Annotated in this window: 32 protein-coding genes and 1 pseudogene (1 of these 33 running past the window's edge); 17 read left to right on the top strand and 16 right to left on the bottom strand. The window is 44.8% G+C overall.

Features of this window, described 5'->3' with window-relative positions; all coding sequences use genetic code 11:
• Positions 1–322 precede the first annotated feature (322 nt).
• The 3 genes from CIK88_RS01720 (at position 323) to CIK88_RS01710 (ending at position 2,771) form a co-directional block, all read left to right on the top strand.
• Complete coding sequence (locus tag CIK88_RS01720; RefSeq protein WP_094434107.1) at positions 323–1,654, top strand: hypothetical protein; 1,332 nt, start codon at positions 323–325, stop codon at positions 1,652–1,654.
• A gap of 160 nt (positions 1,655–1,814) precedes the next feature.
• The gene (locus tag CIK88_RS01715) at positions 1,815–2,564 is read left to right on the top strand and encodes a hypothetical protein (RefSeq protein ID WP_094434105.1); all 750 of its coding nucleotides are present in this window, start codon (positions 1,815–1,817) and stop codon (positions 2,562–2,564) included.
• 15 nt (positions 2,565–2,579) lie between these two features.
• A complete protein-coding gene (locus tag CIK88_RS01710) occupies positions 2,580–2,771 on the top strand; it encodes a hypothetical protein (RefSeq protein ID WP_094391428.1) in 192 nt (63 codons plus the stop codon).
• A gap of 147 nt (positions 2,772–2,918) precedes the next feature.
• Here CIK88_RS01710 and CIK88_RS01705 read toward each other — a convergent pair whose 3' ends face one another.
• The 10 genes from CIK88_RS01705 to CIK88_RS01665 form a co-directional block, all read right to left on the bottom strand.
• Positions 2,919–3,311 carry a hypothetical protein gene (locus CIK88_RS01705; RefSeq protein ID WP_144269563.1) on the bottom strand — a complete coding sequence of 131 codons (393 nt, stop codon included), beginning with the start codon at positions 3,309–3,311 and terminating at the stop codon, positions 2,919–2,921.
• A gap of 223 nt (positions 3,312–3,534) precedes the next feature.
• A complete protein-coding gene (locus CIK88_RS01700; RefSeq protein ID WP_094434101.1) occupies positions 3,535–6,984 on the bottom strand; it encodes an AAA family ATPase in 3,450 nt (1,149 codons plus the stop codon).
• Entirely contained in the window at positions 6,981–8,255 is a 1,275-nt protein-coding gene (locus CIK88_RS01695; RefSeq protein WP_094434099.1) for an exonuclease SbcCD subunit D, read from the bottom strand. The genes CIK88_RS01700 and CIK88_RS01695 overlap by 4 nt, the downstream gene beginning before the upstream one ends.
• Positions 8,256–8,330: 75 nt before the next feature.
• Positions 8,331–9,035, bottom strand: coding sequence for a hypothetical protein (locus CIK88_RS01690; protein ID WP_144269562.1), 705 nt, complete (start codon positions 9,033–9,035; stop codon positions 8,331–8,333).
• A 58-nt stretch (positions 9,036–9,093) separates the two neighbouring features.
• A complete protein-coding gene (locus CIK88_RS01685; RefSeq protein ID WP_094434095.1) occupies positions 9,094–9,822 on the bottom strand; it encodes a leucine-rich repeat protein in 729 nt (242 codons plus the stop codon).
• A 25-nt stretch (positions 9,823–9,847) separates the two neighbouring features.
• Positions 9,848–11,602: an ATP-binding protein gene (locus tag CIK88_RS01680; RefSeq protein ID WP_094434093.1), complete on the bottom strand. Its 1,755-nt coding sequence runs from the start codon at positions 11,600–11,602 to the stop codon at positions 9,848–9,850.
• Positions 11,603–11,691: 89 nt separating this feature from the next.
• Positions 11,692–12,384 (bottom strand): sigma factor, encoded by a 693-nt coding sequence (locus CIK88_RS01675; protein ID WP_158214623.1) that lies wholly within the window; start codon positions 12,382–12,384, stop codon positions 11,692–11,694.
• Between the two features lie 13 nt (positions 12,385–12,397).
• Positions 12,398–12,955, bottom strand: coding sequence for a hypothetical protein (locus CIK88_RS12330; RefSeq protein ID WP_158214622.1), 558 nt, complete (start codon positions 12,953–12,955; stop codon positions 12,398–12,400).
• 136 nt (positions 12,956–13,091) lie between these two features.
• A complete protein-coding gene (locus tag CIK88_RS01670) occupies positions 13,092–15,356 on the bottom strand; it encodes a tetratricopeptide repeat protein (RefSeq protein ID WP_144269561.1) in 2,265 nt (754 codons plus the stop codon).
• A gap of 122 nt (positions 15,357–15,478) precedes the next feature.
• A complete protein-coding gene (locus tag CIK88_RS01665; protein WP_094434089.1) occupies positions 15,479–16,501 on the bottom strand; it encodes a YafY family protein in 1,023 nt (340 codons plus the stop codon).
• A gap of 245 nt (positions 16,502–16,746) precedes the next feature.
• Here CIK88_RS01665 and CIK88_RS01660 point away from each other — a divergent pair, with 245 nt between their 5' ends.
• On the top strand, positions 16,747–17,919 hold the full coding sequence (locus tag CIK88_RS01660) for an RtcB family protein (protein WP_094434087.1): 1,173 nt from the start codon (positions 16,747–16,749) through the stop codon (positions 17,917–17,919).
• A 373-nt stretch (positions 17,920–18,292) separates the two neighbouring features.
• Entirely contained in the window at positions 18,293–19,840 is a 1,548-nt protein-coding gene (locus tag CIK88_RS01655; protein WP_094434085.1) for a TROVE domain-containing protein, read from the top strand.
• Between the two features lie 1,058 nt (positions 19,841–20,898).
• Here CIK88_RS01655 and CIK88_RS01650 read toward each other — a convergent pair.
• Together CIK88_RS01650 and CIK88_RS01645 are read right to left on the bottom strand one after the other, a co-directional pair.
• Positions 20,899–21,762, bottom strand: coding sequence for an aminoacyl-histidine dipeptidase (locus CIK88_RS01650; protein ID WP_144269560.1), 864 nt, complete (start codon positions 21,760–21,762; stop codon positions 20,899–20,901).
• A gap of 138 nt (positions 21,763–21,900) precedes the next feature.
• Positions 21,901–24,189: a DnaB-like helicase C-terminal domain-containing protein gene (locus CIK88_RS01645; protein WP_094434081.1), complete on the bottom strand. Its 2,289-nt coding sequence runs from the start codon at positions 24,187–24,189 to the stop codon at positions 21,901–21,903.
• 363 nt (positions 24,190–24,552) lie between these two features.
• On the opposite strand from CIK88_RS01645, the gene CIK88_RS12530 reads away from it, so the two are divergent.
• The 3 genes from CIK88_RS12530 to CIK88_RS01630 all read left to right on the top strand — a co-directional run bounded on the left by CIK88_RS12530 (position 24,553) and on the right by CIK88_RS01630 (position 32,936).
• The gene (locus tag CIK88_RS12530) at positions 24,553–26,907 is read left to right on the top strand and encodes an ADP-ribosylglycohydrolase family protein (protein WP_254046826.1); all 2,355 of its coding nucleotides are present in this window, start codon (positions 24,553–24,555) and stop codon (positions 26,905–26,907) included.
• A gap of 123 nt (positions 26,908–27,030) precedes the next feature.
• Positions 27,031–29,676, top strand: coding sequence for a PD-(D/E)XK nuclease family protein (locus CIK88_RS01635; RefSeq protein WP_094434080.1), 2,646 nt, complete (start codon positions 27,031–27,033; stop codon positions 29,674–29,676).
• The gene (locus CIK88_RS01630; protein WP_094434079.1) at positions 29,673–32,936 is read left to right on the top strand and encodes an exodeoxyribonuclease V subunit beta; all 3,264 of its coding nucleotides are present in this window, start codon (positions 29,673–29,675) and stop codon (positions 32,934–32,936) included. The genes CIK88_RS01635 and CIK88_RS01630 overlap by 4 nt, the downstream gene beginning before the upstream one ends.
• A gap of 233 nt (positions 32,937–33,169) precedes the next feature.
• Here the strand turns inward: CIK88_RS01630 and CIK88_RS01625 are convergent.
• Together CIK88_RS01625 and CIK88_RS12525 are read right to left on the bottom strand one after the other, a co-directional pair.
• Positions 33,170–34,216 (bottom strand): annotated as a pseudogene (locus tag CIK88_RS01625) (transposase).
• 127 nt (positions 34,217–34,343) lie between these two features.
• Entirely contained in the window at positions 34,344–34,562 is a 219-nt protein-coding gene (locus CIK88_RS12525) for a hypothetical protein (protein ID WP_254046825.1), read from the bottom strand.
• A gap of 240 nt (positions 34,563–34,802) precedes the next feature.
• On the opposite strand from CIK88_RS12525, the gene CIK88_RS01615 reads away from it, so the two are divergent.
• The 8 genes from CIK88_RS01615 to CIK88_RS01580 all read left to right on the top strand — a co-directional run bounded on the left by CIK88_RS01615 (position 34,803) and on the right by CIK88_RS01580 (position 42,857).
• Positions 34,803–35,606 (top strand): polysaccharide biosynthesis/export family protein, encoded by an 804-nt coding sequence (locus tag CIK88_RS01615; RefSeq protein WP_094434078.1) that lies wholly within the window; start codon positions 34,803–34,805, stop codon positions 35,604–35,606.
• A gap of 15 nt (positions 35,607–35,621) precedes the next feature.
• Positions 35,622–37,193 carry a hypothetical protein gene (locus CIK88_RS01610; RefSeq protein ID WP_094434077.1) on the top strand — a complete coding sequence of 524 codons (1,572 nt, stop codon included), beginning with the start codon at positions 35,622–35,624 and terminating at the stop codon, positions 37,191–37,193.
• Positions 37,190–38,479 (top strand): oligosaccharide flippase family protein, encoded by a 1,290-nt coding sequence (locus CIK88_RS01605; RefSeq protein ID WP_094434076.1) that lies wholly within the window; start codon positions 37,190–37,192, stop codon positions 38,477–38,479. Before CIK88_RS01610 ends, CIK88_RS01605 begins: the two co-directional genes overlap by 4 nt.
• Positions 38,476–39,588, top strand: a complete 1,113-nt coding sequence (locus tag CIK88_RS01600; protein WP_094434075.1) for a hypothetical protein — start codon at positions 38,476–38,478, stop codon at positions 39,586–39,588. Before CIK88_RS01605 ends, CIK88_RS01600 begins: the two co-directional genes overlap by 4 nt.
• A 2-nt stretch (positions 39,589–39,590) precedes the next feature.
• On the top strand, positions 39,591–40,355 hold the full coding sequence (locus CIK88_RS01595; protein ID WP_094434074.1) for a glycosyltransferase: 765 nt from the start codon (positions 39,591–39,593) through the stop codon (positions 40,353–40,355).
• Positions 40,356–40,420: 65 nt separating this feature from the next.
• Positions 40,421–41,299 (top strand): alpha-1,2-fucosyltransferase, encoded by an 879-nt coding sequence (locus CIK88_RS01590; RefSeq protein ID WP_254046824.1) that lies wholly within the window; start codon positions 40,421–40,423, stop codon positions 41,297–41,299.
• 35 nt (positions 41,300–41,334) lie between these two features.
• Entirely contained in the window at positions 41,335–42,156 is an 822-nt protein-coding gene (locus tag CIK88_RS01585; protein WP_371591466.1) for a glycosyltransferase, read from the top strand.
• A gap of 32 nt (positions 42,157–42,188) precedes the next feature.
• On the top strand, positions 42,189–42,857 hold the full coding sequence (locus CIK88_RS01580; protein WP_094434073.1) for a sugar transferase: 669 nt from the start codon (positions 42,189–42,191) through the stop codon (positions 42,855–42,857).
• Here the strand turns inward: CIK88_RS01580 and CIK88_RS01575 are convergent.
• Positions 42,837–43,292 carry a lipocalin-like domain-containing protein gene (locus CIK88_RS01575; protein ID WP_094434072.1) on the bottom strand — a complete coding sequence of 152 codons (456 nt, stop codon included), beginning with the start codon at positions 43,290–43,292 and terminating at the stop codon, positions 42,837–42,839. The genes CIK88_RS01580 and CIK88_RS01575 overlap by 21 nt on opposite strands.
• Positions 43,277–44,842, bottom strand: a complete 1,566-nt coding sequence (locus CIK88_RS01570) for a capsule assembly Wzi family protein (RefSeq protein WP_094434071.1) — start codon at positions 44,840–44,842, stop codon at positions 43,277–43,279. Before CIK88_RS01570 ends, CIK88_RS01575 begins: the two co-directional genes overlap by 16 nt.
• 308 nt (positions 44,843–45,150) lie before the next feature.
• On the opposite strand from CIK88_RS01570, the gene CIK88_RS01565 reads away from it, so the two are divergent.
• A protein-coding gene (locus CIK88_RS01565) for a nucleobase:cation symporter-2 family protein (protein ID WP_094434070.1) crosses the window boundary here: on the top strand, positions 45,151–45,967 show its 5' portion. The gene runs 491 nt beyond the window's last position; only the first 817 of its 1,308 coding nucleotides appear in the window; the start codon lies at positions 45,151–45,153; its stop codon lies off the right edge, out of view.

Raw genomic sequence — 45,967 nt, 5'->3', positions numbered from 1 at the left:
CATATTAAATATTTTTGTAACTATTTGATTTTCACCTATAAAGGTACAAAATATTTATGAGACTACCAGCTTTTTTATAAACTATTTCTTATCCCGAACCGGGGTAATCTTTAATTGTTTCATAATGCGGTATAATGTTTTGATGTTGGTCGCAAAATTATGAAAATAAAACTATTGAGGCTTCCTTTTTTATAGATATAACAACAGCATCTGACCACGCGCGAAGAAGGGACTATGTTAAAATAAGGCAATCTTGATAACCGAAATTTGCCCATCTGCCCTTTTCTTTGTATTTTTGTACCAATTATAAAATCTGTGAGTTATGACAACAATAGAATGTAATGAGGAAAAATATGCGTTAAACTTAAATCCCAATCAGGTTTTCATCTTTATCAACGAAAAGACGAAGCCTTACTTGGAACAGTTCAAAGAGATGCAGAGGAAAAGTAAGACCTACGATATTGTCTTATTGCCGTATGAGCCGTCTTCTGCCCATCAGTCAGTGGATGATTCTGTAGATCCGCAGCTCTACAACCTCATTACTCACTCGGATGTTGTTGCGAGGGTGATGCCAATGAAATTGGGCGATTACCGCTATATGACAGAAACTTTCTTTAAGGGGGAAAACTATGACTTTGACTATATGAATTACAAGCTGGAACAATTTATGGCAGGTCTCCGCTCCAGAAAAAGTCAAAGTTATGTGAATACTATCAGGCGTTTTTTCCAATACGGCAACCAGGAGTTTTGTGATTTTGTCATGAGTATATTCAATGGCAATCTAAAGGAATTAATAGACATGTCAAACCATTTTACCCACATGACTTGCACGGGTGATATTAATGTTGCCCAACAATTTATCAGGTGTTTTGTAAACAAACTAAATGGACCGCAAAAAGATCAACTTAACATCATTATTAAGGATACGCTTGATTACAACAGCTTGAAAGAATCGGAAGCTATATTCACTGACTTTATTCACACCGAGTTTGACAATGACGAGCCTGAATTGCAAGACTTTGAAAAAAAACATGTTAAGAATATCACTCCACCTAACTTCAATATAGTTGTCAAGCCAACGAAAAAGAAGAAACAAGCTGATGCTAATGGCGACTATGACATACTGGTTGTCAAGGATAACGGAGAGAGCTTTCCTTTGAATTTTGGCTATCGCGGAGATAAGATGTTTTATCTGCTAACGCTTCTCTGCCAAAAGGCCGTGGGGGGACTACCCACAAAGTTTTTCTCGTTCAACTCCTCCCAATTGGTTATCAAACAAATCTATGATGAGGTATTCAGATCAGGCGGTGATGTGTGGGTGGATACGATGTCGAGAGACTCACATAAGATATCTGTAAGCAGGACTCATGCCCAAGATGCCATTGAAAAGAGAAGTTCTATGGACTTGAAATCTGTTTATTGGTGTAGCTTAGAGACAAAAGCGTTGGATATAGGTCCTAAGAAGAAAAAAATCAGTATTCGTCGAGTAAGAATCCCTGATCATAGAATTATCATCGATGACAATGATTTGCTGACGCGATATCTGAGAGGCCTGCCTTCCCTGGAACAGATAGTTGGTTATGTTACCCCGAACGCTGCCAAGGTTATGGAGCTCAACCTCCATATGCCAAGAGGGCGGTTTAACTATAGGTGAGATGAAGGAAATTGGCTTTTTGCTCTTTTTGACTTAACGGAAGCAGGGAGAAAAAAACTATTATAATTCGCACCCGATGCGTTATACGTATAAAAATCCCGTCTGGTTCGGAATAGATTCGTATCTTTGCAGCGAGATTTTTAATTAATAATAGTTTAAAATGAAAGAAGAACAGAAAAGACCAAGACCAACTGTAGATCAACTGAATGAGATTGAACAACTGAAAGCGAAACTGCATGACGCACACCTACTTTCCGATGACGCTCGCGACGAAGCCAAAGAGCGGCTGGACAAGCTCTTCTCGTCTTACGACTGGACCAACTACAAGTTTACAGACCCTGCCACCGGCAAGAAAGGGGTTAAGAATGCTGTAGGACAGATTCTGGTTCCGGCAGACTATGAAGATTTTACTTTCGTGGGCGACCGCTACCTCTTCGACTATCCCACGCTAGGCGCCAAGAAAGACGGGAAGTATGGCATCGTTGCTGCCGACGGTTCTGACCATGTCTTCACCGATTTCCGTTTCGATGCGCTCGTCTGCTATCCCTACGCAACGATGTATCAGGCTTATTGGGACGGTATGAAGGATAAGTTTGGTCTTGTCACTGGCAACGGTACGGTGCTTGTCCCTAACGTGCTTACAGCATGCCACGAGCCATGGAACGATTTCGTCCTCCTTGAGGGTGACGGAAAATACGGCGCTCTCGATCTCAACACCTTAAAGGTCGTGGTGCCGGAGTACGACAAGGTTGATCTGGACGACAACGAAGAGGTGGTATTCCACAAAGACGGCGTCGAGGGCTATATCGTCGAAGATACTGGCGAGTTTGTTCCCAAAGACAAAATAGAAGACGACGAGGAATATGTTGACGTTTATGTTTACAACACTTATGACAATGATATGTTTTAATAAAATTATACAGTTATGTCTAGACAAACATTAAAAGACCGTAACAACCATGTTTTGGGTTACATCGACGTAGAATCAAGCGGACGCCAGTGTCTGCGCAACAGCAACTTTCATGTCATTGGCTATTATGACCCTGGACGCAACCAGACCCTCGACGCCACTTTCCATGTGGTCGGCAATGGTAACATTCTGACAACTCTCCTTTAGAATAAGGAGAACTGTCAGGAAACGGACTTGCGAGGTTCAGGCGGCTGGATCGCTGACCAAGCACCAGCGAGGGGAGTATATTGCTCCCCTCGCCTTTTTTGATGCATGCCCGTTGGCATTTCTCAGCTGACGGGCAGCCCAGCGGTTTTATTTTTCGTCGTACAAGGGACCTCTGCGCATTTGCATCTTGATGTGTTTGCCGTCAACATCACCCTCCCAGACCCTGTAGCCTTTGGTGATATTTTCCCAACACTCGATAATATCAGGAAGGAAAATAAGGACTAATACGAAGCCACCGCAACATATCAGGAGGATTGTTTTCAATGCCCCTAATATGCCGTCAGACTTATAGTCTTCGACGATCTTCTCTATAGCGATTTTTATCAACGCTCCTACGAGAAATACGATTCCGGCAATAAGTGCCAGGATCATTGCTATGCACACTATGAACAAAGCGATCATAAAGGGCCAAAGCAGACATTTGGCTATAAACTCAAGAACTATCACAACCACACTTTCAAGCAATAAATTCATCATCATCTTTCTTGTTTTTTTGATTATGATACAAAAGTACGATTTGTTTTCTAACCAGACGGGGAATTTATACCTATAACCCATCAGGGGCTCTGACGGACTCGTCAAAACAAAAAGAGCGAACCATACTGGTCCGCTCATAATGGTTACCGTTGAAATGTGATGTCTTCGCCTGATCATCAGGCAGGGGGCAGCGGTTCAAAGCCTCTGCTTTACGGTTATGAATCGGTTATGCATTTGATATCTCCACCATACTGCGCCCCTCACCTTTCTTGATCACCTGTATCTTCACAGGGATACGCTCTTCGAGCTCTTCACGGTGAGAGATGATGCCCACACGGCGATTCGTCTGTCCTGCTATCTCCTGAAGCTTTTCGAGCGTCTGCATCACAGAGTCGAGGCTCTTCTCGTCAAGGGTGCCGAAGCCTTCGTCAATGAAGAGGATGTTGACGTTCATGTCGGGCCGATTGAGCGAGGACAATGCCAGCGAGAGTGCCAGGGATATCATGAAGCGCTCGCCTCCGGAGAGGACGGTGGCGCTACGCACCTGATTCTTGTTGTAACGGTCCAGCACAAGGATGCTCAGCTGCTCGTTGTCTTCACTGCAGGTGAGCCGGTAGCGGTCGGTTATCTGTTCCAGATAGATGTTGGCATTGTTGAGCAGCGGACGCAGAATATAGGTCTGCACCAGTGTGCGGAATCGGGTGCCTCCGAATATGCGGTTCAGATTATCCCAGCGTGCGAAACGCTGCTTAGCAGCTTCCAGTTCCAACTCAATCTCTTTCAGTTTCTTAATGTTGGTCTGATGGGTTTCAAGTTGGCTTCTGGTCTGTGCTATCTTAGACAGAATCTCGTCGCGGAGCGTATTGGCGGCAGCCTTCTGCCCTTCCAGTTGTTGCCTGTCGGGCAGTTCGGAACGACTGCCGACGTGAAGTGCCGCAAGGGCATCGTCGATTTGCTTTTGGGCATCGCCGATGGCATCGTTGCGCGACTTCAACTGGGCGTCGGTATCGCCGACAAACTTTCGGGCGGCAGCCACCTGATGCTCTTTGTCCATCAGCGCAAACAGCGCCTCTGCCGTCTTGCCAGTCTCTTGATAGAAGCTGTTGAGCGCATGGCAGGAACCCTCTATCGTCTGTCTGCACTCTTTGCATTTCGAAGTGAGTGTTGACACTCTGCCCATCAACGCAGTCCACTCGGCGCTGATATCACGGCAGGAATAGGACTGAGGCTGCTCCGCAATCTGCCAGTCTGGACACGACAGAATGATATTGTCGCAAATCTTTGAGATTGCATCAATCAGCGTGCAAACCTGGTTGCACTTTGCAGTATCGTCGGACAACTGTTTCTGATGGGCAGTATATTCCCTGGAATCTTCTTCCAGTTTCTTGCAAGTGGCATCGGTATTTGCCTGCCAGTCATCGGCATAGCCGGAGAGCAGTTTACCTATCTCTGTCTTGGCAAGCTCACAGTTCTGAAGTATCGCAGCGTGCTCCATCTTCAAGCGTTTAATCGCCTCTGCATTGGTCTTTACATCGTTCTCTGCTTTGGCCTTCACCTTCTCGGCATTGATCTTGGCAGCATCAAGGGGTTTCTTCTCCTGGAAGAGTTTGTTGATCTCTTTTTGCAGCCGTTCAACGTCTCTCTGTGAGGCCTTCTGCCTTTCGATGTCAGCGAGCACACCTGTAAGCGCATGCGCAATCTGCGGAGTGAGCAGTTGGGTGATGTCCAGATCCATCTCTGTTGCCATGACCTCCATACTGTGACGGTCGTCTTTGATTTTTTGGTCAGCCCTCGCCAGTTGCTGCTCTTTCCCCTGCAGTGCTCCGTATAACTTGAGATACGCATCTCTGGACCCGTCGCGCCGTTGCGTTGCAGCCACAAGTGCGGCAGCCGCCTTTTCCTGCTCTTGTTCAAGAGGAGTCAGAATACCTTTGAAATCGTCTTCGAGGTGGCTATAGTCAATCTTGTTTCCACAAAGCGGACAGATCTCTGTGTGTTCGTCGTGCAGGCGATGACGCAAGTGGACAATGGTGTCGCTTACGCTCATCTTCATGGTTGTCAGATGCTTGTCAGCCAACTCTGATTCGGTTTTCTTCGTCTGGAAGTCTGATTCAGCTTTTTCCTTATCCTCTTGAAGCCTTGCCAATTCTGCTTTTCCTGCCTTCATCTCATTTCTGAGTTCATCGGCTTCTTTTTGGTTGGCCGACAAGGTGTCGTAAAGTTTGCGAAGGTCTTCAAGAGAGCGCTTTTTAGCTTCCGACCGACTAAGTTGGTCGTTGATCTGCTGTGGGTTGAGGGCTGCGCATTGCCTATTCAGCCGCTCTATCTCTTCCTCTTTAGCTTTAACGGCCCTGTCTGCCTCCGTTGCCTGTTTTGCAGCCTCTTCGTCTGCCTTTTTGAGAAGTTCTGTCTTTACATTCTCTTCCTGAATAGAGCGGTCTGTCTCAGCGGCCTTCTCCAGATTGGAAAGATACTGATCTATTTTCAATTTTATCTCGCCAGCCTTGGCAAACAGCGCGTCGTATTGCCTGTGCAGGTCTATCCACTCTTGTGTCTTACTGATGGAATCATTCAGTACTTTCAGTTGGTTTCGTCTGGCGACGAGATCAGCAGAAAGTTTCAAAAAAAGGTTGTGCGAAGCCTCAAGTTCACCTCTGACCGCCTGTTCTTCACGCTCCGCTCTTTGGAGACTGACAAGAGTCTGACGCTGGTCAGAGGTAGCATCCCAGTCTGTGAAGAGACCTCTGTTCCGCTGATATTCCTCGCCAGCCACGATGTTTTCCAGACATTGTTTCTTCTGTCGGGCTTCCTCCTGTATCTTCTCGTTTTGCAACACCTGATCAATCAGCTTCAGCTTGTTTTCCTGCTGTTTGATCTTCTGTTCCAGTGCTTCCTGCTGTTGCAGGTCAGCCTGTTGGTCTTTGGTCAACTGTTCCACCTCCTCGTCACTCAATGTGTGAGGTTTCTCTGTGTCGTATTGAGTCTGTATGGTGGTCTGCGCTGCCTTGGCTTTGTCGAAGATGCTCTTGATGGCTTCACCATAGGCAGTGAAGTGCTGCGTGTTGGTCAGCTGCTCCAGGATATCCTCACGTTCTTTTTTGTCTCCTGTAAGAAAGTTGGCAAACTGCCCCTGTGCAAGCATCGCCATGCGTCCAAACTGTTGGAAGTTGAGTCCAACAGCATTTTCAATGGTTTGTTCGTCAGCTTTGGTCCAGTCGTCACCGTCCGTCTTTACATGCCAGACGGGAGTGTTGTGCTTGATGATATAATGGCCTTCCGCGTCCTTTTTTCTGCTCTTTACCATTCCCAATGTAAGACGGGCATGATAGATTTTGCCGTCATTGCCTTCGAAGACCACTTCACTATAGCACTCGTCTTTCTCGGAGATGCCCAGACGAGTGTACTGTTCAAGACTGTTGATGTTAAGACTTTCTCCCTCATTGTCGGTATATGAGTTCAGTTTCTTATTGGCAGTATTATCTATTCGCGGGGTGGTCTTATAGAGAGCCATCGAAATACTGTCAAGTATAACGGATTTGCCAGCTCCCGTATCACCTGCAATCAGGAAGATAGAGGCAGGAGTGTCTGTCACGGCATCGTTGAGTCCGTGCTCAAAGTCAATGTCGGCACGCTCGATAGAGGCGATATTACGGATATGCAGTTCTTTCAATCTCATGGCTGTACGGATTTTGTTTTCTGACGTTTCTTCTCCTGTTTCTCTTCACTCAAAAGCAGCATTTCTGCCTTCACCTCTTCAAAGGCCTGACGAACATCGTCAAGGTCAAGGTTTGGATATTGGTTTAATGTGCGCTCGATAAACACCATAGGGTCGGTCATCTGTTGCAACTCAGCTACCTCAAAGACCAGTTTCTCCTTTTCCGATGCATCATCAGCGCTCACACCAGTCCACAACATCTTTGGGTTGTAACGCCACTCTTCATCGTAAGGAAGGAGCGCATCATAGACCATCTGGCCGAAATTAGACGGCAGGCCTGTATTCACGTCGAAACGGAAACGGATATAGCCACGTTGGCCTTCTGCAACAAATGCTTTTATGGCGTCCAAGGCTTCATCTGCCGAAGTGAAGGATGTGCCGTCTGAAGGGAGAACATGGAAATGGCGCAGTTCATCAATGCGAAGCTGGCGGATCTGTACCCTACCCTGATGTTGGTCAATGTCCACAAGACTGACCGTATGCGGATAGGCCTCATCACAACTGACATGAAGGGCACTGCCGGAATAGCGGATGACAGGGGCATGATAGCACACCTCGTCGCTCATTGCATCCTCCAGATGACCGATGGTCTGGGGTTTATGAATATGTCCCAAGGCCAGATAGTCGAAACCGCTCCCCATCGCATCAGAATCAATGGTGCGCAAAGTGCCGATGTCAAAGCCATGACCAGTGATGTCGAGTCCAGTGACGGCTTGGTGAGCCATCATCACTACAGGCAGGCCAAGCGTATTGTCCTCCGTCACCTTGTCGAGTATGGACTGGATGATGCCTTTGCGTTCACCTGCCATATAGGGAAGTGCAACCACATAGCCATGATCAAGCTTGATAATGTATTGATGCTGCCAACCGTCAGCCTGCTCCAAACTGTCAACAGCAGGAGGTGTGCCTATCAGGTGTGCATTGGCCAGTTTCCAGACCGAGCTGTCTGCCTGGATGCGTGAAGCGGAGTCGTGGTTGCCCGCTGTGATGACGATGTGCATCTGAGGACATACCTGATGCAGATGGACGAAATAGTCGGTAAAAGCTTTCTTGACTGTGGCAGACGGTTGCTGAATGTCGAACACGTCGCCACTCACAAGCAAAGCGTCTGGCTTTTCTTCCTCGCACCATTGTTCCAGCTGATGGAAGAAGTGGCGATGTTCATCACTCCGGTCGTAGTTCTGGTAGATGACCTGCCCCAAATGCAGGTCGGCTGTATGCAGTATCTTCATTCGGTCGTAAATAAGTGAAATATTTCCGCAAAGTTAGCAAAAACTCTGCTGTATCATAGCATTCATGCTGAATTATTACGTTTTTTTTACTATTATATAAGATTTGCCCCATAATGGTTTTGAATCATTCCTTAACTTTTCCGACTCAGCATCCGAAGCAGCATCATCTGGTATTGAAGCAGCGGTATAGATTTTGTTTTTATTCAAGTCTTTTACCAATACCGTTTCCTGTCGCAGTTTTCGAGCTATCATCGCTGCAATGGTCAGCAAAGATTTGCTTGAGAGGCCGTTTATTTCAATGGCTATTGATTTTTCATTATACACGTTTCCCTTGTCACCGATGTATTTGCCTTTAAAGTAATGCCCGACACTGAATGCACCGATGCAATTTTCTTCTTTGTTGTCAAATATCTTCACAACACCTTGAAGTATAGAATCTTTTTGAGGGTGGTATTTAAAGACTGTTATCAGTCGCTTTATCTTATGAGACAACTGATTATCGTCCACTTCAGCAGCATTTATATCGGTAGGAAACACAATGACACCACCTCTGTATCTTTCCTGCTCATATTGGAGATCATGAACCTCTTCGTCTAAAACAAAACTGCTTGCATTTGTTTTACATTCACAAATAAAGTAGCCACGCTGATAATGAGAGCCGTTAGGCATATCTTTCCCCTCAGGATGAAAATAACGCACCTCTTTCCATGATGGTCCAACAAGAGTGCTTCCCACACTTTTCTTTATAATCTCTGCCAATCTCTTTCCTGCTATTTTCATAATTTTCATATATTATTTTATCAAAAATGTCAAAAGCTTTCAACAAACACAATCTATCTTATCTGATAACGATATATCCGCCATTGGCGAAAAGGGAGCCACCAATGGTTCGGACTGAACGAGGAATGGAGAGTTTAATATAGTGACGACAAGAATAAAATGCGAAATCCTCTATTTCCTCCACTCCGTCAGGCACTTCATAATAAGGCTCGTTAAATGTGCAACGACAGAACTTCAGAACCTTTCCATCTTCAGAATATGCCACTCCCTTGTCATCAACAACGAAGGGGTCATCATCCTCATCGTCAACTTCATCAAGACTTCCGTCGTCATGCGTATCCCACTCCATCACTTCAGGGTATTTCGGCAATGAGTCTTCGTTAAAACCAACGGGACACATAATATTATACAAGCTGACAGACTGATAATCAAGGGCATAAATGAGTCCTGCCATATCGTATAGATCTGTGACACGGATACGCACACGTGGGGTTTCTTCTGAAACCACTTCGAAACCGCTGAGCAGATAAAAAATCGCACACTCAAAGCAGAATTTCTCCAGCCGTTCAGGAGTTGGATTTTCTATAGTATAAGAGAGTTCGATGAGGGTGACTTGACCATTGACAAGTTCGTAGGATAATTGGGGAGTAACCTGGATTTCCTCCCCAAAGTCATGACGGTAAGATACTGTGAGTTTATTATCCACTCTTTCGTGGATTGCCTCTGACAAATTGGGATCTTCATATTTTCCGTCTATGAGTCCCTGAGGGCTGACAAGCTTCTTCATACTTATATAGTATTTATATTATTGTTTATGATGTAAAACCTATGCGACGGGCGTTTTTGTTGACGAGGAGTTCTGCACGACAGTAGTCTTCAATCTCACCCAAAGAGGCGAATTTGCCAGAGAGGATGTAGTCAACGGTGCGTTTGCGGGCAATATTCTCGATCTGACCGCCTGAAAAATCGAAATGAGAGGCCAACTGGTGAGCATCATCTGCACTGATGTCCTTCAGCATGGAGCGCCAAATCTTGGTTTTCACCTCCGTATTTGGCTTATGGAACTCCATTTTGTAGAGAAAACGACGCTCAAAAGCCTTATCGAGATTGCTTGTCAGGTTGGTGGTGGCAATGAGGATACCGTCGAGGGCTTCGATCTCCTGCAGAATGATATTCTGCATGGCATTGTCCATCTTATCGACAGAGTGCTCCACATTCTCAGTACGCTTGTTGATAATGGCATCGGCCTCGTTGAAGAACAGAATGGGCATTACCTCACTGGTATGACACAGTCTGCGATAATGGGTAAACACCTCCTTAATGTTCTTTTCGCTCTCTCCGACCCACTTATCGCGCAGTCCGGCAATGTCCACCTGCATGAGATCGCGTCCCGTCTGACGGGCAATCTGAAGGACGGTCTCGGTCTTTCCTGTACCAGGAGCGCCATAAAACAGGCAGGCAAAGCCCTTACGCATACCCTGCTCCTCAAGTCGCTTCTGAATAGTAGGCAAGCTCTCAGTGCTGAGCAGTTGGGTAAGACGGTCTATCTGCTTCTGATCAGAAATATTGAAAAACAACGATTTCTCCTTGATTGTCGCATGTCCCTTCAGAAAACGGTCAGCAGATTTCATATTTCTGCATCTTGAGTGACTGGGGGTATAAGCAGAAAGGAGTTCGGTCTTTGCCTTACGTGTGAGCATATACTGGTTTGTATCGGCCTGGCCCTCATCACATTTATGCTCTACATAACCGCATTGGATGAGAGGATGAGTCCCTTTAGTAAGTTCCTCACGCATGAAGTCACATTCATACTCATCAGGATAAAGACTATCGATGGTCTGTAAGGTAAGTCCCTCACTGTCAGATCCTTCCCACTGAGCATAATCAACAACGATCAACAGCAGAAGCGACTGGACATGAATATTATTAAACCTCAGAACCTCACGACAGAGAGGAAGATGCGAATTCGCCTTGGCAAATTCAAGCATCCATTCCTCATCATCCTCAAATGAAGCACGGGGGTCGTTGATATTCTTTCCAACATGTCTCTCCAGCCGATCAACAAACTGTTGTTCGGTGAAACCATCAATCTTCTCTGGGACAAAGGACTTATTATGACGGAGAGCCGTGACGACACCACGCACCAAGACAAGCCCCTCATGAACACCATAAAGATCACGGACGTCTTTACGAACGGCCCAGCGCTTGGTCACCAATCCTTCAATCTCCTCAGAATATACCATGACAGACAATCGGGAGCAGCCGAGATAGTCGCTCATGTCTTTCCAGGACATCGGTTCTCCTGACTCGACGAGCATTGCCAGAGCAACAATCTGAATATTGGTTAAGTCCAACTCCTTATTGAGGAAAGCCAATGGATTCTTAACAGACTCCCAAAATTCGTCAGACAATTGAGAGTGCTGAGCCATGTCGAGAATTCTATCGAGTGCTGTGATGACGGTCCAAGTGTCAGGTTCCTTATACTTGTCCATAGTCTCCTCTGGGAAATCTCCATGACCTCCGATTTCTGATTTAAGTCTGCGTGCCGGTTTCTTTCTAATAGCCATATCAAACAATTTTTAATATTCTGGTGCAAAGATAGGAAATATATTCAATACTCCCCTTTCATTTATACCTATAACAACTGAGTACTGTCTTATGCTACAAGCCTTAAACGACGACCCTCGGTATGCACAATATCAAGGAAACAGCGCTTTTGTCGGTCGTTCAAATGATACTTACGAGCAAAGTCAGAAGCGGTGAATCCCTTATCCATCATGGAAAGGTAATCGTCCAACATCTCACCTGCGCCCTGCCAATGGGTGTCAAGCCTCATCTTTAGCGCAAAGAGAGAATCGTCATAGCGGAGTTGCCAGTCAGGCTGAACATTTGAAGGCGAAGCCAGACTGTTCATCAGACTATATGAGTCATCCTTATCAGAATTTATTGGTTCGTCCAAGGACAGGGTAGCACTCTTGTGTTTGAAGTGGTTGTATGCCACCTTCTGTATCTCGCTCTCGATGTCCCATTTTGCAAAGCTTATGAAACGAACTCCCCTGTTAGCATCAAACTTGTCTGCTGCTTTTGTAATGCCCAACGAGCCTGCCATGATAAGGTCTTCGAAGGATGTGCCAGAGGCAAGATACTTCTTGGCAACAGTCACCACATAGCGCAGATTGGCAAGGACGAACTTGTCACGAGCCTGTTTGTTGCCCTGACGCATGAGAAGCCAAAGGTCGTATTCCTGTTTGTTAGTAAGGGGCTGTGATTTTCTGATGTCCTTAAGGAACATGTCAACACAACTGTTGCTGCGGTCGGTAAATGTAATGTTTCTGCCGTTCTGATACATGGTGTGATAATAATTAAAGATTAGACATTTGGTTACGAAGCGAACTGGCAAGGATGACTGTGCCACCCTGTGCCACGAATGGGATAAGTACCTTTCCGTCGTGCGACTGCGGACGGTCAATGGCAAAGTCTGAGGCATGAGGTGTAGCCTGGCGGATGGCATTGCGCGATTGGGCGATATAATGACTGAAGAAGTGGTCGAAATCGGTACTTTCGACTGTCTTCACCAGAGCATCACTATCCTTGAAATAGAGCAAGCTGTAGAGTTGTTGCAGTTCCTTATAGTTGTTGGCAGCTGCCATACGACGCTGATAGCCTTGTGGGTGGAGTAAGGTGTAAATATAAACAAGACGCGAATATCGGTCATGAAATTTCACCTCAGTCTCCTGACCGTTCTCATTAATAAACAGTACGTCGTAACGACACCTGCTACTGTTGGCGACACTGGGTCTGACTTCAACCGCAACAGGACGAGGAATCAACTGCTGGTCTGCGGCCATGTATTCAGTTAGACGCTGCTTCATCTCGTCTGTTGTCATTGCGTCAATCGTTTTCTTAATCTCCTCTATCATGAATTCATTTTTATTAATATGTATCCTCAGAATGTCCTTGGATTTCGTGCTGCAAAGGTAGTAAAAGAGTAGCCGCATTCCTAAGAAAACGGCAAACTGTATAGGTATAAACTTAAGGATTTTCTGCTATGGTTTATTATTTAACAATCTGATATTCTGCATGTTGTAAAACATCAAGAGCATCTGGCATTCTAACTGCCAGGTGCATGAGTTCGTGCGGAATATCGATATTATGAGTATCAAGAAAAATATGCCTCAAGATCTTCCTTCCTGAAATTCTGTCAAACCTGAAAAGGTAGTAATTGGCATCATCACGATCTCCTACAGCATTTTTAATGGCTTTTTTAGTCATATTAGAATATTGCTTATAGTAGTCCTCGTTTATTTTTTTCTCTTCATCCTTCTCATACCCCATCATACCTTCCACATAGTCATCGAGATTGCTGATACTATTACCATTGACCAAATACACCAGTTCCTTCAATATCGGCCTGCAGTTTTTGTCTGTAGCCATCATAGTAGTATAGCCGTTCTTGTAGGAACAGATGATAGTTAGTAAGAATAGGGTGAGACATTTGGGATTGATCTTATCAATGACAATCTCGTCACCATTGAACAGGGTTAAAACAATCTCATAAGGAAGTTTGCCTCCTTTAGACTTCCTGATAGTGATACGTCGCTCTGGTACCCTGTTATTATCGTTACCGTCAGGTTTCTTGTGGATGTTCAACTGTTTGCAAATCTCAGCAAGATAGTGCTCATGCCATCGTTCCCTGTAAGCATCGACCAACTGGATGAAGGTGTCCCAAAACATATTGCCCATCAACTGCACCTGACTGATGAAGATATCGCGCATGGACAACTGATTCTCAAGACTATCCTGGCATTTGGCATATTCAACAGGAAAACACTTCTTCACCGCCAAAATGCTCATCTGTTCACCACACAATGCACCTTTCAAAAACCATTTTTTCATTTCTTCTTTGACATTGTCCGTCTTGCAACAACCCATATGAATCATTTTCCCCATAAAAAAGAACGCTTGGGGAATGCCGGCTTTGCAACCGTCACTAAACAGTTGGAGTGCCCTGTCGAGCGACTCTTTATCACCTTGGTTGAAATAATGTATGCCATAAATTGTCTTAATCCTTTCGTACCCTAAGGCTTCTGCCTTCAGAAACCATTCGTAGGCCTTGTCAATGTCTGCTTTTACTCCCTCACCAAGCAGATATCCAAGTATCACGTACATCATACCTTCTTCCTGATTGCGCTCTGCTGCAATCATATATAGGTTGAATGCTTTCTGGTGATTCACCTTCACACCATTCGTACCACACTTGTAGATTTGTCCTGCGTAGGCAGCAGCTTCTGCATGACCGTTAGCGGCAGCACGCTCAAAATAGGCGAGTGCCTTGCGGATATCCTTCTTGACACCAAAGCCAAACATGTGGTAAACACCTAACTCGAAAGTGGCATCTAAGCAGCCTCTTTGGTCAGCCACCTCAAAATAGTATTTTGATTTCTTGTAGTCTTGAGATACCACATCGCCAGTTCCATAATACACACCTAATTTATACAACCCATCTGCCTTACCTTGCGCCGCAGCTACCTTAGCCCAAGCAAAGTCGTTCTCCATATCTCGTTCCTCTATGTCTAATCCTTCTGAAACAAACTCAGAGGCATCAGGAAGGGCATCTAAGATGGAAAGAAATTCTGGTGGACAGACTATCTGGGGCTGTGGGATATGCACTTTATACAGCCTTTTCTTTTTCAGTTTGACAGCATAAGGCATATACCAATACAAGTCATCTACTATCTGCGCCTGCCGAAGGCAATCACCCAGCGGAGCCTTCATTTTCTGCAGGATATCAGAAAAAGAACGATCGGAAGCAAGTTCCTTGGCCATCAGCCTGGCAGATTTCTCATCCATATGAGGATAAATCAACTTGATTAACTGTATAACAGTGTGCAAATTGTCCTCTGACAGAAAGAAATCGGCCAAAAAGCCGTTTTTTAAAGAACAGAGGAGAATGAGAATGTAGAGCAAATGACTCAGTTTCCTATCGAAGTGCATCTTTAGTTTTCTTTCGTCATCGAGGATAAAACATAGAGAATAACAGCCTTCTATGTCTGCCTTAGAAACGTTCAAGCCTTTACTCTTTTTCTCAATCACGATGGATCGTGGAGAGATGGCACTCTCCATTCTGAAATAGCGTTCACTATTAGTCAATCCGTCTCGCAGTGCAGCAGTTACAGATTGTCCATAATTGTCTGATGACTCAGAGTAGCACATCAGAACATTTACAAACTCTTCATAATGTACTTGATCATCCAAAAATCTCAAGTGCATTGCACCTATCTTGTTTTGCAGTTCTTGCTCGGTCATTTTCTTATTCAGCAAAGTTGTTACTTATATCGTTTCTATACAAGATTTTCTTCTTCATTACTTGTTTCGAAATTTTTCGCTTACAAAAGTAGCAAATTTAATCCATGCTAATCTTCCTATTCGTATAGTTAATAACGTTATACACGTTGGTCGTACAAAGAGGCGGCAGCTTTCAGCACTTGGCTCATATGGTTCAAGCACTTACGTGGGGATAAGATTTTTACTCCCGCACCATAGGACATAAACACAGAATACATCTCGAAATTTATCACCACATCAATACAGAAAATACAACTTCCGTCCGTAGGATTCTCACTTAATATGCACTGAGAGGAATGCAGAGGCTTTGTTTTGATATACCTGCTCTGCTCTGCATTTGCCCAAAACTTGACACGCTCTGCTCTCTCGTGAATATTCTTGCTGACTCCTATGACATCATCAAAGAAATGTTCGGAGTCAAATTCCGGGTTCTCTCGGAATGGTATATCTATCGGTTCCACACTTACCATTCTGTCAATGGGGAGATTGAACAAAAGAAGATCGTCTGCCTTTGATCCAAACAAGAACCATCGATTTCGAAATTCCTTCAAAAGATAGGGGCACAGAATGAACTTGGTTGGTTTTTTAGCCGTGAATGACTGGTACATGATTTTCAGGGTCTGCTTATGTGCAATATAATTATAAAGAGGATTGAGCAAACGAAGTCCTTTCAGGTCAGGAACATTATCAAAATGTACAATGGGTTTTCTATTGTTCTTGGAAACGGCAAGTTTATCTTGTAAACGGTTAACGACATCACTCATTTCGGTGAATTGGTCAAAATCCTGCAACTGACGAAGCATGTCCACTGCTTCTTTCATCACCTCATAATCGTTTTGTGACATAGGCATATCTGTAATAGAATAGTCTGGGTCGGCATAGCGATAGTATTTGTGGTCATATACTTCGATAGGGGCATTATAACCTAACTTGTCTGAGCGCATCATCTGAAGATCCCCCTGAACTGTACGAACAGAGACTCCTTTACAAATACCTTCCATATCATATAAAGCATCCGAGCAAGCATCAACCAGATCTTCAAGCGTCCATCGGCGATAGCGGTTACGAAGACAGTTATCTATGGTTTTGTAGCGAATCAAAGCATTCTTGTTTGCAGGCATAATTGTCGTTATTTTGTTATTGTTGGCACAAAGATACAAAATATCTACGCAACCTATTTGCGCAGAAGTAAAAAAATGCACTTATTGGACTGTTTTTTATAACTTTTTTCAGTTACGCAGAAAGATTGCATAGTGCATATTTAACTTTGCAACGCAATTCAAGAAAAACAGAATGTGCAATGAACTGAGCTACGAAGCACCACTATTATTTAATTAATGTGTAATAACAAAAAGGAGAAAAGACTATGGAAGTAAAGATGATCAACAACTGTCCCGTCAAGATATGGACAGACTATGTAGAAAAATCAGCAATGCGTCAGATAGAGAATCTGACTACCCTGCCCTTCCTCTTCCATCACCTTGCCATTATGCCCGACGTGCATACTGGTATGGGAATGCCTATCGGTGGTGTGCTTGCCTGCAAAGATGCCGTCATACCCAATGCCGTTGGCGTGGATATTGGTTGTGGAATGTGCGCAGTAAAGACAAATTGGAAGGTCGCAGATATTCCAACAGATGTACTTCGTAAGCAAATAATGCGTGGAATACGAAAGCGTATCCCCTTGGGCATGGACCACCACAAAGAGGCTCAGGACGAAAAGTACCTACCTACCGGACATGACATTGACAAGATGGAAATTGTGAAACGCCGTCAGGAATATATTACCAAAGAAGTGGGAACGTTAGGTGGTGGAAATCATTTCATTGAGTTACAGAAGGATGAAACAGGTACACTATGGATTATGATCCATTCTGGTTCCAGAAATCTTGGAAAATTTGTCGGTGATTACTATAACGAGAAGGCAAAGAAGCTCAATGAGAGATGGTATTCTGTGGTTTCACCAGATATTCGTCTGTCATTTCTTCCTCTACGAACCGACGAGTTCAATGCATACTGGCAGGAAATGAAATATTGTGTTGACTTCGCCCTGTGTAACCGTAAGTTGATGATGAAACGCATCGAAGAGGTCATCAAAGATGCTATTCCAGAGATTGGGTTTGAACCAATGATCAATATTGCCCACAACTATGCAGCATGGGAAAGGCACTACGGGCAGGATGTTATTGTACACCGAAAGGGGGCAACGCTGGCACGTGAGGGAGTTATTGGGATCATTCCCGGCTCACAGGGAACAGCATCCTACATCGTGGAGGGACTGGGCAATCCTGAGTCATTCTGTTCATGCTCTCACGGAGCTGGGCGAACGCTGTCGCGTACTGCTGCCATCCGTGACCTCAACTTGAAAGAGGAAGTGGAACGATTGGATGCCCTAGGTATCATTCACGCAATCCGCAATCAAAATGACATGCAGGAAGCCTCAGGTGCATACAAGGACATAGAAACTGTCATAGCCAACGAGGCAGACCTCGTCAAAGTAAAAACACGACTTTTGCCAGTTGCTGTGATAAAAGGCTAAAAGAATCGTTATACGTATATAGAGAGGACTTGTGCAGATATATTATCGTATCTTTGCATTGTCAACTCGACAAAAGAGTTCTTTGAAATAGAAATAAGTGGCTGCCGTTGTGACGGATTCCTTCGATCCAGAGCTTTCAATAGGCATAATAACAGAGCCGTTACGTTTGTTGCGCCACCTACCGTAAAATCAGCTGCCGTAGTGACGGAATACTTCGGAAATATCTAAAATTCTAGATAGCTCGCGACCATTTTGGCTTTCGGCTTAAGTGCCATAGCGAGCAAAGTTGCTCTCCTTCACGCCTGTTGCGCTGGTTTTAAAATGAACAACAATGCTGGTTTTAAAATGAACAACAATAATAATAGAGTATAAAATGAGTAAATTTAACACTATCATCAAGGAAAAATCTGCGACCCTAAACCACGAAGGTGCAGAAGTCTTCAGTATGTCTGCAGAGATGGAGTTGTATACCGCCGTCGTTACAACATCCTTAAGCAACAAGTTCTATGAGACGGCAGATGAACGTATAGAGCGAATTGCCGACCTTGTTGGCAAGTGTGATGCTCATTTCGTCGCCCAATTGGCAGTATATGCACGTACGGTGATGAATTTGCGATCAGTTCCTCTTCTGCTCATAGTGGAGTTGGCTAAGCACCATAGCGGAGACAATCTAGTAAGCAAGGCAATAGAAAAAGTTGTACTCCGCGCTGATGAGATTATGGAACTACTACATTGCTATCAGTGGCGCAATAGTCAGAATGTGTCTGGCATAGACGGTAGCACTCCGTCTAAAAAACTTGCGAAATTATCTCATCAGATTCAGGTAGGATTACAGAAGGCATTCAACAACTTCGATGAATATCAGTTTGCCAAGTATGACAAGAGAAACCTTGAAGTAAAACTTCGTGATGCACTCTTCATTGTGCATCCGAGAGCGAAAGATGATGCTCAACAAAAGGTGTTCGACAAAATCACGAATAAGTCTCTGGAGATACCATACACATGGGAAACAGAGCTGTCAGCGCTTGGGCAGCAGGAATTTGAAACAGCAGAAGATAAGCAGACGGCTTTTGCAAAGAAGTGGGAAGAGCTTATTGACAGTGGAAAGTTAGGCTATATGGCCTTACTTCGCAACCTTCGCAATTTCCTTGAAAATGGCGTATCGAGAGATGCACTTACCGATGTTGCCAAACGGCTCTGCGACGAGTATGAAATCATTCGGTCTAAGCAATTCCCCTTCCGATTCCTTTCAGCATATCGCGAGTTAGTTAATGTGGGGAATGGTAACACACATATCCTACTTGATGCTTTGGAAAAGGCTGTTCTTGTTACAAGTCGGAATATTGCAGGATTCGATGAGCACACAAGAGTGTTGTTGGCATGCGACGTGTCTGGGTCAATGTACACTCCTATAAGTCCAAGGAGTTCTGTAAAAAACTTCGACATAGGTCTTGTACTGGCGATGCTACTTAAAAATCGCTGTAAAAATGTTATCAGTGGTATATTTGGAGAAGACTGGAAAGTGGTTAACATGTCTTCAGCAGGCATTCTGAGCAACGTTGAACTGATGTACAAACTTGAAGGTACAGTTGGGTATTCAACCAATGGCTATAAGGTCATAGAATATCTAAACAACGAAGGCATAGTCATGGATAAAGTCATGATGTTTACAGACTGTCAGATATGGAACAGTTTTGGTACAGAACAGACCATTCGCAAAGAATGGGACAAGTATAAGCAGATTGCACCAAATGCAAAACTCTACCTCTTCGACCTCAACGGCTATGGTACTACGCCTTTAAACTTTGTACGCGATGATGTTACTCTTATCGCAGGCTGGAGTGACCGAATTTTTGATTTGCTCGAGGCTGTTGAAAATGGTTCAAATGCCATTGAAAAGATTAAAAATATAGAACTGTAACAAAATTTAGCAGTTGCCGTAGCAATGGGTTACTTCGGAATGTTTAGATACCAGCTCACACCCATCGCGATTGTTGCACTGCCATTTTAAATTCAATCGGTTGCCGTAGCATAGTCATACTTCGAAGGCGCATGGTGCAAATGGCAATATGCAGGCTCCATATATGTACAGAAGCAATCGTACAGCCAAGCTGCACGCGGCTGGTGGAGCCATAAGAAAACCCTTTCATATCCCAGGCTTACACCGGGAGCCGAGCAGAAATGCAGGTAGGGCTGAGTCTATGCAATTGTTGCACCGATTGTTTTTACTAAACAGACACTAAAAAATCTTAACCACTCCGTCGATTTTCTGGTTATGGACAGAACACATTTTCGTTAAGCCAGATGAGCAGAATAAAGCTCGCTTTAATTCTGCCATGGCGAGAAAAGGTGCCATGAAATGGAACGTTTTCGTTAAGCTAAATGAGCAGAATAAAGCTCGCTTTAATTCTGTCATGGCGAGAAAACGAAGGATGAAATCCAGGGATGAAATCCAAGGATGAAATCCAAGGATAAAATCCAAGAAAATGATATGGCAATTCGTAATGGGCTTCTCAAGAAGTTGTGTGGATCGGCAAAACTGTTGACTTTCAAAACCGTAAAATGGAGGTATCGCGATAAGCGAGAAGATGACGTAGGAACACACTCGCAATAGTGACAGTCAACAAAAACATATCAGACGATACCATCGGTTCAAGCGTTACAATATAACAATATAACAGTTTCCAAAAACCATTTTCTGCATTTCAAGCGTTACAATATAACAGTTTCCAAAAACCGCACAATGGATTTGTACGGATTTTTTTATTCCTCTAAATTTGCGTTTCAAGCGTTACAGTTACAGTATTACAGTTTTGAAAAACAAAAAAACATCGCTTCCAACTACAATGCTTGGACGTGTTAGTACAAATCAAGAGGTTGCAATTCATGAACGGGGACGCATGCAATGATGACCAATACAAAGCAACCTTGGTAGGCTGTCCAATTTTTTGTGGTTATTTGTTAGGATCATATTTCCATCTACTGCTTAAACTTGTTTCTAAACCATTCAGAATCCTTATCCTCTTCGTTTAATCTGTATCTGGGACAGAAGGGTAGGACGTATTCCTTGTAACCGAGACGATCAATGAGGTACAATCCCATGGCTGTAGCATTATCCATTTCTTCAGGAACGACATATTCGTTGAGCGTATGGTATAAGTAATATCCGGCTCCGAAATTCATACAAGCAAGGCATGTGTCCATGCGCAGTATGTAGGCATCGGTATAGGGGTGTGCAACGAACTTTGTCAATCCGAACTTTTCTCCGAGTACCTCAAGATGGGTTTCGTAGAAGGACCTGTCAAAGAGTCTCTCTCCATTACATGACCAAGAGGCACAATTTCCTTCTGGAGAATCGAATGCCATGATATAGCCAGCGTCCTTAAACCATGGCAGTTCACAATTGGAGCTGCCTCGGCACCCGATTTCCTCTTCGACAAAGAACACGGCTTTGCATATAGGAGTATTATCCATGATGGACAAGGCAATGACAATACCTGCTTTATCGTCACCGCCCAATCCGAATCCTTCAGTATAGATGATATGTTTACCATCTTCACGGCTTTCAGTAATCAACGGAAGGTGCTCATCTTTGTCAATAAAGACGACCTGAGAGTCTTGAACAGTGTCCATGTGGGCAGTAACACAAGGGTAAAAGCATCCATCTGACAATTTGCCTTTGGCCATATAGATGTTTCCTTTATCATCAATACTACATTCGTAGTCTTTCTGACTGGCATACTCCATTAGGAATTCTTGCAACCTCAATTCTTTCTCTGAAAATGAAGGAGTTGCGAGTACTTTATAAAGGAGCTCTTTGTTAATATTTGATAACTCTAACATTTATATTATTTCAGATTCTAAAATCTATAAGTTCTACAATAGATGTCTGTTTTCTGTAAACATACATAAAAATTTATTAGGCCTAATAGTATTTAGTTGTCTAATATATCGCAATGCTTTCTCAATCTGCTTTCCTTGTTATTTGTTTTCTAATTTGGGGCAATTATAATACGTGCCCCCACAAATACCTGTTACGCCACTAAGGAATTCTATTTTCTGAAGATTGGTATCTGAGGCAAATGTATCACTTGTAGTTAATTCTACGAATTGTTTTACTGTGATAGTTTCAACATACGGATTACCACTGAAATCTGCAATACGTTTGATACCACCAGGGATTATATAATTCTTTTGGTGTGTCCAGCAACAAAGTAGTTCCTGCCGTTCATCATCAATCAGGGCATCATTCTCTACGTGGAAGCCCTTTGCGTGGCATTCAACACCTTCGAAACCTTCGTGTGCACTTACTATTCCGTATCCAATGCATTTTACTGTTTTAGGAATGATAAGTCGCTTCAGGCGAGCGCACCCCCAGAAAGCCCAATGTCCTATTTCCGTAATTTGTTCATGTATATCTATTGTTTCTATGCCGCTACAATAAAACAATTCAGAGCTTATATATTCGATTTGAGATGGCAACTTTACATACTTGAGCGATTCTGTATATCGGAAACACCCATCTTCTATAAACTCAATATTTCCTGGCAGATTTATCTCTTCAAGTTGGGTGCAGCAATTGAAAGCACTACCTTTTATTTCCTTTATAGTTGAAGGTAGGACCAATTTCTTCAGTTTTCTGCAACATTCACACATAAACTCAGGCACTTCAGTAATACCTTCAGGCAATTCAAGTTCTTCAATTTCACATCGAATAAATGTATTTACATCCATCTTACGCAGTGTGCTAGGCAATTGGATTCTTTTAAGTTTCGCTTCTGTCAGCCAGAATGAATCCAGCATTTCCTCTACACCTTCTGGGATGGTATATTCCTCACAGTTGAAGAGCAGAGGGGCGATTTTCTTCAATTTGCGTCCATAACTGCTGTATGTCACGCCCCATTCATCTGTTCGTTCCTCATCAAGTAGCATTTTGGCAAAAGGCAGAATGACATCTTGGAGGATAACTCTATCATCCCTGTCGTTCTTGGGGATGTCAATTACATTAGGGAAGAACTGAGAAATGAAACTTTCCCTCAAACAGTTATAGGGTATCTTACTTCTAATAAAAAAGCCCCAGCACTTTCTACGACTTTCTTCAGAAAGGTTATCAAACAGATGCTTGTCCAGGTTTTCAAGAGCCGTAATGTTTGTAAAACTTCTTGTAACATACCAAGAGCATGGATTGATACAAATACGGTGATAATCGTGCAACATAATTGCATACATTGCCCCCAATTCTACACCAATAATCAAATCAGGATGATGTTCCTGACACAAGAGTCTTATATATGGCAAATCTTTATCAGGATTGCAGTTGATTTGCGGCACTATAATAGTGTCGTGAGGGAAATAGACATTCAAGATGTCCGTCAAATTTTTCATAATTCCATTATCTTGGAGGAGCAGTATGGTCTTGTTCGGTTTGCAAATCTCATCCACAGCCGTAACCATCCGCTGAGTCTTATAATCAAATGAATGGTTTAACTGAGCAAAGGCATTCCTCTCGTTGATATATAACAAGATATTTTCGCCTGTCTGTTCGAAGCCTCGTTTAGCTATTTTGAGACAACCGAAGTTTACTCCCTCTGCTTTTTTCTCGATGGTCTGGACATGATAGTGGTCTGGACGATACAAGAATATGGAATAGTCCGCAAAATCGTTGAATACCATGAATTCATGGTGATCAGACATCTTTGGATAGTGATGCTTTTCTTCTGTACCTACTCCCAATATGCTCGTAATGATCATAGTCACTTTTAGTTCATCAGCCAATTTTCTCAAGGAATTCATGCATACAAACAACTCATCTGAACAATAGTGCTTGTAGCAGTCAATAAGTTGAAGGCTGTCGATGATAAAGAGTCTTACTCCATGCTCTGACGATAATTTACGAACGCTGTCCTTGAGCTCATCAATTGTAAGGCTTGGCTTGTCATCAATATATAGAGGTGAACCCGTCAAAGATGAAATATGCTTATCGAGTTTCTCCCATTCGTCATGATTAATTTGACCATTTATGATTTTGTCTCCATCAATATTACATATATTGGCAATCAGCTGATTCGTCAGTTTTACACAGGTTGTCTCCATGGAGAAGAAGGCACAGGGGATTTTCTTGTCAACGGCAACGTTTTTTGCTATTGATAGTGCAAATGTGGTCTTTCCTGTTCTTCCCCGTCCAGCAATCACCATCACTTCTGACGATTTCAGTCCTTCTGTCACCATATCAATTGAGGAAAATCCGGTTCTTATTGTATCTGTTTCCATATTAGGAGTTTTTAGTGTTCATTTCACCTTCTAATCAGTTGGCTCTACTTTCGCATTTTGCGTATAATGATGTCGGCAGCATCTGCTTTCTCACCGTCCTCTTCGCACCAATTCTGATTGAGGAAACTGGTATTAAGCACCATACTGTTACAGTTGTATTTGTCGCAAATTTACAAATTCTTTTTTATATCCAGCATAGGCTTTATAGGTATAAATAGACATGTGGTTACTTTTTATGTTCTTTTGTGTTGTTTACCGCTGGTAACCGATAATTATAGACATTCTTCATTTATACATATAGATCAAAAGCTTATTTGAAAGAAAATTCCTAATTTTGCTTCGTGAAACATAAATCAGAGAAGTATGAAATCAAAACAGGCAAGCAAGATCACACCGAAAGCTAGGGGCAGCAAGCGACTCATGAGCGAGTTGCTTACAGACACTCGTCAGTATATTGAACAGGCAGAACATGCGGACGTAGAGACTCTGCGTCAGTTCCTGCTCGCCAACCCGGAACGGCCCCTCATCGCGATGGGACATGGCGGTGCCCACTCTTCGGCTTCGTATGCATCGTTGCTTTATGGCACTAACTGTGGTTTGGGCCGGGTTGTGACACCGTATGAGGCCAACTCTTTCTCAGACGAAACCATCCGTAACTCGAAACTCCTGCTTGTCAGCACATCGTTGAAGAATCAGGATGCAGTGTACATTACGGACCGTATGATTCGCGTGAATCCACAGCACAGCTGCGTCCTCACCATGTCACAAGACGAGAATACCATGATGAAGCGTATGATGAAAAACAATCCCAACAGTGTCATCCGTCATTCTTTCGATTGTGCTGACGGATTCATCAGCGTTAATGGTACCTTTACATACTTCTCCTTATTATATAAGGCCTTCACAGGTGATGCCGACTTTTCGCGTAGGTTGGTTATCTCGTCAGAGTCAGCCGACAATTATACATACCGTTGCGTTGATGGCATCACTACACCGCCAGACCTTGGTTCTATCTCTCAATTCACCGTGCTGTACGGATCATACGGTGAACCTGTAGCCTACAAAATGGAGAGCAACATGACGGAAGCCGGGTTGGCCTCTTGTGTTATCTCAGACTTCCGCGACGAATGTCACGGACGTTTCCTTGCACTCTCCAACTTCATCAGTAGTCCGAAACACCCACAGACCGACTGCGCACTAGTATTGTTAGTCACTCCTCGCGAAGAAACCGTGTGCCGTAATCTGCTGGATCGACTGCCAGGTCATCTGCCCGTCATTATCATCCGCACTGACATTGACTCATCATTGGGTTCCATCGATTTGTTGTATAAAATGAGCATGTTCACCAGTGACTTCGGAGAGAATTATCGTCATTCAAATCCCAACGACCCAAACAATCTGGGTGGTTTCAGTAAAGGAGCTTTTCGCGACTTCGTCACCTTCCAGGAAGATTTTAGCCTGTATGGTCCTCTCAGCTTCTCGTCAGCCCCAGTACCATATACGGACAGACTTCAGTTGAAAGCTAAAAACTGCGCTGTTGATATTCTCGGTTATCAATTTTTCAATATTGAAGTGCCGTACTTGTTAGCAGCCTTCGATGACAGTCGCGATGCGTTGAAGACGCAGCAGACCATTCTTAACCCCGAAAAAGGTTACTTGAACAATCCTCAACGCATCCGCCGCGACTTCCTTGAAGACCGTTTTCACGTGAAATGTCGCAGGGTTTTGGAATTCGAGAAATCAGACTGTCTCTGGTGTGCTGAATGGAAGAAGTATCTTCAGGGAGAGCCTGCTGATATCGACATACTGAATGGTGCGTATATCAATTGGCTAGGTGGAAATCTGCTTTTTGCCCGCTGTACTGACGGTTCGATAAATGTCACATCTATCAAACCTGCAACCCCCTCGCAGTTGCCAACTCAAGGCCTCATTGGTGGTATTGTTGGAGATATTCTCGGTTCGAAATATGAGTTGGAAAAAGACAAGCAGAAGGTGAAATCGCTCGCTGGCAAACATCATCTAAAATCATCTGTAGCAATGACATATACCGACGATTCTGTGCTCTCGCTGGCAGTCGCCAAGTGGCTCGCTGATGATCCCACCCATGACAAACAGACGCTTATTGACCTCTTTAAATATTTCGGTCGTCGTTACATGCCATACTCTTTCGAAAAGGATTTCCGCGCTTGGGTTCGCTCTGACAGCCGTGAACCTTATGGTGCCAATACTAACTGCAGTGCCATGCGTGTTGCTCCTGTAGCTTGGTATGCCCAGTCGCTTGACGAGTGTCTTGCTTTGGCGAAGACCACAGCCGAAGTTACCCATAACTCTGACGAGGGCATCCGTGGCGCCCAGGCCATTGCTGCCGCAATCTTCCTGAATAAGACAAGGCATTCGAAGTCTGACATCAAATCGTATATCGAACAGACCTTCGGTTATGACCTCAGTCGTACCACTGACGAAATCCGACCTTCGTATGCTTTCGAAACCGCCTGTGATAAGACAGTGGCAGAGTCCATTATCTGTTTCCTAGAAGCAGAGTCCTTCGAAGATGCTGTTATAGGCGCTATCTCCCTCGGTGGCGATACAGATACCATGGGGTGTATGGCAGGCAACATAGCTGCCGCATCGATGGATGTACCATTAGAATTGGCCATTTTCGCATGGGAGAGACTTCCTTTGGAATTACGGGCAATTCTAGAGGAATTTAATTGGTAGCTACAAGTGTAGTTTTCAAAATCAGTCTTTCCTTTTTTTAATTATAGATTATTAACAATAGTTTTGCTTTTGGTTTAATCAAAAGGTGTATTTTTGTACAAAATAACTAAAAAGCGTGAGAAGATGAAAATAGTATATAGTCCTTTCTATAGCAATGGTTACTATATTGACCTAAAGAAACGCAAAGATTGTCTGTTGGGCCTAAAAGTGTGCGGTTCCAATGAGTTGTTGTCTGAACTTGAACTAAGATCAGGTATAGTATCACAAGAGCTTTCAGAGCCAGAACGATTGATTGATTTTCACGAAGCGCTGAGTGGGAACATCTCAGACACCATATTTGAGAGATCATTCAAAAGGGATGAAGTCGGTGTGTCTAGACAATTGATGACTTGGTGTGACAGCCTGCTTATGGAAGGATGGACACCTGACGCAAATCATTGTTCAGATAAGCTTAAAGACCTTGCGAAGTTAGTTAAAGGCGTCAAAAGCAAACATATATCGGCACGCTGGAAAGAACTAGCCAAACATCTGGAGAACCATCGCATATTCCAAGAATATGATAGCATAGAAGTTCATGACACTGAGCAAATTCCAGCAGTTGTAAGGAATACATTGGACGTGTTGGAAAAACAGATGACAGTAAACTATATTGTCAGAGAAGGAAGTCTTCCCGAAACTTTCAGTCTCTATCAGTTCAAAACACGTTCTGATGCATATCAATGGTATCTTTCTAAACCAAAAGCCTTGCAGGATGTAGATGTTACTATCAGTAGTGACAACTGCATACTCAATGACATGGCAATCGCTATGGGACAACCAGTTGTCAACTCGACAGCCACGAAAAGCAATCCGCAACTTCTTCAGTTGTTCAAGTTAGGAATGTCGCTTTTTATCCGACCAGTTAATGTATATAACCTCCTTTCATATCTTCAGATACCAGGTAATCCTTTGGGAGGGGTTTCTTACAAGCTTGCACGTGTACTTTCAGACGAAGGTGGCGTCAATAAAACTTGGGAAGACATTATCGAGGAGTATGACTTTACTGATGACGAAGGTAAAGATAAAAGAGCTGAAAAGCTTGCCTTCATTGAAATGCTCAACAAGGACTATCTCTCTGATAAGATCCTTGTAGAGGATGTCAAATCATTCGCTAACAAACTGGCACGTTGGTGTGATCAGTTATTACGGGTGGACGGTGTAGAAGATGAACGCAAAGAACAACTCGTCGTATTGGCTTCTTTCTGCAGATCGCTTCATGAAATCCTTCCTGCTGACGGTTATATTACCTCAGAAACTTTGAAGGCTCACGTTGATGGTATATATCAGCCCCAGTCGTTTACTCACATGCGGGCACAGAAGGATTCACCTGATACGGTTTCTTCTATCAGCCAATTAGCAGATGATGTCAACAAGGTCTGCTGGCTGGGGTGCGTCGGAGGAGATTTCCCTGCCTATCCCTTTGATTTCCTCAATACATCGGAACTTGCCTCGTTTGAAAAATCTGGTATATTGATTCCAAGCAAATCCACATTTTATGCGCAGCATCACAATTTGGAATTGGAAGGCTTAAAGCACGTCAAGGAGCTTATTCTTGTTACCTGGGAATATGACAGCAATGCCCGTCAGGAGGAGCATCCGCTGATTACCGAACTGAAGCACAGATACAAAGACAAATGGGAAACACGTGTGATAGTTGATGCTGTTCCCAATCTGGAGGAAGAAACAGGGCAGATTACAGTATTGGAACCACACGACAACTATCAACTCTCAAAGGAACTGAAAGAAATTAGGCGCGAGAAGGAGAGTTACACCAGTATCGGTACACTCATCCAGCATCCGTTTGACTACACGATGGTTCATCTGCTCAAACTCCGTGAGCCACAAGTAGGTCAGCTGCCTGACCTTGACACGACAAAGGGTTTGGTAGCCCACCTGTTTGTTGAGAAGTTATTTGAGACTTATGGTGGAAATATGGCAGATGAATATATGAAAATGGACCAAGATGACATCAAGAAGATGATGGGCGAAGCAATCCAACAGAAAGGAGCGGTTCTTCTGCTGCCAGAATACAAGTTAGAACGTCAGCAATTTGAGGGTATTCTGCAAAAGAGCGTTACTGTATTAGCGGGGATTATTCAGAATCTAGGTCTAGAGCCAATAGGTAGCGAAGTTGAGATAAATGTTGACCTCGATACCATTGGGGCATTCTACGGAAGTGTCGATATGGTACTGAAGGACTCCAATGGCAATCTTGTTATCTTTGATTTTAAATGGTCTGAATCTAAAGGCTTTAGAAAGAAGTTGGAAGAGAATAAGTCCATACAGCTGGAGTTGTATCGGAAAGCGGCTCAAAAGCACTATGGCTCACAAATAGCTGGGGTAGCTTATTATCTCTTTCCGATGATGACTATGTTTACCTCTGACTTTTCAGAGTCCAGCCATATCCGGCGGGTTAAAGTGAAAACAGAAGCAGCATCAAACGACCTGTTTGAGGAAATTCAGAACTCTTACAGATATCGCCGTGATGAACTGGATCATGGATTTATTGAGGATGGCGAGATGGAAGAAATAGCGGAATTGGGCTATACGAAAGCCGGCAACGACACCCCATTCTATCCGCTTGACAACGAGAAGGGTATCAAAAGCTGTCCGTACGTGAAAGAAGATAAACCTCCATTTGTTAAGAAAAAAGCAACATGGAATACGCAAACAAATAATCCAAAGGAAAAGAAGACAACTCACCCCATATTAAAAGGAAGACTCTTATGAAGAATATCCAGTATATCAATGCCGGAGCAGGCTCTGGTAAGACCACAAAACTGACCCAGATTCTTTCTGAAGAACTGGGCAAATCTGATGCCAAAATTAGACCTTCGGAGGTTATCCTCACCACATTCACAGAGCTGGCTGCCTCAGAATTTAGGGAGAGGTCACGACAGCAGCTCTTTCAAGACGGTCATCCAGACATAGCGGCAGAATTGGATTCTGCGACTATTGGCACTGTCCATTCTGTGGCATTAAGTTTTATTCAGAGATACTGGTATCTCATAGGAGTATCACCTGACATGAAAGTCATGTCAGAGGAAGACCTGCAAGTATATATCAGCGAGTCTTTGGGTGAATATGTATCTGATAGCAACCTCCTGTTTTTCAATGACTATCGTGCTTATTTTGATCTCAATGACCAAGGAAAAGCTGATTTTGAATTCTGGAAAGAGCATCTGCGCACCATCATCGACAAAGCCAACAATTATTCTGTTGACATTGAACGCAGTAAAATGGACAGTTGTGCCATCGTAGAACAGATTTTCAGCGGCCGCACTTTGCTTGACCGTTTACTGTTGGATGATTTTATCCGCGTCCTGGCTTCTGAGATCAAAGACTATTCTGATAATCAGAAGAAAAACGTACAACCTCTTTTGGACGATTTGAAAAACAAATTGACCTATTCCGTCATTGTAAAGATTTACAAGGAGCTGACAGAGGACAAGCCAAAGATGGGAAAGAAAAATAGAACTAAACTGATAAACCTTATCGGTCAGGACAAATATGATGCTCTTGTTGCAAACCTAAAAGATTTCCAGACATCTTCTGAAGGTGACGAAAGTCCTGGGGGAATGATGAAGAAGATGATAGATATCCTTTTTGACATCGCCAAACAATGGAAAGATGGCTTTAACGAATTCAAAACGCGTCGCCACATCATAGATTATAACGACATGGAACGCTTGTTCCTTGAACTTCTCAGTATGCCACAAGTTGCCGATGAAATTAAGGGTACTTACAAACTGATGATGGTTGATGAGTTCCAGGATTCAAGTCCTATTCAGTTGGAAATATTCAAACATCTCTCAGACATAATGGAACAGAGTTACTGGGTTGGAGATCCAAAGCAGAGTATTTACGGATTTCGTGGAGCAGATGTTGAATTGGTGAGTGAAATTACAAGAAAGTTTCTTGATACAGAGAATGCTTTAGATCTTAATCTTACTCATAGTAATCTGCCTAACTCTTGGCGTACTCGAGAGCCTTTAGTGGAACTTACGAATGATTGCTTTACCAAAGCATTTGATGGTATTATCAGTAAGGAGAATGTTGTTCTAAAAGCGGTACGTCATGAATTGCCACAATTCTCCAAATCCTTATCCCATTGGAACTGTTCTGCATCAAAGAAAGAAATATATGTTGGCAAAGTCGCTGATCGTATCAAGATTTTAAAAGATAGTAACATCAAGATACAAGTTAAAGGTAAGGCAGAATGCCGTCCAATAAGGTATGGTGACATAGCAGTTCTTTGCCGCACAAATCAACAATGCAAAGATATTGCCAATGCACTTATTGGGAAAGGTATTCCTGTATCGTTTGTAAACAACGACCTCTTTCAGCAAACAGAGGTTCAGCTGGTATTTACCTTGTTGAAATTTATGGTAGATTCAAACAATAAACATGTTAGGGCAGACCTCATGCGACTGTTGGAGGGCATCACGACACAGGAGATTCTTCTGCAACGTTTAGACTATCTGACAAATCTGAAATGTAATGAAGGTGAGGAGGACAAAACAGACCTTTGGCTCGAAGAAAACAGCCTGATGAGCAAACTAATTGCCTTTAAGCGGACTGTTAAGAACCTATCTGTAAGAGACCTTATCGAAAGCATCATCTATGGTCTTGCCCTTCCTGTAATGGTGGCAAAATGGGGTGATGAAAATAACCGCAGACAGAACCTTCAGACGCTCTGCATACTGGCAAAGAAATACGATGAGCATTGCCTTCAAATGGGAATCGGAGCCTCGGTGGGTGGACTGCTCACGTACCTGTCATCTGCGGAGATTGACAGCAAGATAGACAATGCTTCTGATGCCGTCAAGGTTCTTACATATCATGGATCAAAAGGCCTTGAATGGTATTATGTCATCCTGTCTTCATTGGAAGAAGATAGTCTTGAAGAGAAAATATTTGTAAGGAAAAGTTTTTGGGGCGTCCGCGAAATGCGCCACCCAGAACCAAGTGACCGTTATTCATACATCGTACAGTTCTTGCCGAGGATTGTCAGTACCAAAAACACAAATTTACCACAACAAATTATCGACAAGTGCAAGGAACTGCCATCATATAATCTGTTGGTGAATAAGGAATGTAATGAGTTACGGCATCTATTATATGTTGGAATGACTAGAGCTAGGGATTATCTGACAACACTAAGTCATCAGTCCTCTCCTTCAATGTTGCCAATTCTTTCTTGGATAAGAAATACCGGTATTTCTGACGGTAATCTGAATGGAGAAGCTGTTAACTTATGGTATCATAACCCACTAAAACCAGTCTTTGAAGATATTACAGACTGTCCAGAGGCTGTTGCTCCTGAAATCACAGAATACAAGCGTTATAAGTATCCTGAAAATCCCCATTTGAATGAGGGGGACAAATTTCTCTCTCCAAGCAAGTTGCCCATTTTGGAAGATTTTGCCTTAGAGAATATTGAGATTCAGGAAGACCTGGACTGTAGGATTGCCCCTTATAAAACCAATAGTACCAATCAGGCAGATGCAGGAACTTGTATTCATAACATTTTTGCCGTCTATGACCCGAAAATGTCTCATGAACAGAATGTAGCTGTGGCAGAACGTATTCGTAACGGGCACAACATGTATGAAGTGATTCCTGATATTGATAAGGTCATTATTTCTATTGAAAAATTGTATTCTTATTTGGAGGTTACTTATGGCAAAGCATACAAAATTGGACATGAGACACCATTCATGCATGCGCTTTCTGGTCAAATTGTTCATGGAGAGATAGATCTCTTATGGTATCTTAACGAACATGAGTGTGTGCTGATCGATTACAAAAATTTTCCAGGTGGCAAAGCAATGATTACAAATCCAGATCCGCAAAATGATCACTATGCAGGCAAATATGCCCCACAGCTTAAAGCCTATCGCGAAATGTTACAGGCATCAGGACTAACGGTTAAGGATGCCTTAATCTATTATTCTGTCATGGGGTGTGTGGTTCGTCTTAAAATGTAATTGAAATAATAAAAAATGTGATAATAAAAATGTAATAAAAAACAAGATTGAAACATTTTATTCAAACAGCCATTTCGATGGTCTATATCTAGAGGGTATAACTTTTAATGAGATTGAAGCTAATCTGAAAGATTACATAAATCAAGCAGATCATGGAGATAAGGATGCTCAATACAATTTATCTGTTGTAATTCGAGAAGAGAAATTTCGGGTCACTAGTAAAAGTGTGTGGATTAGGCATAGATCTTCATTAGTCTGAAGAGAAAGAACTTACGGTCAATAATACCTCTGAGTTGTGCTCTGAAATGCTTGATCTTTGCATTGAGGGATTCTGCTGATGCATTGGTAGAGCGATTGACAAAATAGTTAAGGATATCATCCTCACGGTCGTACATGGCGGCAGCAATATCATTGAACGCTTTGTTGCCGAACTCACCGACCTTCGAGTACCATGAATGCAGGCTGACAGCACCTTGCTCCTTAGTACACCTCTGCGAGAAAATCATTCGAAGAGAGTGGGTAAGAGAGAAAGCCGTCTTTATGTCCGGAAACTCACGGAACAGTATTTCTGCACGTTCCTTCTGTGTGTCTGTCCATTTCTCGGGTGACATCATAAGTAGCCCCTTACTGCGTGCAAGGAGTTCTGCACGAGTCTCTCCGTTCTCAAGTCTTTCGGGATAGAACCTTGCATTGCGCCTTATGGCATTGCCCTACTCATCCACAAATGGACCATCGTTCTCCTGCAGCAGGCGCATCATCAGACGGTGCTCTTCCCTAGCATGGGCATCAAGTGTCATCTGCTCACGCCTATACTCTCTGCGTACCTCTTGCAAGGCTTCAAGACAAAACTGCTGATGATGGAACCCGTCGAGCGTACGCATAGCCTTCGGAAAGCATGTCTCTACTATGTTGTGCAGACTCTCAGAGAAGTCGAGAGTAACCTCTTCCACGCTCATTCTCAACGCTTTTGGTATCTTCATCAATGCCTTTATGACATCCTTTGCCTTAGTGCCCTTGACTACAGCAATAAGGCATCCCTTGCGACCATGTGCATCCTTGTTCGAGGCTATTGTATATACCTCTCCCGTGGACAAGCATGTCTCATCTATGCTGACGTGAGGACTTATGTTCTCGGGGAAGATGAGCCACTGGTCAGCATGGCCTAGTTCAGACCATTCACGATTGCCGCTTAGGTGGTCCTTGTAGGCTCTGCCATACTCATCACCGTCTATGTGATAGTCATCCTCAAACGAACGGGCCGTTATAGGGTGCTTCTCCAAACGCTTCTTTTAAAAAATCCGCCAACTCGGTTGAGCAGCGGATGGACTCCTGAATGAGATTGCATTCGGTCATCACGTTGTGACCATCTGCATCAAGCCATCTGCGACGGCGCACGTGAAGCAGTACTTACTGACCTCTAATCGGAAAGTCGTGAAACACACTTTCGCGTGTAAATCCATTGGGGCGCAGGTCTTCTCCGTCGTCAGCTTTCTGCTCGTTCTCATCGAGATAAAGGTGAATCACCTGTGTGTCACCTTTCTGCTCGACACGTACAGTCTTCAAGTCAAACCAGTCAAGCATGCGGGCTGGCAACAGGCATTCCGCTAAGAGTCTATACTGTTCCATTTTGTTCTAACGTTTACTCTATAAACGTACACCTGCTTGCTTTTATTGTGCTATGCTATCCACACGCTTTTGCAAGTGCCCCCTTTCAAGCGTTACAATATAACAATATAACAGTTTTGAAAAACCAAAAACAGGGTGGTTTTGTGGTTTATGATTCCAATTCTCCCCCATTATCTTCATATTTTCAACTTTTCTTTGTACTTTTGACAATTATTTGTGCGATTTGTCGTTATTATAAATATGAAACAACAGAAAACAATGATTTGCGGATGGATCTGCACCATGGCAACGGCAATGGTGATGACCGCCTGTGTGACGCCCAAAAACTACAACTATCTGCAAGATTTGCAGTCTGGCAGTGTGACCACAACACCTGCCAGTGGCTATATCCGACTGCAGCCAAAAGACGAGATTTCTATCCTCGTGAAGAGTAACAGTGCGGAACTGGATGCTCTATTCAACAAGGGCATGACTACCACTATGAGCAATGGAAATGCACAAGGGTCGCAGTATGTGGAGGGCTACAGACTCGATGCCAACGGCAACATAGATTTCCCACAATTAGGCACCATTCATCTGGCAGGCATGAGACGCAGCGAGGTTGAGAACTACATCAAAACACGATTGGAGGAAGAAGGACTGCTGAAACACGCCACTGTTACCGTTGGTTTCCGCAACCTCAGCTACACCGTGATGGGCGAGGTGAAAAATGCTGGCGAATACGCAATAGAAAAAGATGAAGTGACGCTACTGGAAGCACTGGGAAAGGCTGGTGACCTGACCGTATATGGCAGAAGAGACAGTGTCGTGGTGGTGCGCAACGATGGCGAGCGCCACACCACCCTCATGGCAGACCTCACCCGTGGCAAAGCTCTCCACGAGTCGGAAGCCTACTATGTACACCAGAACGACCTGATATATGTGAAGGCGAACCCAACCAAGATTCGACAATCAACCACCAACGGCAACGAGACACGATCCATGTCACTATGGATTTCTATTGCCTCAATATTGGCTTCGCTCGCTGTTCTCATTACCCGATAATCCTCAAAAACAACTATGAAAAAAGTTCAGAAGAGTTTTCTCCAGATGTGCATCAGCCACTGGCGATGGTTTGCCGTGAGCACCATTGCCATGACCATTACAGGGGTGTTGTTCCAGCTTGTTGTCACACCACTATATCGTCGCACCACCGACATCATGGTGAAAGATGAGACATCGCCAGGCAGTATGCTGTCGAGCATGAACATGTTTGCCAATATGGGATTCAACATCTCATCGAATGTGGATAATGAATTGGAAGTATTTCTCTCGCCTGCCTTGATGATGAAGGTGGTGAAAGACAACCATCTCGATATGACCTACACCACAGGCAACTGGTTTACACGCGAAGAACGCTACGGCGAGACACTGCCCATAAAGGCGCAGTTTGGTGCAGCAACAGATGCAGACAAACTGCGGCTCCGCGCCACACTACACGAGGACGGGGCTGTGGTATTGACCGATTTCGAGAAAAACAAAGAACAGATGAAAGGTGAGGTAAGCGGACACATCAACAGCGTTTGTGTCACGCCCCTCGGTCCCGTCACCTTAATATCAACTCCAGCCTTCCAAACGCTGATGCGCCAGGCAAAGACACTCACCATCACCATTACCAAACAGCCACCCTACGAGATGGCAGAACGCTGTTTGAAGCGAATCAAAGGCGATGTGCTCAACAACAACACGTCGATAGTGCAACTCAGTTACGATGACGCTTTCAGCAGTCGTGCAGAACTGATACTCAACGAGCTGACAAGGGTGTATCTTCAAGCGTGGCAAGCCGACAAGGACGAAGAGCGACAGGCCTCAACCAACTTCATCAATCAGCGCATCACAGAGATAGAAGAGGCACTCAGCCAACTGGATGGCAAACTCGCCGACTACGAACACGACAACCTGTTGGAAATAGGGGCTGCCACACCTAACGTAATGGCAATATCTGCTGCCGATATCAATGAGATGATGCTCAAACTGAGCAACCAACGGTATGTGTTGAAACACATGCAACAGTTGATGAACAAGGAAGGAGACAACCATCAGGTATTGCCAGGCAACATTCTACCCGACAACGACAATATTGCCAAACAGATTGCAAATTACAACACGCTAGTGCTGAAACGGCAGAATCTGGCAGCAAACAGCAGTGAGCGCAATCCCTTGGTGCGCGACCTCGATGCGCAGATTGCGCCCATGCACAATGCCATTGCCGCTTCAATCAGCCATGCCCTGTCGCAAATAGAGATTCAACTCAAAGGGGTGGTAGCCAAAGAACAGGAACTGACAGGGAAGGCGGCAGAACTGCCCACTAAAAAGAGCAAGATGCTTCCCACCAAACGCCAACAGAAGGTGATTGAATCGCTATACGTCTATCTGTTGCAGAAGCGTGAAGAAAACGGCATCGACAGAGCATTCAACAATAAAAACATACGCGTGGTAACACCGCCAATGGGAAAGTTGCGCCCCATCTTCCCCCGTAAGCTATGGACCTTTGGAGCAGCATGGCTCTTGGCGCTGCTGTTGCCCATGATAGTACTCTATATTCGACAACTCAACGACACGGAAGAAACCGAGGAAGAGAAAACAGCATGAACCGCACACGATTGAAGTCTGACATCAAACGACGCATGGCAAATGGCGCGCTATGGACCTTTACCGGGACGGCTGTGGGCAAACTGCTGGTATTGCTGGCAGGCATCGGCTGTGCCCGACTGTTGGGCAAAACCCAGTTTGGCGAGCTCGGCATGGTGCGTTCCACCATCGGCATGTTCATTGTGTTTGGTGCAGCAGGCATCGGAGTGACAGCAACACGCTTCATAGCCCAACACCGCCATACTGACAGCGCACAGGCAGCTTCCATCTGCGCCATGTCCAACCGCTTCGCCCTATGGTTTGGAATGGGAATCATGGTGGTCATGATAGGTTGTTCGGGACTATTGGCAAACAATATTCTCCACTCGCCACAGTTGCAAACAGCATTGATGCTGGGCGGACTGATGCTGTTGGGATCAACCCTTAACGGGTCGCTCAACGGTATTCTTGCAGGAATGGAAGACTTTCGCAGCATAGCGCTATGCACCCTTGTGGGCAGCGTGGCAGAAGCGACATTGATGACCACCGGTGCCTGGATCTATGGATTGGAAGGTGCTGTTGTGGGATTCGGACTCGGTGTGGCGGTGCTCTATATAGCCTACCATTTTGCCGTGAGGCGCACCCTGCAACACGCAGGCATCGCCACCCACGGTGTGGCTATCCGCAAGAAAGACTGGCAACTGCTGTTGACCTACAGTCTGCCAGCAGCACTATCGGCGCTGATGGTCACTCCCGTATTCTGGACTATCCGCGCCATGCTCGTGAGGCACGACGGCTACGCAGAACTGGCAGTATTTGAAGCTGCCGACCAATGGAAAATCATCATCATGTTTGTTCCAGGTGCTATCAGTCAGATAGCCCTCCCCATCCTATCGAGCATGACAGAGAGTCAGACCTTCAGCCACACGCTCCGCCTGCACATCCAACTCATCGCAGGTATTGCCTCGCTGTTGGCATTACTGATCATTGTGGTAGCCCCTGTCATCATGCCTCTCTATGGCACAGACTACACCAACCATGTCACACTGTCACTGCTCGCCGTATCGGTGGTGTTTGCCTGTGTGTCAAACGTGATAGAGATGGCAATTTATAGCATCGGCAAGATGTGGACAGGATTTCTGTTCAATGTCGTATGGGCTGTTGCCACATGTCTGTTGGCCCTATGGCTGTTACCCCTGCATTGGGGATCGTCGGCATTGGCGATGGCAGTATTATTGGCGTATCTGCTAAAAACCATCGTGATGGGCGTTTATATCTGTTTCACTCCCAACAGTCAACCGTTATGAAGACACGCGAAGAACTCGGCATAACACTATTTGCCATCGCACTGGTATTGCTCCAGTTTGCCGGCTACGCCTTCGTTCCGCTGTTAGCAGGGGCGCTACTGCTGTTGTTTTCCCAGCACACCTTTGCAACATGTGTGAAGAGTGTACCCTTGTTTGCAGGCTTCACGGCAGCCTCGCTCATTGTCGGGCTCTTCATGATGATGGCGCGCCCCACCGAAACAGCACCATTGGCACGATGGATTCAGTTTTATTTCCTCACCGTCATGCTGATGGGAGTAAAAGACAAAAGCCGTTTGCTGACCGCTGTGAAATATACCGTTTATGCCATCTTTGCAGCCGATCTCATGGCGAATATACTGCAGGTGGCAGGAGTGAAGTTGCCATGGGTGTATCTGACCATCCGTCCCGGAGAACTGATTCCGCGCTTTCAAGGCATCAAGGGTAATTCGCTCTATTCGGGTAGTATTTCGTTTTTGGCACTATGTTTCCTCATCAACGAGATGGGACTTCGGAAAAGGTTGCGCTATTCTGTAGCCTTTCTGATGGTGGTCAATCTGCTATTGGCAGGGTCACTCCGCTACTTCATCTCGTTGGCGTTAGTCTTGATGCTCATCACCTTCCACCTCTATCGCCATCGAAGCTATCTGCTGTCGGGAATATGTGCCACGATAGGTATGGTGGTTGTACTGACCCGATGGACAATGATGAGTAGTGAGAGTAATTATTTCCGTTATAAACTATGGGGACACACCATCGACCGACTCAACGACAGCCCGTTGGTTGGCAATGGTTTTCTGTTTCAACAAGTGACAGGCCACACGCGCTTCAGCGTCAGAACGCTGGCAACAGCCGATGTGACAGAATCGACCATTCTGCTCTTCGGATTGTGTTTCGGACTCCCATTGATGTTCTTGTTCATCGCTTCACTATTCCGCACCTTCTCACATTACAGTAGCTATAAACACTATGCGCCCGAACTAGGACTGTTTCTCGGACTGGCACTCGATCTCTTCTGGGGTGGCAGTATCGACAATGTATTGTCGCTCTCTGTATTGTTGATCTGCATGTATCTCATCAATCAGAAACATCAAACCTTATCACATCCGTAATCATGACTCCCAACTTCTCTATCATCATCCCAACCTACAACCATCTGGCATTAGCACAACGTGCTATAGACAGTGTGCGCAGCCAAGAAGGGGTAAGTATGGAAATCATAGTCTGCGACGATTCTACCGACAATCGCATCGAACAGTATGTCATGGGACTCCACGATGATCGAATCAATTACCACCACAACCGACCTCAGTTGGGGGCGGTGGGCAATTGGAACGAAGGACTCGGCAAGGTTACGGGCACATATGGCATTGTACTCCACCACGACGAAGCCTTGGTGGGCAACAACTATCTCGCCCAGTTACTGCACGTCATGCGACAGACCAATGCCGATATTGCCGTATCGGAAGTGCACGTCATGATAGGAGAGAAACAAAAGAAGCGACACTTTCCTTCACGATTGAAACGATGGATGCTGCACCACCCCACCACGCTATTTGGCCTCAACGCCATCGGGCCATGTGCCTGCGTAGCATTTCGATGCGACAAGCGACAGGCGTTTCATGAGCCGTTGCAATGGCTGGTCGATGTGGAATGGTACTACCGTATGCTTCGCGCGTCAGCCATCGTCTATTGTCCAACACTCATCGTGGAGTCAGCCCACGACCACGAAGGGCAGATTAGCCGTAGCATCCATATCTATCAAGCGTGGCAGCATGATGCCAAAATCATCGGTACCATGCACAAGGGCATTTCTCTACGACTCATGCTGGCCATCGGGAAGACGATTATGACCGTCAAGCAACAATTTGGCAGATAGTTGCGCCAAGATATTTCGCAACATCGTTTGCATTTCTACTGATTTATCATTACCTTTGCATAATAATGACACAACCGATAAAGATTGTCAAGATACTTGGAGGACTTGGAAATCAAATGTTTCAATATGCCCTCTATACCGCCTTGCAACGACACCATCCCGATGAAATGGTGATGGCAGACCTGCATGGGTTTAATGGCTATAGGCGAAAATACCAACTCAACGAGGTGTTTGGCATCGACATCAAACAGGCAACATGCGGAAATATAGCCCACGTGGCTTACCCCTACCCCAACTTTCAATCATGGCGGTTTGGTAGCAGGTTGTTGCCCAAGCGAAGAACCATGTGTGTAGAGCCACACAACTTTGCCATCGACCATGAGGCTATTAGCCGACAAGGCAACACCTATTATGATGGTTACTGGCAACATGAGGAATATTTCAGCGACTGCCGTGACATACTCATAGAACGATTCCACTTTCCCGACTTCGCCGATGAAGCCAACACCGCATTGGCACAACGGTTGGAAAAGGAAGAGGCTGTCAGCATCCATGTGCGGCGCACCGACTATATCGGCGATAAGCTATTTTATGATCTCACCGCCACCGACTATTACACCCAAGCCATCCACTACATCCGACAACACGCTCAGGCACAGTTGTTCTGCATCTTCTCCGATGATATTGTATGGTGTAAAACCCATCTGCAACCATTGCTCAACGATGTAGAAGCCATCTTTGCCGACTGGAACAACGGCAAACAGGGCATACAGGACATGCATCTGATGACCCTCTGCCGACATCATATCATCGCCAATTCATCGTTCTCATGGTGGGGCGCTTGGTTGGCAACACAGACCGGTGCCATCAACATTGGGCCAAAGCTCTGGTGGCGACGACAGGCTGCGGTCACTCCTGTGCCCAGCCATTGGATAACCATATAACAACGCATGAACAGATGTATTAAAACAAGCAAGCCATGCAACAAATAAACTGCAGTATATTGCTCTCCGTCTATCATCGGGAAAAGCCAGAATACCTACGTCAATGTTTAGACAGCGTGTTCAGTCAGACTTTCCGTGCCAGCGAGATAATACTCGTGGGCGATGGCCCGCTGACAGAAGCGCTGGACACGATGATTGACTGCTACCGAAACAATTATCCCGAACTGCAGTTTGTGCCACTCAAGGAAAACCGTGGACTTGGACTGGCACTCAACGAAGGTCTTCGCCACTGCCACAACGACCTTGTGATGCGCATGGATACCGATGACATCTGCTACCCCAACCGACTGGAACTGCAATACAACTACATGGCAGAACACCCTGACTGTGACGTGTTGGGAGGATGGACCGACGAGTTTTGCGCCACTCCCTCAGAGACCATCTCTATACGACGGTTGCCCGAGCACCATGCCGACATTGTGAGGTTTGGCAAACGCCGCAACCCGATGAACCATCCTACGGTGATGTTCCGCCGCGAAGCGGTGATGCGTGTAGGTGGATACCATGACATCTATCTGTTTGAAGACTACGACCTATGGGTAAGACTCATCATGGACGGGGCACGATTTCACAACCTGCAACAGCCGCTCATACACTTCCGCACCTCTACAGACTTCTTCGGCAGACGGGGCGGCTGGCGATACACCAAGTCGGAAATCAACCTATTGCGATCCTTTCATCAGTTCAAGTATATCAGCACCATAGAGATGACAACAAACATGCTGATGCGGTGTGTTGTAAGACTGTTGCCCAACAAATTGCGACAAAACATCTATATTTTCCTACTACGTAGATAATAAAACCAAGATTGCTACGTTAAAAATAACATATGAATAATACCCAAACAAAACAAATAGACAACTATATATACGATGGCATGAATGCTTTTGAACGAGAAGTGAAGCGATGGTTCGACTTCATCATGGCAGGAATGTGCATCATCATCTTCTCCCCTTTGTTTCTCGCCTGCTATCTGGCAGTACGGCGTGGGAAAGACGGTCCCATCATCTATCGGCAGGAACGCATCGGACGCTTCGGACGCCCATTCTACATCTATAAATTCCGCACCATGGTGACCAATGCCGAGAACAGCGGTCCTCAGCTCTGCAACAATGCCACCGATATCAGACTGACTCAAGCCGGACGATGGATGAGACGCTACCACCTCGACGAACTGCCACAGTTCTGGAATGTGTTGAAAGGAGAAATGTCGTTTGTCGGTCCACGTCCTGAACGTCCCTACTATATTGATCAGATTATGGAAAGAGATTCACGCTATCAATTTCTATATCAAATACGTCCAGGAATCACCTCCTATGCCACCATTTACAATGGCTATACTGATACCATGGAAAAGATGCTTCGCCGCCTGGAGATGGATCTCAACTATCTGAGACACCGTTCGTGGTGGCAAGATTTGAAAATATTATCCATTACTTTCTATAAGATTGTCACAAAAACGATAAACAACAGGGCATCAATATTTACGGAAATGTAGGCGTAAATATTGCGTTTCAAGAATCATTTTATCATTATCAAGGCATTTGATGGCAAACGACTGTTGCAAGGCATCAAATCCGAAAGGACGCATCACCTCAAGGTCGGTCACTTCCTCATCGGGTTCGTCGCGCAGATGCAAATAAGGAACAGAGAGGTTCAATTGGTCGTCTGTCCGGTCGAAATGAAACAGATATCCCGTGCCGTTGCTCTCCTCATTCTCCAACAAACGCACTTCTATCAAGCGGTTTTGCACAGCCCAATAAATCATCGATTGACGCATGTCTGTTGTGCCTTCTGTGGCAAGAGTATCTACTTGGCGCAGTTGCCAGAAGCCATCGAGGTCGCCATTGCCTGATGTCTCGATGTCGCAAGCCACCAAAGCCATACATATTGTCAATACAAATATCAGCCGTTTCATTATCTCTTTCTCCATTTCAGTATTCCGTTCTTAATCAAAGTGAGTTGCACACCATAGTTGTCGCCCAGCAACGTTCCGCTGTCCATGGCAAGAGCTCCTCTGAGCGTCCATCCCCGAGTCCATCGTTCCTTACCATCGCGCAAGCGGTAAGAGACTTCTGCCAATAGACTGACGTTATGCCGTGGATCGGGAAACGGTGCCCAATAGGTGCCAAAACCTTTCTGCCACGTAGCCAGTAAGCGATAATGTAAGCGGGAAGAAGGATCGCCGGCAATACCAAGATGACAGGCTACAGTACGGTTGTTCTCCACAGCAATACGATGGTCGCTATTATAAATAGGTGAAGTATAAAGTGGATTGCCCATCACCTCACCCCAGTGTTGCCATCCGGTATAGAGGTAATGGTTGTAATAGTTGTCGAGACCTGCAATTTGGTCTGACAGTGTTTGGTCGTGGTCATGATACATGGCACCACTCTGATACTTAGTATAGAGGTATTCAAACACCATCTTATTCATCCATCGTTGGTCGGGAATACGAAGTTCAAAGCCCCACAACATATCTTTGAAGGCATAGAGATTGTAGCGCCGTTTCACCTGCGTGTTCCATTGGTCTCCCTCGCCATATCCATCAGGACTGAGATGGGTCAGCGCCGACTGGTCTTCAAAGAAATGGTCGGCATAAAGGCTGAATCCCCATTCGTCAGCATCAAAATTGAAACGTGCCAGCCAACTGCCTAAGGTATTGCCTGCAGCATTGCGGTTTTCCGTTTCCAACACATCGCCGCCTCCTGGCACCAATGCCTTTATCATTCCTTTCAGTCCGCCTTGATTGTGATAGGCCTTCATCGAGCCATCACTTTGCCGCAGATATGAGGTGCCGCCAAACTGTGCCGCCATCTCCAGTCCGAGTTCAAGCGACACGATGATTTTGTTGGCATTTCCAATACGCAGATAGCCTGCCTTGCTGTGATAAAGAGTGCTTTGCGTGTATTTATATTGCCTTTGGGTAAACTCAGTCTGCCAATGGTCATCGGTTGTCTTGCCATAGGCAATATGTCCTTTTATGGCAAGCCAATGGTGTGTGCCGGGAATGCTCCAATAGTCGGGCAAGGAAAGTCGCACTTGTGGAACAGGGCGGGCATTGATACCCAGAGTTTGTGAACCACTGCTGAGTTCCTGATCTTTCAACTGCATGGGTTGTTCTTTACTACCCACGGTGATCACACCCTTGAGCCAGCGCACCTCAGCATAGGCTTGTTGAACAACAAAACGGCTGGTATATCTGCCCGTTAAAGCCATGTCAAGGCCATAACCAATACCCCAGCGCCGACTATCATCACGTGAGAGTGGACGCTCTATGGTTGCACGCCAAAAGCCATTAGTAGTTTTGAACGAACTGAGTCCATACTTATTGGCATGAAGCCATAATGGCGAATGATCACCCGCCGATGCCGAATTCTGGCGTTCCATCCGATAGTCAAGACTGTCGGCAAGAGGTTCGCGCTGTTGGGCATGGGCATTGAATGTGACGGCAAGAAGCGTTGCTATTGCAATATATTTCATATCTGGCTACAAAGATACGATTAAGCGAGCGAAGTACAAAAGAAAAATCACTTTTTCTTTTGTACTTCCGAGCGTGAGTACCTTAGCATCTCTGGATGCAGAGATACACTAATTTTGCAAGAGATACAAGAAGATAGTCCAAAAAACATGTCATAGGCATCGTCCTCAGCTGGCATCAAAGTCTATCAGCTCCTTGCATGGAATGAGAAATGGATATGAATAGGTTTTGAATGGTATTTCTTTGGATATTCCCGAAAAAACAATTACCTTTGCAAGGATTTTTTAATTCTCATCCATTACATTTTTATATGGGACAAGACATCAGTAATCTCTATCAACTCGACGGACGTGTTCCCGTCGGCAAGGCCGTACCCTTCGGTCTGCAACATGTACTGGCCATGTTTGTCAGCAACATCACCCCTATCATGATTCTGGCAGGTGCTATCGGTATCGATAGTGTCACCAGCAGTATGCTCATTCAAAACTGTATGATTATTGCCGGTATCGGCACGTTGGTACAGCTCTATCCGATATGGCGCATCGGTTCACGGTTGCCTGTCGTCATGGGTATTTCATTCACCTTCTTGTCGCTGGCCATCAGCATCGCTGCCACACAAGGCATGGGTACACTGATGGGGGCCGTAATTATCGGTGGATTGGTAGAAGGCACACTCGGCCTGTTTGCACGCTACTGGATTAAACTGATTCCACCTGTGGTGGCAGCAACGGTAGTAACTGCTATTGGATTCTCGTTGCTTCCCATTGGTGCCAACTCGTTTGCCGGAGGACAAGGAGCTGCCGACTTTGGCAGTATCAACAACTGGATTGTGGGCAGCATCACCCTACTCACATGTCTGCTCTGTCAGGTGTTTGCAAAAGGTTTTCTTCGTTCACTATCTGTTTTGGTAGGTCTTGTGGCAGGTTACATCCTTGCCTTGTGCATGGGCATGGTCGATTTCAGTGGCATCGGTAGTCGTCCTATCCTGTCATTGCCCCATCTGTTGCCTTTCACCCCAACCTTCAATATCGGAGCCATTCTGTCTATCGTTGCCGTCTATCTGGTATCTGCCACCGAGACTATTGGTGACACGAGTGCGCTCTGCAATAGTGCTTTGAAACGCGACC

The organism is Prevotella sp. P5-50 (genome assembly GCF_002251295.1).
GTDB lineage: Bacteria > Bacteroidota > Bacteroidia > Bacteroidales > Bacteroidaceae > Prevotella.
The sequence above is the reverse complement of the archived record's forward strand: the minus strand, read 5'-3'. Positions and strand labels throughout refer to the sequence as shown.

Coding starts and splice junctions, on each gene's coding strand:
- CIK88_RS01720 (WP_094434107.1), top strand. CDS start 323: ATGACAACAATAGAATGTAATGAGGAAAAATATGCGTTAAACTTAAAT.
- CIK88_RS01715 (WP_094434105.1), top strand. CDS start 1,815: ATGAAAGAAGAACAGAAAAGACCAAGACCAACTGTAGATCAACTGAAT.
- CIK88_RS01710 (WP_094391428.1), top strand. CDS start 2,580: ATGTCTAGACAAACATTAAAAGACCGTAACAACCATGTTTTGGGTTAC.
- CIK88_RS01705 (WP_144269563.1), bottom strand. CDS start 3,311: ATGATGATGAATTTATTGCTTGAAAGTGTGGTTGTGATAGTTCTTGAG.
- CIK88_RS01700 (WP_094434101.1), bottom strand. CDS start 6,984: ATGAGATTGAAAGAACTGCATATCCGTAATATCGCCTCTATCGAGCGT.
- CIK88_RS01695 (WP_094434099.1), bottom strand. CDS start 8,255: ATGAAGATACTGCATACAGCCGACCTGCATTTGGGGCAGGTCATCTAC.
- CIK88_RS01690 (WP_144269562.1), bottom strand. CDS start 9,035: ATGAAAATAGCAGGAAAGAGATTGGCAGAGATTATAAAGAAAAGTGTG.
- CIK88_RS01685 (WP_094434095.1), bottom strand. CDS start 9,822: ATGAAGAAGCTTGTCAGCCCTCAGGGACTCATAGACGGAAAATATGAA.
- CIK88_RS01680 (WP_094434093.1), bottom strand. CDS start 11,602: ATGGCTATTAGAAAGAAACCGGCACGCAGACTTAAATCAGAAATCGGA.
- CIK88_RS01675 (WP_158214623.1), bottom strand. CDS start 12,384: ATGTATCAGAACGGCAGAAACATTACATTTACCGACCGCAGCAACAGT.
- CIK88_RS12330 (WP_158214622.1), bottom strand. CDS start 12,955: ATGATAGAGGAGATTAAGAAAACGATTGACGCAATGACAACAGACGAG.
- CIK88_RS01665 (WP_094434089.1), bottom strand. CDS start 16,501: ATGCCTGCAAACAAGAATGCTTTGATTCGCTACAAAACCATAGATAAC.
- CIK88_RS01660 (WP_094434087.1), top strand. CDS start 16,747: ATGGAAGTAAAGATGATCAACAACTGTCCCGTCAAGATATGGACAGAC.
- CIK88_RS01655 (WP_094434085.1), top strand. CDS start 18,293: ATGAGTAAATTTAACACTATCATCAAGGAAAAATCTGCGACCCTAAAC.
- CIK88_RS01650 (WP_144269560.1), bottom strand. CDS start 21,762: ATGTTAGAGTTATCAAATATTAACAAAGAGCTCCTTTATAAAGTACTC.
- CIK88_RS01645 (WP_094434081.1), bottom strand. CDS start 24,189: ATGGAAACAGATACAATAAGAACCGGATTTTCCTCAATTGATATGGTG.
- CIK88_RS12530 (WP_254046826.1), top strand. CDS start 24,553: ATGAAATCAAAACAGGCAAGCAAGATCACACCGAAAGCTAGGGGCAGC.
- CIK88_RS01635 (WP_094434080.1), top strand. CDS start 27,031: ATGAAAATAGTATATAGTCCTTTCTATAGCAATGGTTACTATATTGAC.
- CIK88_RS01630 (WP_094434079.1), top strand. CDS start 29,673: ATGAAGAATATCCAGTATATCAATGCCGGAGCAGGCTCTGGTAAGACC.
- CIK88_RS12525 (WP_254046825.1), bottom strand. CDS start 34,562: ATGGAACAGTATAGACTCTTAGCGGAATGCCTGTTGCCAGCCCGCATG.
- CIK88_RS01615 (WP_094434078.1), top strand. CDS start 34,803: ATGAAACAACAGAAAACAATGATTTGCGGATGGATCTGCACCATGGCA.
- CIK88_RS01610 (WP_094434077.1), top strand. CDS start 35,622: ATGAAAAAAGTTCAGAAGAGTTTTCTCCAGATGTGCATCAGCCACTGG.
- CIK88_RS01605 (WP_094434076.1), top strand. CDS start 37,190: ATGAACCGCACACGATTGAAGTCTGACATCAAACGACGCATGGCAAAT.
- CIK88_RS01600 (WP_094434075.1), top strand. CDS start 38,476: ATGAAGACACGCGAAGAACTCGGCATAACACTATTTGCCATCGCACTG.
- CIK88_RS01595 (WP_094434074.1), top strand. CDS start 39,591: ATGACTCCCAACTTCTCTATCATCATCCCAACCTACAACCATCTGGCA.
- CIK88_RS01590 (WP_254046824.1), top strand. CDS start 40,421: ATGACACAACCGATAAAGATTGTCAAGATACTTGGAGGACTTGGAAAT.
- CIK88_RS01585 (WP_371591466.1), top strand. CDS start 41,335: ATGCAACAAATAAACTGCAGTATATTGCTCTCCGTCTATCATCGGGAA.
- CIK88_RS01580 (WP_094434073.1), top strand. CDS start 42,189: ATGAATAATACCCAAACAAAACAAATAGACAACTATATATACGATGGC.
- CIK88_RS01575 (WP_094434072.1), bottom strand. CDS start 43,292: ATGGAGAAAGAGATAATGAAACGGCTGATATTTGTATTGACAATATGT.
- CIK88_RS01570 (WP_094434071.1), bottom strand. CDS start 44,842: ATGAAATATATTGCAATAGCAACGCTTCTTGCCGTCACATTCAATGCC.